Here is a 57,671-nt window from a genome sequence, read left to right on the forward strand (position 1 = left end):
GGGGATTGTATATTATATATATAATAATGGGGATAAAATAGGATGGATTTGTGTATAATTGCTGTCACAGTCTGCGAAGGCTGTGTGGGTTGAAATATTTCACTTTCGATCCTCTGTTCATGGCGAACTGAGTCACAGTCTGCGAAGGCTGTGTGGGTTGAAATTAGCATTCTCATACCTAGATATATCTGCAGTAAAGTCACAGTCTGCGAAGGCTGTGTGGGTTGAAATCTGTCAGTCCATTATCAATGTAAATATCGACAAGTGTCACAGTCTGCGAAGGCTGTGTGGGTTGAAATCTTTATCAGATACGCGGCAAGGTCTTTATATTGGTCACAGTCTGCGAAGGCTGTGTGGGTTGAAATATATCGGCTATACCAGAGTCCAAATCCGTATACCAGTCACAGTCTGCGAAGGCTGTGTGGGTTGAAATATCTGCGCTCATAACACAAGCGTTTCCACCAGACGTCACAGTCTGCGAAGGCTGTGTGGGTTGAAATGTTAAGTATGTTTTTGTCAGACACTTTAACAGCGTCACAGTCTGCGAAGGCTGTGTGGGTTGAAATTGTAATATGCGTATGACAGGCGTCATGAAGATATTATTCGACATACTACAATTTGAATTAATAGAATCACTTACAAATGATTGACAATGTAAACCAAATCTAGTATAATATACTATATAAGGAGAGTGATCATATGGCTACAGTACCAACTCAAATCAGAATAGATGAAGAACTAAAAAAACAGGCGGTAGATTTGTTTGCACAGCTTGGTTTAGATATGTCAAGTGCAATGAATATGTTTTTAAAACAGTGTGTTCTTCGTGGTGGTCTTCCTTTCAATGTTGAATTGCCGAATTACAAAGCTGATGTAATAGAGGCTATGGAGGAAGCAAAACGTATCAGTAAAGATCCAAATGCAAAAAAATATAATAGTTTTTCAGAAGCCTTAGAGGATATGGATCTATGAGCTATCAATTAATATTGACAAATAAATTTAAAAAAGGACTTAAATTAGCCAAGAGGCGAGGACTTGACATAACATTATTAGAAACATTGGTTGAAAAATTACTTCATGGAATTCCACTGGATGAAAAAAATAAGGATCATGAACTGAAAGGAAAATTTAAGGGATTTCGTGAATGTCACATTCAACCAGATTGGTTGCTGATTTATCTGGTAGAGGATGAAGTACTTACCTTAACCTTGATTGATACAGGTACACACGCAGACTTATTTAATATGTAGAACAAGGATAACGAGCAATTTATGTAAAAGTTGCGGAATTGGCCGGAGCTTTTCTCGATTTTAAATAAGTTTTGTCGTGGCCTTGACATAAGGGTGCCTAAGGTCGTGGAAGTAGAATTTCGACAAAACACGATAAAACGGCCCTTTATATGATAGACTAAAATGTCGAATTGATTAAAAATAAACAGAATAATGCGCAAGTCTTAGGACTATGGTATGATAAAAAGTACCATAGTCCTTAATATTTTAAGGAGGGCTATACAATGGCTTGGAAAAGCAAAAAGAACATTGTTGCAGAGATTGAACAAAAATCTAAGATGTATAAGGCGGCAGCCTATATGCGGCTTTCCGTGGTAAAAGAAAATATTCCATCAGATTATATTAAGAATCATTGAGGATTTTGTTTTACTGCAAGATGATATTCAACTACAGGATTATTATATCGACATAAATACAAGCGGCACGACTTTTAACCACCGTGAATTTCAGCGGATGTTTCAGGGTATCGTTGACGGAAAGATTAATTATGTAATTGTGAAAGACTTGTCTCGGTTTGGTAGGGATCATATCGATGTTGGATTCTATCTTGAAAAATACTTTCCAGTAAAGGGTGTCAGATTTATTTTCATCAATAAAAATTGGGATAGTATTGACGGAGTAACAAATAAGAACAATCTAAAAATGAATGGGAAACCTATTTCCCTGACTAATTTGATGAATTAGGCATTTGTAAAAGATATTCGTCAGAAAACACAAAGCAGCATAGAGTAATACATTTCAACTGCCATTTGAGTCTTGCATATAAGTTGGGACAGATTTATGGAAACTTAAACCAACCATCAGCAAATCGTAATTTGCAATTATTAAGCAGTAATGGAAAAGTAAAATTTGTTTTTGCGAAAGAGAGGATAGGCAGGGTTGAAAAGGATTTTTGTAAGGATTATTCTGGAAATGATATGATGGGCTCAGATATCGTATGTATTGTATCCATTAAAAAACCCAAAAATGAACATATATTGGATGAAGTGAAGGCTTTTTTGGATAACGAGAATCAAAAATACCACTCTATTTACCTGTTCCAGGATGACAGATACATTAACAGTACAGAGGAATTGGAGAGTTTAGCTGATTATATTTATAACAAAATGTTAAGCTCCCGCATTCATGGAAGGAATTGTCGGTTTCATTTATTCTTGGATACAATTACACCTTTGGCCTTTGTCCTTGGCGGGAGGAGACCCTTCCCTGGTGAAGTTCAACTTTATGAATATGTGGAGAATGATGCTACCTATAAGAAATCCTTAACCAGAGGGATTAATTAACCTTTCGGCCACAAGAGTTATTGAACCTGTTTTAAATGGACTGTTAAGCTTTGGCTTCTGCCATGGCTTTAAAAGAATTCTGATATATTTTTGTCGTAGCATAGACATAAGGGGGGCTCAGATCATGAAATCTCCGTCACAGTCTGCGAAGGCTGTGTGGTTTAAGATTCAAAGCCCGTCCCTGAGATATGACGGTCTATACCGCCAAAGCCTGTGCGCCCTCCCCGCCCCCAATCCCCATTAAAAATTAAAAGAGCTCCCCCAAGACCATTCCGTCTCAGGGGAGCCCTTTTATCCTTAAATCACCCGAACCCCCATTCAAATCATCCACCCCACCCCTAATTCTCCCGTTCCTCGTCCCCCATCCCCGGTATCGAGAACCAGATCACCGTAAACCGCCCGCAGCAGCTATTCAGATACAAACGGGCATCCTGTCCGTAAGACAGAACCAGCCTGGAATTGGTATTGGCCAGACCGATGTGCTGGTTGACCGTTTTGTTTGTTTCTTTTAAATCACTTCTGATTTCCGCCAGCTTATCCGGTGGGATTCCGTTTCCTGTATCGTAAATGCTGAAATAAATCCGTCCTTTCTTTCTGTGCACGGAAATCCGTATCAGGCCGTTTCCGTCCTTTTCTTTAATCCCGTGATAGATCGCATTTTCCACCAGAGGCTGTAAAAGCATCTTCTTTAACGGGTAGATCGAACAGTCTTGTTGTATCCGGAATTCCACGTCAAATTTATCTGCATACCGCAGTTTCATAATTTCCAAATACTTTTTCAAATAATTGATTTCATCCTGTATTTTCACGTCTTCCTGGGGATCGCTTAGGGAGTAGCGCATGATGGCGGAAAGGTAGGAGATCATCTGGCTGCATTTATTTTCTGATCCCGTCAGTTTTACAGATTCCCAGTAAATGTTGTTCAGCGTGTTATGCAGGAAATGTGGATTGATCTGGTGCTGCAGGGCCTGCATTTTGGATAACTGCAGCTTGGCGGCTTTTTCCGAATCCTGCATTTTCAGGTAATCCTGTTCGATAAAGAGCCTGATCACGTTCATCAGGATATATTCAAAGGGGCTGGAGCTCCTTTTTCTGGGCGGTTCCATCCTGGTTATGGCGGTGTCGGGCATGCTGAAAACATTGATGATTTTGCCCAGATACTTATAGTCGTGCTGTGTCTTGAAAAAGGAAATGATACAGGCAACCAGAATCGCCGCCAGAGTGATGATCACGTACATGCTGGTCAAGCTGATGGCTGTTTGATATATTTTATCCTTGGGCGTCAGCAGGATATACGAAAAACCATAGGATCTGGGAGAATGGAGATAGGTGGCTGTATAGGACTGGAAGTCCTGGTTTATTGTCTCTGCACCGGTTTGTCCGGACACGGCGTCCATCTGAGCCGCCAAATCCTGAAGGGTTTCAGCCGGAAGTTCCTCAGAAGAGGGCCATACCAGCCGGTTTGCGGAATCGATCATGAACAGCTTCTGGTCCTCATACTCCAGCAGATGGTTCAGTTCGCTTTTTAATTTGTCCGCGCTGAAACTGAAAATTACAAGGCCGTTTTGGATATCCGTGGTCCTTCTGTAGAGTTTCCGGTAAATTAAGAGGCTGGGAGTGCGGTACTCCGTGTACAGCAGCGGTTCGTCGGAAATGTCCATCCACACATCCTCCGAACCTGCGTGATGGTAGGAGGCCAGCACCTCTTCCTCGCTGTCGGCCGGAAATGAAATCAGCTTGGAGCTCAATGGCACGAAAATGCGGCTGTAATCATTTTTATAATAAACATAGATATTTCTCAGATAGTCGTCGGTATAGATCAGATTCTGGAAATTTAAGGAGATATTTTCCACGGATTTGATAGAATCCAGTGAGAGAGACGGCTCTTCGAATGCATTTTTCAATTGCAGGGTTACCCTGGGATTGGAGGCAAAGAAGAGATAGGCGTTGTCAACATGGGTATAGAATGTTTCCATGATATCGTCCGCCTGGTTCAGGATCAGGGAAGCCTTTTTTTCAGCTTCCCGCGTGCTCTCATTGGTGGTTCTGAAAATGCTGTATAAGCCGATCAGCAAAAGGGGAATGAGCATCAGCAGGCTGTTGACTAACAGGCTGCGGACGAAAAAACGGATGCTTGTGGAGTGATATTTTTTGCTGAAATCTTCGAATATTGTTTTATTTTTCATGGTTTCTGTATTCCGTAGGGGTAACGCCCCAGTACGCCTTAAAGGCTCTCGCGAAGTTGTTGGGATTGACATATCCGATCATGTTGCTGATATTGTAGATCTTGGTATCGGGATCTTTTAAAAACAGGGCGGCCTGTTTCATTCTCGCTTCATTGAGGAGGTCCGAAAATGTTTGGGACGTCTTCTGCTTGATTAACTGGCTTAGATAGGAAGGGTTTAAGTAGAGGGATTCCGCCAGGGCGGACAGAGATCCTTCCCGGTAATTCTGGGCGCAGTATGTGAGCACTTTCTGGATGATCTCATCCGAGGACTGATTCTGCTTTTCATCGGGATTTACGTGGTATTTTAAGTCCAATTCCTGTTTTATGGTTCCGAAAACTTCCTTTAATTCTGAAAAATTAGTCGGTTTTAACACATAGTACCGCACACCGTAGCGGATCGCGTTCTGGGCGTATTTAAAATTATCGTAAGCACTGAGAAAAACCACCATCGGCCTGGCTCCGGGCATCTCTGATACGGCTTTTGCCAGCCCGATTCCGTCCATGCCCGGCATGCTGATATCGGTCAGAATGACATGAACCGTGTTATTTTTTAAGAAATCCAGGGCCTCCTGGCCGCTGTCTTTTTGTCCGCAGACGTGAAAACCCTGTTCATTCCATGGAAAACAGGATGCCAGGATGTCACGGGAACTGGCTTCATCATCCACAATCAGAAGTTCATACATATCATTTCCTCCACCATACCAAACAAACTCATTGATACGGAAAATTATATCATGAGGAAGTTTCAGCGTCAAACGGATCGCCCGCAAAGCCCAAATTACTAAAATAAAGATAGCCGGATAATATAAAGATAGATTGAAATGATAGGCGCTCATAATGGCCGCGGGGGCGCATAAACGGCCCGCAGTGATAGAATACAAATGGTAACAGTTCAGACGGCGGGAAAATTGATAAAGAAAGCTGCGTCAAGCTCGCTTGTAAGCAGTTTTCTTTATCAATTTTCACATCGGATGGACCTCCGATGCTTCTTGACCGGCCTTTTCGGTCAAGAAGATAAGCCGTCTGAACTGTCACTACAGACAATGAGTTAAGAAACACACTCTAGGATTGGAATTGCTGCCGGTCACGGAAGTGGACAGCAGTCTGGAAATTGAGCGAAGGAGGAATTGATCTATGTCACTGTTCAAGGCGAAAACGGCAGGGGGGACTGTCGTGAGAAGGTATCCGAAAAACTGGAAATGGGGGGTGCTGTTCATCCTGCCGTGGCTGGCCGGATTTTTTGTTCTGCAGGCCTATCCCCTGCTGATGTCACTGTATTATTCATTTACGGATTTTTCTATTTTATCTGAGGGAAAATGGGTGGGAACGGATAATTATGTGAAATTGTTTACAAAGGATAAATATTTTGTGAAATCATTTCTGCTGACATTTAAATATGCGCTGATGTCGGTTCCCATGAAGCTGATTATGGCATTGATTGTGGCGATGATTTTGAACATGAAGCTGAAGGGGATCAATCTGTTCCGTACCGTCTATTATCTGCCGTCCATCATGGGAGGCAGCGTTGCGATTTCCATTCTCTGGAGATTTATGTTTATGAAAGACGGCATGCTGAACAAGATGCTGGGAGCGGTTCATATTCCGGCAGTTGACTGGCTGGGCGATCCCGATATCGCCCTTGTGACCATCAGTTTGTTAGTGATCTGGCAGTTTGGTTCTTCCATGGTACTGTTTTTAGCCGGCCTTAAAAATGTGCCCACGGAACTGTATGAGGCGGCCAGCGTGGACGGGGCCAACAAATGGGTTCAGTTCTGGAAGATTACATTCCCCATGCTGACACCGGTTGTATTCTTTAACCTGATTATGCAGATCATTCATGCGCTGCAGGAGTTTACATCTGCATTTATCATCACCAACGGGGGTCCAAACCACGGAACCTACCTGATGGGGGTTAAGATTTATGAAGACGCATTTAAAAACCTGAAAATGGGATACGCCTCCGCTTCTTCCTGGGTGATGTTTGTGGCGATCCTTCTGATTACGCTCCTTGTATTCCGCTCGTCAAGCGCATGGGTGTTTTATAATGATGGAGGAATGGACTGATGAAAATAAAGAAAAACAATATCGCGGCGTATGTTATTTTAGTATTTGTGGGCATTGTGATGATCTATCCCCTGCTCTGGCTGTTTTTTGCGACATTTAAGGAGAACAAAGAACTGTTTGGAAAGATGACGCTGCTTCCGGAACACATTTCTTTCAATGCATATAAAGAGGGGTGGAAGGGAAGCGGCCAGTTTTCCTACTGGACATTCTATATGAATACCTTTAAGCTGGTAGTGCCCACCGTATTGTTTACGGCAATTTCCACCGGGATTGTGGCCTATGGGTTTGCCAGGTTCCGTTTCCCCATGAAAAAGATCCTGTTTATGCTGATGATTTCCACCTTGATGCTGCCGGATGCGGTCATCATGATTCCAAGATATGTGGTCTTCAATAAATTCGGCTGGATCGACACCTACCTGCCTTTCTGGGTTCCGGCGGTGCTGGCCTGTTATCCGTTCCTGATTTTTATGCAGATACAGTTTTTGAGAGGGATTCCAAGAGAACTGGATGAATCGGCCTATATGGACGGATGCAATCCATTTATGGTGTATGTGAAAATCCTGGCTCCCCTGATGAAGCCGTCCATTTTTTCCGTTGTCATTTTCCAGACGCTGTGGAGATGGAACGATTACTTTAACAACCTGGTATACATAAGCAGTGTGAAAAATTATACCCTTTCACTGGCACTGAAGATGTCCATTGACAGCCAGGGCGCTTCCACACCGTGGAACCAGATACTTGCGATGTCATTTATCTCCTTAATTCCGCCGATCCTGCTCTATTTCTTCGCTCAGAAGTACTTTGTGGAAGGAATTACGGCCGGCGGCATCAAGGGTTAGACGGGAAAAGATAACATAATGATAGGCAGATAAAATGAAGATAGATTCTGAAGATAGGAACCTGTAATCTGAGAAGGGGCTTAAAAGCCCGGGGTTATGGTAAAATACAATTAATAAAAATAAAGCATTTTATAAGACTAAAGGATTGAAGGAGGAAGTATTTTATGAAAAAGCAGTTCAAAAAAGGAATTTCCCTGATTATGGCGGCATCCATGGCGGCAGTATCCCTGATGGGGTGCGGCTCACAGTCCGGAAATAAACCGGCGGATACGACGGCTGCGCAGAGCAGCGCGGGAACAACGGCGGCGGATACGGCGGCGGCAGGAACAACTGCTGCGGGGACGGAAGCTTCGGGAGAGCCAGTGACGCTTCGTTTCTCCTGGTGGGGAAGCGACAGCAGGCATCAGGCGCTGCTGGCTGTGATCGAAGCTTATGAAAAAAAGAATCCCAATGTGAAAGTGGAAGCGGAATACCAGGGCTACGATGGATATTATGAAAAGATTATGACCACACTTTCCAGCAATACGGCTCCCGACGTGATCCAGCTCAGCAAAGAATGGCTGCCTGATATACAGGGGGCAAAGCATTATTTGGCGGATCTTTCCACACTGCCTGTGGATTTAACCACATTAAAAGACCGTCTCCTGGAAATAGCAGGTACTTATAACGGTGAGCCCAATGTGTTCCCCTGTACGGTAGGCGGTTCGGTTACCTATGTCAATACGGATTTCGCCAAAGCATATGGCGTGGATTTAACGAAAAATTATACATGGGATGAGATCAAAGAGCTCGGAAAATCCATTCATGAGCAGGATGAAGAAGCCTATTTGATGACAGCCGATGCGGATATGCTGAACCGTTTATTTGTACAGCCTTATCTGGCGCAGAAAACCGGAAAACCTCTGGTGGATGAAGAAACCTATACCATGAACTTCACGGAAGCAGAAGCGGCGGAAGCATTTCAGAACGTGGTGGAACTCTATGAAACCAATACGCTGGAGCCTTTCGGTGAGGCCGCGACCTTTGCCGGACAGGCGGATCAGAACAACAAATGGATCAACGGTAAAATCGGCATGATCGTGGACTACACAGGAAGCGCGCCTAAATATATCGCATCCATTGACAGCCCCCTGGATGTCATTTCCATGCCGGTTACCAGCGACGCGAAATGCAGCGGCGTTGCGTACAGCGGGGACAGAGGATTTGCCATCAACGACAATTCTGAGCACAAAGAAGAGGCTGCCAAATTCCTGGATTTCCTGATGAACGATCCGGAATCAATCGCGATCTGTAAAACGGATGTGGGATACTGCCCCACAAAGCAGTCGGATGATATTCTGATCGCAGCAGGCGTTGTAAGCGAAATCCAGAAAAAGGGCGTTGAACTCTCCGAGCCGAATTCCTATACCAACAACATGATCAGCGGAAATACGGAGCTGGAAGTGATCCGGAAAGACCTGATCCAGGAAGTGGTTTACGGGGATATCACACCGGAGGAAGCGGCTCAGGAGCTGGTTGAACAATATCAGGAAATCCTGGATGAATTGAAGACAAAATAAGATAGAACCGGTAATGGGACATTACCCGGATTAGAAGGTGTTGTAAAATGCACAGAATCGCAGCCGCCGATGAAATGGCCGGGCAGTTCTGGGAAGGCCGTCAGGCCCGGCTGCATGATACGGCGCCTTCTTTTTTACGGATGGTTTCCGGTGGTGTTGTGGATGGTTTCCAGGATCGTTATGTATGGTTTCCTGGAATATGCCATAAAATTTATTACCAGCATCTTCCGAAAAGCAGTTTTAAAACTATTTCCGGCATATGGCTGACGGATGCCGGGATGAATTAAAAACGCAATTAAACGTAGAATAGTTAGAAATGGAGAAACGATGAAAAATAAAGCAGATTACCAGAAGATGCTTCTGGATATGATCGAACCACTAAAAGAACATTACAGCAAAGGCTGCGCCGGTCTGGAGCTGGGAACAACGGCAGCAGGATATGGAAATAAAACCGCCGCCATGGAAGGCTTTTCCCGGGTCTTATGGGGGCTGGTTTCTTACTGGGCAGGCGGCGGGCAGGACGAAAGCCTGTTGAAAACATACCAGAATGGGCTTTCCACAGGAACAGACCCTCAATCGGCGGAATATTGGGGAGACTTACATAACAAAGACCAGAGGATGGTGGAAATGGCCGCGATCAGCTACGGGCTTTTGATGACGCCGGAAAAGCTGTGGGAACCGCTCGGCGAAAAAGAGAAAACCAATCTGGCGGACTGGCTGTACCAGATCAACCTGTATACCCAGGCGGACAATAACTGGCAGTTTTTCAAGGTGATAACCAATCTGGCCCTGAAAAGCGTTGGGAAGAGATGGAGCCGGGAACAGGTGAAAGATGCGATGGACCGTTATGAATCCTTTTACCTGGGAAATGGATGGTATTCCGATGGGCTGAGGCCGCAGAAGGATTATTATACATCTTTCGGAATTCATTTTTACTGCCTTCTATATGCCAGGTTTATGGAAAAGGAAGATCCGGAAAGGGCGGAATTGTTTAAGGAACGGGCAAAGGTATTTGCAAAGACATTTATCTATTGGTTTGATGATGAAGGGAAGGCGCTGCCTTTCGGACGTTCCCTGACCTACCGGTTTGCCCAGGCGGCATTTTTCAGCGCCTGCGCGCTGGCGGGCGTGGAGTGCTTTCCGTGGGGCGTGATAAAGGGGATCATAGAACGGAATCTGGATTACTGGATGAAACAGCCGATATTTGACAATGGGGGAGTGCTCACCGTGGGATATACCTACCCCAATCTGCTGATGTCGGAGAGCTATAATGCTGTGGGTTCTCCTTACTGGGCGTTTAAGACATTTTTATTCCTGGCTCTTTTGGACGGCCATCCGTTCTGGCAGGCGGAAAGCGAAGGTCTGCCAGAACTCAAAGAAGTGTGCGCGGTGAAGGAATGCGATATGCTGATCTGCCACAGAAGACACCAGGTGACAGCCTTAACGGCCGGGCAGTATCCGGTCATGGAACATCCCCATGCGGCAGAGAAATACGCTAAATTCGCCTATTCTTCCGTATTCGGCTTTTGTGTGCCCCGTTCTTATCACCAATTGGAACAGGCGGGAACGGACTGTATGCTGGCCTTTTATGTACACGGCATGTATTATGTACGCAGAAAATGCCTGGAATATCACGTGTCGGAGCAGGAGGTCTATTCCAAATGGAGCCCGGTGGAGGGAATCGAGGTGGAAACCTGGCTCATGCCTGTCCGCGGCGGGCACAAAAGGAGGCATAGAATCACCAGCAGTGTCGCGTGCAGGGCATACGACTGCGGCTTTTCTTATCCAAATTGTATGGAAGAGACAAACCAGGAAATAAAGGGCAGAAGCGCGTTGGTATCTGACCGGAATGGAATGAGCCGGATGGAGGCTGATATGGGGGAAGGGGTTGTGATCACAGCTCTGCCCAATATGAATCTCATTTTCCCTAATGTCTGTATTCCGGCAGTCTGTTTTGATATTCAGCCGGGAGTGACGGAAGTGGAATCCCTGGCGGAAGCGGAGTTTACGGATGAGGAAATCGTGATCGGGGGAGGAAACTGTTATGCGTTACGGGATTGACGATGAAACCCTTACATGGGCGGAAGGCATATGGGGAAAGCTTGAAAAGAAGCTGGAGGCAGAATGCCGCCGCCTGGGCCCAATGATGCCTTATGTTCCGGTGAATGGAAAATACGAGGATATGGGGAAAAAGGAGCTGACTGCCTGGACCAATGGTTTTTACAGCGGAATCCTCTGGCAGATGTATCATGCCACAGGAAAGGAGTGTTATAAGGACGCCGCGGTTGGAATTGAGGAACGGCTGGACGGAGCATTTTCAGAGTATACGAAACTGGATCATGACCTGGGCTTTCTATGGCTTCACACGGCTGTGGCTGATTACCGGCTTACGGGGAATGAGAAATCCCGGGCCAGAGGACTTCATGCGGCCGGAATCCTGGCGGGGCGCTACAATCCGAACGGGAAGTTTATTAAAGCCTGGAACGGGCCGCGGGAGGGGATCGCAATCGTGGACTGCCTGATGAACCTGCCCCTTTTATACTGGGCCTCTGAGGAACTGGGGGACCGTGCCTGCCGCCAGATCGCGGTAAACCATACGGATATGGCCCTCCGTTATATCTGCCGGCCTGACGGTTCCTGCAATCATCTGGTGGAGTTTGATGCGCTGACAGGAGAGTACAAAGGCAATCCGGGAGGCCAGGGGTACGAAAGCGGATCTTCCTGGAGCCGTGGCCAGTCCTGGGCTGTGTACGGCATGTCTTTGGCTTACCGCTATACGGGAAATGAAGCCTTTCTGGATGCGGCAAAACGGACCGCCCATTATTTCTGCGCCAATCTGGCTCTGAACGGTTACATACCGCTCATAGATTTCAGGGCTCCGGCCCAGCCCGTCTATTATGATACCACGGCAGGGGTCTGCGGGGCCTGCGGCCTTTTAGAACTTTCCGAACACGTCAGCCCTCTGGAAAAGGACTTGTATGTAAAATCAGCGGTCCGGTGCTTAAAAGCGGCGGCAGATGGGTTCTGCAACTGGAACCCGGAGACGGATTCCATCCTGGGCCATGGTTCTGCCCGGTATGACCGGGAATACGACAGAGAGGTGCCGATCATTTATGGGGATTATTTTTTAACGGAAGGGATTCTGCGTCTCTTGGATAAGGATTTTTTGATCTGGTAGTTTCCGTTGTAACAGTTCAGACCTGTCTGAACTGTTACTTTCAGTTCACGGACTCGGCGTTTTTCTGATCCGGCAGCCTTGTAATCTTCCCCGCAATATGTTAGGCTAAAAGGGTGCATTTACGGAGAAAAGATAAAAAGAGGCGTATAGAAATGATAGACGATCAAAGAATAGTGTTATTTGAACAGATGCCAATTCCCAAGGCGGTTATGAAATTGGCGGTGCCCACGGTTTTAAGTTCCCTGGTTATGGTGCTTTACAATCTGGCGGATACATATTTTGTTGGAATGCTGAATAATTCGGTGCAGAATGCGGCCGTGACTTTGGCGGCTCCTGTGCTGTTAGCATTTAACGCGGTCAATAACCTGTTTGGCGTGGGCAGTTCCAGCATGATGAGCCGGGCCCTTGGGCGGAAGGAATATGAAACGGTTCGGAGAAGTTCGGCTTTCGGTTTCTACTGCGCGCTGATTTGCGGGCTTTTGCTCTCCTTTCTGTGTACGGTGTTTCAGCAGCCGCTGTTAGGAATTTTAGGGGCGGATGCCAATACGGCGGCGGCCACGGAGGGATATTTAAAGTGGACGGTCTGTTTTGGAGCTGCTCCGGCGATTTTGAATGTTGTGATGGCGTATATGGTCAGGTCGGAAGGGGCGTCGCTGCATGCCAGCATTGGAACCATGAGCGGATGTCTTTTGAATATTATTATCGATCCCATTTTTATACTCCCCTGGGGGCTTAATATGGGGGCCGCGGGCGCAGGACTGGCCACGTTTCTCTCCAACTGTGTGGCGTGTATTTATTTCTTCATTCTGCTTTATGTGAGACGGAAGAATACCAATGTCTGCATTTCACCGAAAAAATTCGGAATGAAGAAGATGATTGTTCTTGGAGTATGCGGGGTGGGAATACCTGCGGCCATACAGAATCTTTTAAATGTAACGGGAATGACGATTTTAAACAACTTTACATCTTCCTTTGGGCCTGACGCCGTGGCGGCCATGGGCATTTCCCAGAAGATCAACATGGTGCCCATGCAGGTTGCCATGGGATTTTCCCAGGGGGTGATGCCTCTTGTGAGCTATAGTTTTGCGTGCGGAAACCATAAGCGGATGAAAGAAGCCATCTTTTTCACCATGAAGACTCTGATCCCCTTGCTGGCGCTGGTATCGCTGGGATATTACGTCGGAGCGGGCGGGCTGATCAGCAGCTTTATGAACAATGAGGTGATTATCGGCTATGGATCAAGGTTCCTGAGGGGATTTTGTCTAAGCATCCCGTTTTTGTGCATGGACTTTACCGCAGTGGGCGTGTTCCAGGCGGTGGGCATGGGAAAAGCGGCCCTCACGTTTGCGATTTTGAGAAAGATTCTTCTGGAAATACCGGCTCTCTATGTGCTGAATTTCCTGTTCCCTCTGTATGGACTGGCGTATGCGCAGTTAACGGCGGAATTCGTACTTTCTGTTGCGGCGGTGTGGATGCTGGCCAGGATATTTGGAAGAATGAAGAAGAGTGAGACGGCGAATTTATAGAAATATAGGAATTTTAAATGCGGACAGCAGGCCTTTGGGGGCGGCTGTCCGCATTTGATTTTGGGGGAGTTCTGAACGGTTACAACAATTCTTTGATACAGATATTTAATCCTTTTAGTATGCCGGCCGGAACCGGATCTGTGAACCGGTATATGGTTGGCGCTTCATTTTCAGCCATCAAATAAACCAGAACTGTTTCTTTAGCAGGATCTGCAATCCAGTATTCTTTTACTCCGGCATCCCGGTATAACACAAGCTTTGTGTAATAGTCCATTCTTTTGCTGCCGGGAGAAACGACCTCAATGATCAGATCAGGGGCCCCATGGCAGCCGTGGTCATCCAGCTTATTCAAATCGAAGATAACGGAAATATCTGGTTCGACGTAGGACGTGTTTTCGTTTAAAAATACGGCAAATGGGGCTATATATGGTCTGCATGTCCCGTTATGAGCATTTATATAATTTAAGATTGTGCCATATAATCTTCCGGCTAAATCCTGATGAAGCCTTCCTGGCGGGGCCATTTTATATAATTGGCCTTTAACTAGTTCAGCTCTCTGCCCTTCTGGTAAGGCGTATATGTCTTCTATTGTAAAGTCCTCTTCTTTAGATAATGACATAATAAAGCCCTCCTTTCTGTGCTCAGGAGCATACTCTTTGATCTCGGGAGTGTGTTTGAAAATTCATTACTGTCATCTGAACGCCCCGCTTTGCGGGAGATTTGCCCCGAATTCGGTCAACGCAGCCCGCTGCGCCTCCTTCATCTGGAACAAATCTCCCACAAACTGTAACGCACAGATGCAGAAGGCAATTTTTAATCACACTCTAAGGCGGCAAGAGGGATTTTAAATCAAACCACTGCTGGGGAATAAACAGTATTTATTTAAAAATATTGTATCATTAAAAAATTCCATAAACAAGCCTGCCCCAATGCATTTTTAGGCCTTTATATACCGCATCTTTTCATTTCCCCGTTTATCGCTTATAATGAGGTGATATCCGGTGATTCTTGACCTGATTTCGCGGTCAGGAAATAAGCCGCCCTGAACAGCTTCAAAGTATGTAAGAACAGAGGAAACAGGGCATTTCATAAAGATGACTTACAGTAGGATTCAAGTTAGAAAGGGAGGAAACTATGAAAAAGAAGAAAACGTCCATGATTGTGGCGGGCATCCTCATTCTGCTGATTGCGGCAGCGGCGGTTCTGACTGTTGCGAAAACAGTGAAAGCGGACAGCCTGAGAAAGGCATTTGCAGAGCAGATGAGCCTGGGCGAGCGGTATCTTCTGGAGCAGAACTATGAAGAAGCGGTTATTGCATTTCAAATGGCAATTGAGATCGATCCGAAGAATGGGGACAGCTATCTGAAATTATCAGAGGCATACGCGGGAACCGGAGATTATGAGAATGCGGTCTCGGCGTTGGAAAATGGATACGGGCAGACACAGGATGAACGGCTGATGAAAGCAATAGAAAAATACCAGCGACTGCTGAAGCAGATTCCGGTGCTGGAACGTTTGGCAGAGGTGATGGCGCAGGCAGACCGGGATACGGTATGGGAGTTTCAAAAGGGGGATGAGTACCGGGATATGGCGGATTCGGCGGAGGAAGTGATCATTTATCCTGTGGATGATAAAATGTATCTGCTGATCTATCCATGCGGCCACTGTTACTATGGAACCATGGAAGACGGAAAACGTTCCGGGCATGGCATTTGGGCTGCTTATGATGTTTCAAGTGAGTTCAGCAGTTATTATGACGGGGAATGGGCGGAAGATTTTCCGGATGGAGCGGGTAAATACTGGACGGTATGCCATCCTGTGCCGGAGGATTTGTTCTATGATGAGGGCACATGGGCGGACGGATTGGAACATGGACAGATAATTTCCACCTATGTCTCAACTTATGACGGAGAGACGTATACTGATCAGACAGTCCATACCTCTAAAAACGGAATTCCCGATGAGGTGGCCGATCTGCATCCGGAAAGAAAACATACTGCAGAAGGCAAGGAGTTTTACTGCATGTATTCCGATGAGGAACGAAGTGAATATGCCATTAAAGGGAGGAAGTACGGGATTGTGCATGCGGGAAAGGGCGTGGATGACAATAAGAGCATGATCCGCAGAGAGGATGAAGAATAGGGGATAGATGGAGGAGTTATATGAAGAACAAAAAGATAATCTGGACAGCTGCGGTTATTTTGGCTGTGCTGGCAGCTGCGGCAATCTTGTTTGTGACCGCCGGAAAGGTTAAGGCGGAGAATTTAAAGAAGGCATTTGCAGAGCAGATGAGTTTGGGCGAACGGTATCTGCTGGAACAACGTTACGAAGAGGCGGTTATTGCATTTGAACTGGCAATTGAAATTGACCCGAAAAATGCGGATACCTATCTGAAATTGTCGGAGGCCTATGTTGGAACGGGAAACTATGAAAGCGCGGTTTCGACATTGGAAAAAGGATTTGAGAATACCCAGGACAGCCGTTTGGAGGAAGCCAGGAAAAAGTATGAGCGTCTGCTTGGATATTTGCCGGTATTTACACAGCTGTCAGAGATTATGGCGCAGTCGGACCGGGATGGGGTATGGGACTATATGAAAGGGGATGAGTATCAGGAACTGGCCGGATCGCTGGACGAAGTGATTGCTTATCCGGCAGGTGATGGGATGTACCTGTTGGTATATCCGTGCGGCCATAGCTATTATGGAACTGTAAAAGATGGAAAACGTTCCGGGCATGGAATCTGGGCGGCCTATGATTATGCGGAAGAGCTCAGCAGCTATTTTGACGGGGAATGGGAGGATGATTACCCTAATGGGACCGGGATCGACTGGTCCGTTGATCTTACGAAACCGGAGGAATTATATTGTCTCAAAGGCAGCTGGAAAAATGGCCTGGAGGACGGCAGGATAGATGCTGAGGATACTTACATCTATGGAGGAGAAGATAGTGTCGATAAGTATTTCTATACGGCAAAGGATGGGGTCCCGGATAAGGTTGAAGATCCGGATTATGAGGGCACTGAAAGAGGTTACTGTATATATTGGAGTGATGAATTTAGTGTATACTCAGGGGTAAGAACTGTATTCGGAATAACCCATGCTGGTAAAGGGCTTGATGATTTCAGCAGTGTGATGCAGGAACAATAAAATCGTAAAATTATTAAAAGATATTTAATTGTAGTACCTCTTTGGCAACATGTAAATTAATTTACAGACATTATTACATTTTTATACGGGTGTTTTTTACATGAAGGGTGAAGGCATTTTCAGAAATGCCTTCACCCTTCATGTAAAAAACTTCATGTAAAAAACAGATATATTGCTACTAAAATTCAACAGTAAACCCGTCATAAGCCGTAAGAAACCCATACTCAGCCGCATACTCTGCCATTTCATCGTAAATCAGCTCACCATTATGGGAAAAATGGGTGATTACGCGGATTGTGCGGTCATCGATACAGCCAAAGGAAGCCAGACGGCGAACCATTTCTCTGTCATCCTCTAATCCCATATGGTAATTTCCGTCCCGGTGTTTTCCCATGGTACAGTCCATGCTTACCAGGTCAACGTGCCGTCCTTTCAGATAATCCCAGGTGATTTCAGGAAAGAGGCCGGTATCGTTGGCATATAGCAGTGCCTTTCCCTGATGCTCGACCAGGTAGACGTAACAGCGTTCGTCTTTTTTATGGTTGGCCAGCAAGGCCGTTATGGTGTGGTCTGCTGTTTTAAATGAGATAAAAGGTTCAATTTGGTGGAATGACGTGGCTTTCAGGAGCCGTTCATCCTGTTTTGCCGCCCACTTATAAGCTGAAAAAACGGAATCGTTTCCATATATCTGCAAAGGCGCTGTTAAGCCATGGGAAAATGGTTCCGCCCTGTTGATCAGCTCCTGAGGATAGAAATGGTCGTCATGGGAATGAGTGACGATCATAGAAGTGATATCAGGAAGGGGGAGGCCCTGATAAAATTCATGGCAGGCTGTGTCTGGAGGCAGATCTACTAAAAGTGTGTCGTCGATGAGGGCCTGGGAGCGGGTTCTGATATTGCGGCCGCCGGCATTTCTGGCTTTTTGGCAGGCCGGGCATCTGCAGAAAGCAGAGGGCCAGCCTTCCGCGGCCGCTGTTCCGTAGTATTTGATTTTCATACTGGAACTCCTTTCGTGTTATTTTATAGTTTTACGGCGCCGCTTGTCATGCCGCCGATAATATTTTTCTGCATGAAGATGTAGAAAATGACAATGGGAAGGCTGGACAAGACAAAACAGGTAAATGTCAGGCCGTAATCAATGTTGAATTCCGACTGGAAATTATACTGAAATATGGTCAGTGTCCAACTGGATGGATTGCGGTTCAGCATAACAAGGGGCATCATGAAGTCATTCCACATCATCAGCCCTTCACGGATCAAAACGGTGGCCATCATGGGCTTTAACAGCGGAAAAACCACAGATTTATAGGACTGAAGGGTGGAAGCGCCGTCGATATAGGCGGCCTCTTCCAGTTCCGTGGGTATGGAAGCGAGGAAGCCGACATATAAAAATACGCTTTCACAGGTGGCATAAGCGATATATAAGACAACAACTCCGGCTGCATTTGTTAAATGGAAGGCGCTCATAAGCTTTACGAGCGGCATCATGCGTACCTGAAATGGTATAAAGATCCCCATCAGAAGAAAGTAATAAATACCCCGGTATAATCTGCTGACGCCCATGGACCGCGAAATGGCGTAACTCATCATCGGCATGATCAGCATATTTCCGCCCAGAGCGGCCAGGGTGATGCAGAAGGTATTTCTGAGAGCGTAATAAAACTTGGGATTTTTTAATATTTCCACATAGCTGTCCAGATAGAGGCCTTTTGGAAAAGTAAAAAAGCTTTTGGTGCTTTCCGAAGCTGTTTTAAACGTGGTCACTACCGTGATATAGAGCGGCGTCATAATGGTAAGCAGGCCGAAAACCAGAACCAGATATACGGCTATTTTGGCTGTTTTTTTCTGTATCATAATCAATCACACCTTCTTTTTATTTGATATTGTAATCTGTGCGACCGAGATGGCGCAGATAATCAGGCCGGTAACAATCGCTATGGCAATGCTGTAGCTGTAACGGTTCTCCACAAAACCCTGATTATAGATCAGCATGGCAATGCTTTCCGTTTTACCGGCCGGCCCGCCTTCGGTGAGGCTTTTTACATAGTCAAATACCATGATTCCGCTTTTCAGCACCATGACCAGCACCACGCTCAGGACAGGAATCAGAAATGGCACTGTAATTTTCTTAAAACGCTGCCAGCTGCTGGCTCCGTCCAGAGCGGCCGCTTCATATAGATCCACAGGAATCGTCTGAAGACCTGCCAAAAACAACACTGTGGGGATGGCCGACCCCTGCCAGATATTTACAAACAGGATTCCATAGATGGCCAGGTCAGGGTTTGCCAGAATGTTGGTGCTGAGAACTTCAATATGCAGAGACTTACCGATTACCGGAAGCATGCGGTAGAAGATTTGGTTGAAGATAAGGCCGACGGTCATGGCGCTTAATACTGCGGGCAGGAAGTAAAACGCACGAAACGTTGTGATACCCTTTATCTTGCTGTTGAGCAGCAGAGCCAGAATCAGGCTCAGGCTTACAATGCCGACGATCAGCAGAACACTGTATTGCAGGTTAAAAGTGAGGGATTTGAAAAAGCGTTTATCGGCAAACAGCTTTGCATAGTTTTTAAATCCGATAAAGTCAAATTTAGGACTGATGCCGTTCCAGTTGGTCATGCTGTAATAGATTCCCATGCCTATGGGAAGTATGAAAAATATGCTGTACAGAATCAGGCCCGGGATGGTAAAACATGCAAATGTCACGGCTTTTTCTGTGGGCCTTTTTCTTCTGTGCGGTCCGGAATGATATGCCATAATGTTCCTCCTGTAAGATTTTTAATGAGTACGGCGGTGGGCAATTGGAATGCGCACCGCCGGATTTACTTATGCTTACTCTTCACTATATTTTGCTGTAATAGCTTCGCCGCAGGCAGCTAAGAATGTATCGATATCTCCGTCCATCAGAAGCTGCTGGGCCGGTGTGCGCATATCTTCTCTCAAGCCGCTTGGCCAGATGGCGTTTGGAGATTCAAACATGTCGCCTGCATCCATTTTATCCGTAACTGCCTTAAATTCAGGGACATTGTAGTTAACGCCTTTTACCATGTTGGGAGATCCTTCGTTATCCGCATAAATCTGTCCCGCCTCCGTGGTGGAGAGGAAACGCAGGAAATCAAGGGCCTCATCAGGGTGCTTGCAGCCGGTGAATACAGCGAAGTTGGTATCTATGCTGATCGGGACTTTTTTATTGATTCCCGTAGGATCCGGATAGGGGATCATGGCAATGTTCATATCGGGGCTGCTGGATTTCATGCTGACTAAACCGGAAGTAACAAAAACATACATAGCTCCTTTTCCGTTGACAAAATCCGCAATAGCAGACTGGTGATCCACACCTAAAGAATCAGGAGCGCCGTATTTCTTCATGTCCAGTATGGCATTTGCGTAAGCGTTTAATGTGCTGGAATCCTTTGCTGTCATTTCGCCCGAAGCGATTTTTCTGAATTCTTCATCACTGTCATTATTAATGATTCCGACCATACGCTCCATACGCTGACCGATCATATAGGTTTCTTTATCTTCATTTATAAATGGGGTGATCCCGGCGGCCTGGAGTTTTTCGCATGCGTCCATCAGCTCTTCATAGGTGGTTGGAAGCTGGATATTATTCTGATCAAACATATCTTTGTTGCAGTAAATACCCCAGGAACTGAGGGCGATTGGGAGGCGGTACAGCTTTCCGTCATATTTTGCCATTTCAATGGCTGTGGGGTTTATATTATCCAGAAAATCCTGGCCGGTAATCTCTGTTAACAGCCCGTCTTCGAACAACTGGTCATAAGTTGCGCTGGTAGAAAAACTCACGATGTCAGGCATGTCGTTGGAAGCAATTCTGGTTAAAAGCACAGTTTTGGCATCCGGTACGGAAGTCTGGGTGATCTCCACATTAGGATGTTCTTTTTCATAAGCCTCAATAATCAGATCCATGGCCCGGATAGCTTCCGTTTCTGATTTGTGGGAATAGTATTCCAGTTTGATCTTTTCTCCGGAACCGGCGGCCTGGGTTTCTGATTTCCCGGCGGTATTTTCCTGTGTATTCTGGCTGGAATCCGGTTTGCTGCCAAAAGAGCAGGCAGTCATGGACGCTGCCAGGGCTGCGGCAGTCATCAGAGCGGTAATTCTTTTAAATTTCATAATCATTTCCCTCCTGTGTTTCTTATATGTATTTTGTTAACCTCTGTTAAGTACTATATCAAAACTGCGTTCCGCTGTGAATTGCCGCAGCTCAGATTTATTGTCATGATATAAGATCATTGGATTCATCTTGACGAATTTATTCATCCACATTATTCTTAAAATACAGGAGGGGGAGCATGGAAAAATTTTTGGTATTGAGAAAAGTGTCTATTAAAACCAGACTCAGATGTCTTTATATTGTCATAACGGCTCTTCTGTTCATTTGGTGCAGTTACATGATGATTAACTATGTGAAGGATTCGGAAGAACAGGCCCTGTCTTTAAATTCCCGTATCATCAATGAATATGCAGAAGATATTAACCGGGCATTCAGCGCGCTGGATTCCGTAACTAAGTTTCCGGTACTGAGAAGCCCGGAGCCTACCTATCTCTATAAATATCTTTCCACGGAGAATCACAGCAATACGGAAGTGTTGGCATATTACACGGAAACGGAAAGCAATTTCACAAAAATGATGATGCTTTATCCGAATCTGGATGTAATTGCGGTATATGAAAGAAATGGAGCCGGATTAAAGCGGAGTCAAAGCGTATCGTCAACCAGCGTGGTGAGAGGCGATATGGAACTGCCCTGGGTGACCGACACGTTTGCACGGATGGGCTCCATGACAATGAGGACTGCAGGGAATTTAGCCGGTCTTGGTTTGGAGCCGCGGGAAAACGGCCTCTGTGCGGCCAGGGCGATCATGCGTGTGGAACACAGAGCGCCGGTGGGCCTGATCGCTGCCAGTATCAGCCTGGAATCCAGCCGCCAGTATTTTTTAAACAACCGGTCCTATCAGGAGCAGAAGATGGGGCTGTTTAATCCGGATGGATATATGATACAGGGGGATGTGGAAGGTACGGTTTATGAATCCCTGGCCGGTAAAATAGATACCGATAAAAACAGGGAAGTCATAGAGAGGAATCATGTTTCCGTCAACAGACAGGGACAGAGATATTTTTATAATTATGCGCTTTTTCCTAATGGATATCTGGCGGTTTTGGAAACCCCTTATGCGCCTATCATCCGTGATGCGCTTTTATACCAGGCTCTGCCTTTAGGGATTCTGCTGGTGTTTTTCTTCGGTTTCATGCTTTTGATGAACCGGACGGTTCTCAGCATTACCGAACCGCTCAGCCGGATGGAAAAGGCCTGCCAGACAATTCAGACCGGAGATTTTTCCTGTATTGTGGAGGATGACAGCCATGATGAACTCAGTGATTTCGCCCATTCCTTTAATACTATGGCTAAAGAGATCGACTGTCTGATCCACGAAGTCTATGAAAAACAGACGATTCAGGCCCAAACGGAACTTCAGATGCTGCGGGCGCAGATCAACCCGCATTTTGTATACAATACCTTGGAAACCATACGGGCTTCCGCGAAACGCCATGATGAGGAGGATCTCAGTCAAATGGCATATCTGCTGTCAAAGATACTGCGGTATGGCGTGACGGCCGGAAGCGATTATGTGACCGTGGAACAGGAGATGAATCACCTGAATGACTATATCAGCCTTCAGAAACTTCATTACCGGAACCGGGTCAGCTTTCACGTCTTTATTGAGCCGAAGCTCTATTCCTGCCGCATGATCCGTCTGGTTCTCCAGCCTATCGTGGAAAATGCCCTGTACCATGGGATTCAGTCTATTGAGGGCAATGGAATGATTGAGGTGATCGGCAGCCGTTCTGATAAAAATATTGTATTCCGCATTACGGATAATGGAAAAGGGATCGAACCTGGGATTTTGGAACGCCTGAATGATTATCTGTATGGACGGAATGATGATTTTAAGAGCATAGGAATAAAAAATGTGAACAGGAGAATCGGGTTGTCTTATGGAGAGGGATATGGGATAAAGATCCAGTCCGTTCCCGGAAACGGAACTATGGTGACGGTTGAAATACCGCTGATTACTGAGGATGGTGAGGTATGATATGCTGCATATTCTTGTGGTGGACGATGAAGAAAGTATAAGATATGAAGTGATGAACTGTATCAGGGAGATCCTTGGGGAAGAGATCCGTCTGTCGGAGGCTGAAAATGGAATTGAGGCGGTAGGGACGGTCTGTTCGGAACCGGTGGATCTGGTGCTGGCAGATGTAAAAATGCCGCTCTGTACAGGAGTGGAAATGCTGGAAAAGCTGAAAGACCTTCAGTATAAGGGGCTGGTTGTGATGATCAGCGGCTTTGATGATTATGATCTGGTCCGTCAGGCCATGAGAATGGGGGCTGTGGATTATCTTCTGAAACCGTTGGTTTTAGAAGAGTTTGCCCAGGTTTTAAAATCCTGTGTCAAGAAGATCAATATGCAGAGCATTGTACATGGTTTTGAACCGTCCATATTGGAAAATATGGAAAAACAGTTTTTTATGCAGCAAAAAAGCATTACCCGGCTCCTTTCCGGCTCTGAACGGGAAACAGTCCTTTTCAGGGAATATTCTTTATGTGAAGAACAGCTTTTTTGGCTGGTTATCCTGGATGCATTACAGAACAATCTGAACAGGGAAGCGGATAAACAGCTTCTGTTCGTTCAGTTAAAAGAGGCCCTGTCCCATATGGATGGTATGGAAAACTGGGTGGCAATACAGGGAGAATACAAGGGATTTTGGGCTATGGTCTTCTTTTCAAAAAAACAGTGCGGTTTTCCGGGTGACCAGATCATAACGTATTTTAATATAAACCGGATAAAATACGGTATTTCCCCAAAACCGGCGCCGGCCGGGGACTTGCCAGCCCAATACGGCAGATGTATCCGGGCCCTGGATCAGTTCTTCTATGATATGCCCGGAACAGGGATGGGGATTTCTGATTTAGGGGAGAAATTTCCCTATGAAAAGACCATGGAACGTCTGGCGGATACCTTCTGCGAATATGATTTAAAAGGTTTTTCAGGCTTATTGAAAAGGCTGTTTCTTCAGGCTGGAAGCGACGCGGCGCCGGTTTCGGAATTTAAGCAGCAGCTTATGAATTTAATTTATTCCATTATGGGAAAAAGCAACTCCTTTATCCAGACCGTCAGCGACTACAAATTTACGGAATACGATATTATCCTGACGATCAGAAATGTTACATCGGCCAGCCAGCTTCATAAGGACATGATCAGGATTATGGATTTGTACCTGACTAAAATTGTGGAGAAATTGAGCGGTCATGACGACTATACCATACAAAAGGCTAAAAAATATATAGAAGAGAATTTTAACCAGGATCTTTCCCTGCAGTCAACCGCCGGTTATCTGGGCTTTCATCCCAACTATTTCAGCACCCTGTTTAAGTCTAAAACCGGTTCTACATTCAGCCAGTACCTTCAAAACCTTAGGATTGAAAAGGCATGTGAACTGATTCATTCCACAAATCTGAATTTATATGAGATTGGGGAAAGGGTTGGATACAGCGATAACGCAAACTTCTGCCGGGCCTTTAAAAAGGTGAAAGGGGTATCTCCATCTAAGTTTAAGAACAGTAGTAATTTGAATGATTAACAGGCGCCTCCCCTTGATTACCGGCTGATTAAGAATGGCTTGACGGGATTTACTGCATAAAATCGTAAAAATTGTTAAAAGATATTTAATTGTAGTCCCTCTTTGGCATCATGTATACTAAATTATAGACATTATTGTATTTTTATACGGATGTTTCAGATAAATATACGAGGGGGGATACAGATGAAGCGATGGGGTGTAGTAATCCTTATTGCCGCCTTATTATCAGGATGCGGCAGTGGGCAGGCAGAAGAGACAAAAGCGTCTGTACAGGAGACAGTTTCATCAGAGGGAAACCGTGTTAGCTCCGGTAATGAAGCCGGTAAAAAAGCGGGCAATGAGGCAGGTAAAGAATCACACAAGGATGACGGTCAGGAAAGGAGTGCCGGTCAGACGGAGACGGTGGTGATCATGAAGACAGCTCCGGCCAAAATGCCGGAAGACATGATTCTGTACTCCAGCCTTTCATTTCAATTCGGGGACGGGGACTGGAAGCTGGAACTGTGTGCTGCGGGTGAAATGGATGAAAATGGGGAATTGCTGATGGATGACAGCAGCCGTTTCCTGATAAAGGCAGTTTCCGGCGAAGGGGAATTCAGGCTGTTTGATGAGCAGGTCCAGTTAGGAGTTCCGTCAGCAGGTGTGATGACCGATAAGGAAGAGAAACTTCATATCATTTTAAAGGACGTCAGGACCGCGAAATATGAGATCACAGATTATACTTATGATGAAAAGACGCAGACATTTTCCGGAATCAAGAGTCCGGCTTACAGCGGGATCAATTTTATAGGAGAAATCGGGTATAATCCGGGCGTATCGGGATCCGTATCCGGGGCGGCTTCCAGGGGATTTTCCGCGGAAAGCTCCGCCACGGTTTCCACGGACCTTGAAAAGGAAATCTGTGGGTTTATCAGAAAGATTGATGGGGACAAGGTGGAAGTGGACAGCGCGGAGTACATCACTACAGAGGATGCTGACCGGATGAAAGAACTGAATCTCACGGAAAATGATCTGCCTGACGGCTATTTCATTTATGAAGGGGACAGCGAAACGAAGACCTTCACCCTGACAAAAGATACGGTCTATCATTTCATTGACTGGGGAAGGGATTTTGTGGATTCTGAGGACTTCGAAGATGCGAAGATAACCACAACCAGCAAAGCGTTATTTGTAAAATATATCAATACCTATGAGGATGCCCGGCCGGGAATGCCCTTTTTCTTCAGGGTGAATAACGGCGAGGTGGTAAGTGTTTTGGAAAAGCCCATGGCATAGGAGAGAACGGGAAATCTGCATTGGAGACAAGGAATAATAAACCGGGGAATAATAAAACAAGAAATAATCAGTAATCTAAGAACAGCGCCCACAGATTTGCAGGCGCTGTTCTTTATTGTTTGTGGGGAGGGTCAGGCTCCCTTAATCCGGCAGACCGCCCGTCCCTCCTTTGAATCCAGAATCAGGCTGGCGTTCTGGCCGCTGACATCATATACCTTTATGATCTCAGCCAGTTCGGGTTGGGCAGGGCACAGTTCCCCCAGGACTTCGGGATACTGCTTCAGAAGCTGGGGCTGGTACAGGCGGGTCTTGCTGTTATCGTTGATCGCGCCGTAATAGACGTCCGCTTCCACCATGTCCTGGAACATGTGGCTGCCGTAGGACAGATCCGGATGGTATCCGGCTTTGTCATAGGCCACCTCACAGAGTGAGTTGAACTGGCTGATTTCCGAATAGGTCACAGGTACTCCCAGTTCAGGGGAGGAGGTGCCGATTCTGCCCGGAACCAGCAGCATGAGTTTATAATCGGTGTCTTCGAAATGCTGGTTGATCCGGCCGATCAGCCGCGCCACATCCGGCTTTTTGCTGTATGGATATTCATAGTAGTGCTGGGGGTCTACCCACACGATATAATCGATCCGCTCTTCCTTGGAGCGGCGCATGGAAGTGCGGCGGATATCGAATAAAAATTCCCCGTCCACCCCTTCCGGTATATGTACCTGCCCCGACTGGACGGCCTGGAGGGGGCGGCATTGAAGCAGATTCAGCTTCCACACTCCTTCTGCCGGGCTGGTGACGGCGAATTCGATGTCCACCGGACGTTCATAGGCTGTTTCCAGCATTTTCATCAGATCACGCATCATATGTACAAAGTCCAGATTGTTAACAAGGCCCTGGCAGTCGGCGAAGAGGACATTCCGGTAAACGCGGCGTTCGGCCAGCAGTTCTTCCGCTTCGGTATCGTGGCTCAGGATCATTTTCTTCTGCCAGGCGGGCAGCAGGCTGATGATCTGTTCCAGCGGTTTGGTGCAGAGTTTTTTGCTTTCCAAGTCCAGCACGTCCACCTGGCGCTGGGAAAACTTGTGGCGCTCGGCCATGGTGGTGCGCAGGCTGGCCTGAGCCCGGTCCAGGCATATGAGGCGGGGGTAGTCGCCCGGGGTGCGTTCCACCGCCCGGGTGCCAAGGCCGGAAACCATGCGTAACATACCGGCTTCCGGGTTTAAATATTCCATCCATTTATAGGGATTGTAGGAACAGCCCATGCCTGAGGCCACCGGAAAGTAAAAATGGTCGTAAACCTGTCCTGCCACAGGCTGGATCAGCAGGGCCATCTGTTCATCCACATCCAGGAGGCGGCGCTTTCTGCGGTATTCAATGGCCTGCTCGTTCATGACGCTGGCGTAGACACGGCGTATGGCGTCCTCTAACTCCTCTAAACGTTCCTCCCGGCTCCCCTGGTTCATGCAGAAGATGGATTCGTATTTGCCGGAAAACGCATTGCCGTATCCGTCTTCCATAATGCTGCTGGAACGGACGATGATGGGCGAGGCGCTTAACCGGTCCAGCATTTCCCCCAGTTTCTCCCGGATATCATCGGGAAGGACGCCGTTTCTCAGCCGGTTTGTCAGTTCTTCGGTCTCCTGAAAATGCTCTTTTAAAAGCCGGTGCTTGGCCTTTAACTCGGAGCAGCGGTTCAGAACCAGATATCTGTAAAATACATCCGTGCCCACAAAGTAAGAGTTGTGGGGTTCCAGATATCCGGCATACTCCGGCAGGTTCAGTTCAATCAGTTTCCTAGCCATGAGGAGGCCGCAGGCCTTGCCGCCTATCACTCCTCCGCCTATCTTATACTTCCAGACTTTTCTGAAATCTTCATCGGTGAAATGCTTCAGTATGAGCTGTTCCATATGGATTTCTGTGGTCATGATCTGGTTGCAGATACATTTCCGCTCTTCCTTTGTCAGGTTCTCCTTTTTAAAAATATCCGGATATTCTGTCATTTTTCCCCTCCCGTTTGTCTGCCATGAAATCTTGGCGCAGCAGTAACAGTTCAGACAGGTCTGAACTGTTACGTGCAGCTGCCAATGTTTTCCTGAAATCTATGTCTGATTATACCTTTTTTTGTCATTCTGTGTCAATCGTGGACGGATAATCGCAGGCATCAGCCCGGACAGCGTTACAGTTCACGGCCCCCGCTGACGTGTCCGGCCAGTCCGCTGTGCCGTGAACTGTAAGTGCGCCAACAGCGGCATTTAGGTAATAAATACCAATTTTACCAATTGTTAGAAAACACTAAAAAGTTTCGTTATTTGTTGCGTAAAAAACCATTTGTTGCGTAAAATGATGCGCAACTCTTTGTTGCGTGCCCTAATATCTGTATGTTATGCTTTCGTTAGAAGCAGAAAAACCAGTTTGTGAGAGGTAAGCCGGATGCCAACCATAGATGATATTGCTGAGATTGCGAAAGTGAGCAAATCCACAGTTTCCAGGGCTTTAAAGGACAGCTATCAGATCAGTGAAGCCAGGAAAAAAGAGATTCAGGAGATTGCATTTAAGATCGGGTATTTTGATAAAAAGGCGGTGAACCAGCAAAAGAAGAGAAAAAATAAGACGGTGGGGCTGATTGCCCCCACTTTTGACCGGTGCAACTATTACAGGAACATCATCGGTTCGGTGGAGAGAAATTCCAAGAAGCTGGGATATGCCCTGATGGTTGCGCAGACCAATTACTGTTATGAGGATGAAATTTATTTTCTGAAGCTGTTTTCGGACAAACAGATCGATGGACTGCTCATGTGCCTGTACAACAAGGACCAGTACAAGGCCCATTATGAAATCATTAAAAAGATGATAACCAAGCCGGTCATATACATCGACACTTCTTTGGACCTGACGGATAAGAGCATGGTTTCCATCGATTACAGCCTGGGGGTGGACCTGGCTATTGGGTATCTGCACAGGCTCAAACATGAGAAGATCATTTATTTAGGGCAGCATATCGCGGATCAGTATAAGCTTGAAAATTTTAAAAACTCGATGAAAAACTATGGGATCAGCTATGATGACGGCTGCATTTATACCGGGGAGGAGAATCTGGAATACGGCGGTTATGTGCGCATGAAGGAGGTGCTGAAGGACCACAAGCCCCCGTTTGCCATGTTCGTTTCCCATGATACCATGGCAAACGGAGCGATGAAGGCCATAATGGAAGCCGGATATTCCATACCGGAGGACATATCCATGGTCAGCTATGGAAATAACCGGGAGAGCGAATACTTTCCGGTTCCATTGACTACAATCTCCCACCCGGTGGAGGAAATGGGACAGATCGCGGTGAATCTCCTGGTGGACGAGATTGAGAATCCCATGGAGAAAAGCAAGCAGCATATTCTGTTAAAACCGACGATCATTATCAGGGATTCCGCCATGGAATACAGGAATCCGTAAAGCAAATGAAACCTATGGGGATATGAAAGGATTTGTGAGGGGCGTTACAGATTCTTTGACGGCATAATAGTTATTAAACGCCCCAGAATGGAGGAATATATGAAAAAAACAAGAGAAGCGGCGAAAACGGTCAGACGGATGGTTTCAGTTCTGGTTTCCACAGCGTTATTCATTTCCCTGGCCGGCTGCCAGAAGGCACCGGCGGCTGGGACGGCAGAGAAAACGGCGGAAACGGCGACCGGGACGACTGGGAAAAATGGAACGGCCGGGGCAGCAGGAACGGCCGGAGCAACCGGAACGTCTGGGGCAGCAGGAACGGCCGGGGCAACCGGAACGTCTGGGACAACAGGGACGGAAGGCAGCGGCGGAGACAAGACTTATACCTTTGGCTACATCGCTTTCGACATGAAGGATTTGTGGAACAGCTACAGCGCCAAGGCTTTTGAATATGCGGGGGATAAGCTGGGAGTGGAGACCATTATCCAGGACCCGGGCGGGGATTTGGAAAAGTCCATTGCGGCCATGGAGGACCTGATTGCCAAGAAAGTGGACGGAATTTCCCTGTATCCCATCAGCATCGACCAGGCCAAAACCCTGATTACCATGGCAAATGACGCGGGAATACCGATTACCGTGGAAAATATGGCGCCGGATGAAAGCTGGGGAGACATCATTTCCGCCTGCGGAAACCTATATTACCAAAAAGGGTATGATTTCATTGAATGGATCGGGAAGAACAGGCCGGATGCGAAGGTTTATTACTGTGCCGGTTCCCAGGGAATGGGGATTACGGAGGAATACATAAAGGGAATTGAGGATGCGCAGGAGACTTACCATGTGAATATCGTGGCTCAGGAGTACGGGGATTTCAAGGCGGAACCGGCCATGAACGTGACCCAGAACCTGATTCAGAGGGGGCAGGAGTTTGATCTGGTCATCGCCCAGAACGGACAGATGGCAAAAGGGGTCCATAACGCTTTAGTGGAAGCCGGGATGGAAGTGCCGATTCTGTCCACAGGGGGCAGCCCTTCCGACATCGAGCTTCTGGAAGCCGGAGGCATTCACGCTTTGTTCAGCAATTCGGTTGCCATGCAGGGTCTGCAGACCTTTAAGAACCTGTATGACTACTGTGTGGAGGGACAGAGGGAATTTCCGGAATATACGCCGAACCAGACCATCATTGTGACCAAAGAAGAGATTGATAAACTGGTGCCGTGGGATGACCCGGGCAAGGCGGCTCAGGTCATGGGCTGGGATGAAGTGGCCGGGGTAAAATGACGAAGGCGGAATAATGAGAGCAGAATGACGAGGACGGGAGAGCGATGAAGGCAGAATAACGAAGGCGGAATAATGAAACCGGAGGGAGGAGAAAATGTTTGATTACGCAGATAAGCATCCGGTGATTGCGATGAAGGATATCCGGAAAACATTTTCAGGCGTGACGGCCCTGGACCGCATCAGTTTTGATCTGTATGAAGGGGAAATCCACTGTCTGGTAGGCGAAAACGGGGCGGGAAAATCCACGTTGATGAAGATTCTGTCCGGGGCTTATGTGCCTGACAGCGGGGAAATCGTGATTGGGGAGAAGCATTTCTCCTCTCTCACCCCCAGGCTGTCGGAGGAGAACCGGATCGTGATCATTCCCCAGGAGAATTTCCTGGTAAACTGCATGAGCGTTACGGAAAATATATTCGTAGGGCATGAAATTGTGGGTAAATACGGCCTGATTGACCGGGAGGAAATGAAAAAAAGGATCGGGGAACTGCTCAATACCTTTCATGTGTCTTTGGACCCGGAGCGGATCGTGGAGACCCTGTCCATTTCTGAAAAACAGTATGTGAAGATATTAAAGGCGCTGGCGGTCGGGCCCAAAATCCTGATTATGGACGAACCCACCTCCATGTTTAACAAAAAGGATTCGGGAAAAGTGCTGGAACTTGTCCGGGAGATCGCGGGAAAAGGGATCAGCGTGATCTACATTTCCCACTATCTGGATGAGGTGGTATCCATCGCGGACCGGATTACGGTCATCCGGGACGGGCTGGTGGTAAACAGCTATGACAACGGAAACCGGGATACAAAACTGGACGTGATCACCAAGGATATGGTGGGAAGGCCGGTGGAACAGTTTTTCACAAAAGAGCCTGCAAAAATCGGGGAAATGGTGCTGGAAGTCCGGGATTTGAAGCTGAAAGCCTCTTCGCCCAAGGTCAGCTTTTACCTTCGCAAAGGGGAGATACTGGGATTTGCCGGGATGGTGGGCTCAGGGAGAACCGAGGTGATCCGGGCGGTTGCCGGGGTGGACAGATACTACGGTGGAGACGTGATCCTGAACGGAGAGAAAACGGCGTTTAAAAATCCGGGCGAGAGCATTGATAAAGGAATCGCCCATATCACGGAAGACCGGCAGCACCAGGGGCTGATGCTGGATCACAGTGTGGTTGAAAATGCGGTCCTTGTAGGGTTCCGGAACAAGATCAGGACATTTTTTGTGAACCAGAACCGGTTCCCGTCCATGGTAAAGGACATTTTAGACGGCCTGAAAGTGAAGATGAGCGGGTACGGCCAGGAGGTAAAATACCTGTCCGGCGGAAACCAGCAGAAGGTGGTTCTGGCAAAGTGGATCTTCTCAGAGGCGTCTCTGTACATTTTCGATGAGCCCACAAGGGGAATCGACATCAACGCCAAATCACAGTTTTACAGGATCATAAATAATCTGGCAAAGCAGGGAAAGAGCGTAATCATGATTTCATCGGAAATGCCGGAGCTGATTTCCATGAGCGACCGGGTTCTGGTAATGAGGGACGGGCAGATCATACAGGAGTTTGTAAGGGAAGAGATCACCGAGGAAAAAATCGTGAAAGCTGCTTTAGGAGTGGGATAGATGAGTGAAAGAATGAAAAAAATAAACTGGACGAACCATAAATTGTTATTGGTATTTGCAATCCTTTTGCTCACGGTCTGTGTGACGGCCATTAATCCGGCGTTTATAGACGTCAGCAACCTGATTACGATCATCCAGCAGGTGACTGTGCTGGGAATCATCACCATGGGAGCTGTTTTTGTCATTCTGACCGGCTGTGTGGATTTGTCTCTGGGAAATATGATGGCATTTTGCGCGGCGGTTATGGCCAGGCTGATCCAGGGCGGGCACAGCCCTGCTGCCGCAGTCGCGGCCGGTGCGGCCGTGTCACTGACCTGCGGCCTTTTAAACGGTTTCATTGTCAGCAAGAGCAAATGCATCCCCATGATCATCACGCTGGGCCTGTCCCAGGTCTATTTCGGCATGGCGCTGATTCTCACGGAAGGGAGTTATATCGGGCTGAAGGGGACATTTACGGTCCTCAGCAGAACCAGGATTTTCGGGATCATTCCCATCATGGTTTTCGTGCTGTTAGCCATGATCATCCTGGCGTCGGTGCTTTTAAACAGGACCAGAATCGGCAGACAGGTGGTGGCGGTGGGCGGAAATGAATACAATGCCTTTTTATCGGGAATCAATGTGGACCGGGTTAAAATCTTTGCCTATACCTTCGCCAGTTTTGCGGTTTTTGTGAGCGCGGTGGTCTTTGCGGCCAGGCTGGACACGGTGTCGGCTACGGCGGGAAGCGACTATTCCCTGAATGCCATGACAGCGGCCATTTTGGGCGGGATCACCCTGGCCGGAGGGAAAGGAAGCGTGGGCGGAGCCATTTTGGGAGTGATTTTTCTTGGGATGATCAATAACGCCATGAATATTTTAAATGTATGGTCCTACGCCCAGACGGCGATTTCAGGCGTTATTATCGTATCTGCAATCATTTTGAGCGATTCGGAAAAAAGAAGGAAGAGCTGATGAACGACAAATTTGGTTTTTATACTTCCTGTTTTCCCGGCCTGTCTCTGACGGAAAAAATACGGCTGGCCGGTGAAGAGGGGTTCGGCTATATAGAAATCGGGGCATGGCCTGCGGGGGACGAAACGAGGAATTTTGCCGTTCACGATATCGATTTTGCCCATCTGGACCGGCAGGTCCCAAAGATCAGGACGGCTTTAAAAGAACATGGAGTGAAGATTTCAGCCATAGGATATTATGAAAATACGCTGGACCGGGATTTGGAGAGGAGAAAGCAGGTAATCGGCCATCTGATGCGCTGCGTGGACGCCGCTAGGATGCTGGACTGTCCGCTGGTTTCCACCTTCATTGGACGAAATATCGACCTGGATGTGAGGGGGAATTTTAAGGAGCTGGAAGAGGCATTTCCTCCGGTTTTGAAGTACGCAGGAGAAAATGGGATTAAGATCGCATTTGAAAACTGTGTGATGGAGGGGTGGCAGATTCAGGGGGTGCCGGGCACTTTGTGCTATCAGCCGGAGCTCTGGGAAGAGATATTCAGGATTCTTCCTCAGGATAATCTGGGGATCAATTTTGACCCCTCCCATCTGGCAAAGCAGATGATCGATTATGAAGCGGCGGTCAGGAAGTTCGGCAGCAGGATTTTTCATTTCCACATCAAGGATACGGTTATTTCCAGCCGGCTTTTAAACTGGTATGGAATTTATAACAGGCAGTTTTCAAATGCACATAAGGACGGATTCTGGAACAGCGCCATTGCCGGTAAAGGCGTGCTGGACTGGAAAAAAATCATGGCTGCCCTGGACGAGGCCGGATATGACGGCGTGATGAGCGTTGAAAATGAGGACCCTGATTACCAGGGCAGCGCAGAGCGGACCAGAATGGGAATTGTCAGGTCCAGGGAATATATCAGGGAGATCCAGAATTCGTTAAGCCGGGGAGAAAAGTCATGGGAAGAGAGGAACTGCGCGCAGGCATCATTGGCTGCGGGGACATTGCATTTCAAAAACATATGATTGGTCTGGAGAAGACTGGGAAAGTGAAGATCACCGGTTTCTGCGACAGGGACCTTTTCAGGGCGGAACGGGCCAGACAGCGGTTTGGGGCCGGAGGCGGCAGAATCTGCGAGGATTACCGCAGGATGCTGGAAGATCCATCCATCGATATCATACATATCTGTACGGCTCATAAAACCCATGCGGAGATCACCATGAACGCCCTTTTGGCGGGAAAACATGTGATCTGCGAGAAGCCCATCTCTTCTGATGTGGAATCCGCAAAACAGGTTATGGACGTCTGGGAAAAATCGGGGAGGAAGCTGACCTATGGGCTGCAGCACCGGTTTAAGAATGAATGCCTGAAATTAAAACAGCTCTGCCGGGAGGGATATCTGGGGGATATTTACATGGCGAAAGCCCATGGGATCAGGCGGAGGCGGGCGCCCACAACGGGAGTATTTTTACAGAAGGAAAAGAGCGGAGGGGGCTGCCTTCTGGACTACGGAAGCCACGTGCTGGACCAGACCCTGTGGCTGATGGATAATTTCAGGCCCCGCAGCGTGACGGGAAATGCATTTTATAAGCTGGGGAAACTGAAAAACAGCTATAACGGGGAGTTCGCGCCCTGGAACCCGGAGACATTTACGGTGGAAGACAGCGCTTTCGCCTATATTGTCATGGAAAATGGAGCCGTCATCTTTTTGGAAACCAGCTATGCGGTCAATATGCCCAGGGATAATTATGCAAAAACCACCCTCTGCGGGACTTTAGGCGGGGCGGATATGGAAGACGGGCTGTGGATCAACCGGGAGGATGAGGGACGGCTTTTGCGCCGCCAAATGGATGTGGGGGATATTTACGGGGATACGAAGGAGAACTATGAACTGGCCCGGTACAGGCAGATTGAGCAGTGGGTGGACTGCGTTCTTAATGACAGGGACCCGCTGGTGATGCCAAGGGAAGCATTTGCGTCTATGAAAATTATGGATGCGGTTTACCGGTCTTCGGAAACGGGGGAAACGGTGTATTTTTAAAAAGATGATGAAATATTGGGGGAATGAATCGGAGGGATACGGTTTTTATGAAACCGCGGCCCTCTTGTTTTGTTCCCTTTCAAACACACTCCAGAGGTGTCGATGGCATGCAGAAAACGTTCAAACAGCGGTAGATAAAGAGCCGTCCCAGCGGCATGGATGGCTGTCCGGGAGGGGCAGCGGGGATTCTGAGCAGTGCCGCCCATTTATTATCAGGCGGAAAATTGTATGGGATTTTGTTTGTTTTGGAGAGAAAATAATGTATACTGATAATAAATGAAACAAGTTTTCTGTCTGGATGGCGGAAATTGTCTTAAAAACGGCATGAGAGAATCTGGGAGGAGAGAAAATTTATGGATAATTGGAAGAGCCTGTTCCGTTCCCATATACTGGAACGGGGACTGGATTACTATGCGTCGGGAGCTGTGACGGAAATAGAGACGACCGATTCGGGATACCGGGCTGTGGTAGAGGGAACCGAAGATTATGAGGTGGAAATCGAGTTGAAAGGCGGCAGGATTGACGATATGTACTGCACCTGCCCCTATGCGGACGGCGGGAATTACTGCAAACATATGGCTGCTGTTTTGTACGGCCTGGAGGACAGGGAAAGGCAGGGGGATTTGGGCCTGGCACAGGAAGATGCGTCTCAGGACTATAAAAAGGAACTGAGCGGTGTGATTAACAAGATTCCTGAGGAAGAGGTCCGGAGTATTCTGCTAAAACTGGCTCTTGAGGATGAAAAGCTGGGAAATAATATTTTGACAAAATACTCTGTGAATATCAGTGAGCGTCAGATGATCAGGCTGAAAAAGGAGATCCAGGCTATCGCTTATAAGTACTCGGACCGGTACGGTTTTGTGGATTATAGAAATGCCTCCGGTTACATGATGGCGATGGAAACATTTCTGTCTGGTAAGGTACAGGACATCATCGATAAGGGATGTTACATGCAGGCATTTGAACTGACAGTTCAGGTATTTATGACAATTGGCAATCAGGATATAGATGATTCGGACGGCTGGACATCCAGAGGGGCGGATGTCTGTTATGAATATTGGAAGCAGATTTTGAATAAATGCGGCGAGCAGGATAAGAAAAAGATATATCAATGGTTCGAGGCGCATCAGGACGATGATACGGTCATTGATTATATGGAAGATTATATCAGCGACTTTTTGATGAATGAATTTCACGACCGGGAACAACTGCTCAACATGCAGCAGATGCTGGACCATGTGATTGAAGGCGTGACGGAGGGAACGGACTGCGGAAAATGGTACAGCGCACATTATGGATATGAAAATGACATTCTCAAACGGCTTTGGATCATGAAGCAGTTAGAGTGTACGGATGAAGAAATCCGCAAGTACAGGGAAGAACACCGGAGATTTGCAGCGGTGCGAAAACTGGAAATCGAAGAGGCCCTGCAGGAAGGGCGCACCATGGATGCGGTCAGGATTCTGAAGGAGAGCAAAGAACTGGACCAGAAATCTCCGGGCTGGGTAAAAGAGTACAGCCAGGAGCTGATCGAACTGTATGGCAGCCTGCATATGGAGGACGCATACAAGGAAGAACTGCTGTTTCAGGTCTTCTCCTGCCGGCAGGAGAAACTGGACTTTGTGATGAAATTAAAAGCCGTCTGTGAGCCCAAAGAGTGGGAAGAGATGAGGGAAAAACTGCTCCAAAGCCCCGGCAGTCAATTCATAAAATACAGCCTGCTGGAACAGGAAAAGATGTATGACAGGCTTTTGGAGGAAGCGCTTTCCATGGGCTCCATCGACATACTGGATCAGTATGAAAAGGTGTTAAAAAGGATATTCCCTGACCGGATGCGTACTGTTTATGCAGAGTATGTAAAAAATATGGCAGATACCGTGTCCTCCAGGAGTGGGTATCAGGATTTGATGCGTTATCTGAAAAAAGTTGCCTCGTATCCCGACGGACGGCAGGAGGCGGAACAGATCGCGGCAGAATGGAAGGTTTTGTACCGGAGGCGTCCGGCTATGATGGATGAAATTGAGAAAGCGGGATTTTGAGATGGGGAAGACAGCCGGTGCCGCCTGCTGTAGGCGGAGGATGTGCTGACCCTGCTGGTGCATTTGGGGTATCTGGGATATGAAGGTGAAACCATAGAACAGTCCAAAAATATTTCCCTGGAAAACCGTATACGATGTGCTAATCACGTTTTTTGATGCATATGATGTAAAAAACATCCTCAGGAGATTCAGTTTTGAAGGAGTATATCGAAGAACGTGCGGTAGCTATCGCCAACTACATCATAGACCACAATGCCACGGTAAGGCAGACGGCGAAGAAATTTGGGATAAGCAAATCAACGGTACATAAAGATGTTACCGACCGTCTGGAGCATATCAATCCATCTCTGGCGGCCAGGGCCCGGATCATTCTGGATATCAATAAATCCGAACGCCATATCAGAGGCGGTCTGGCTACCAAGGAGAAATACCAGCACAGACTGCAGATGTGCAGCAAAAAAGAAGATTAGCGAAGCGTTAAAAAAACCATTGAAAGCAGCCGGATAAAAAAGCTGTTTCCAATGGTTTTTTTATTTTGCGGCAAATAGTTGTAATAGGATCAGCCGTTCCCTCATAGAATGATAATAATCAATCTGTGGAGGGGGTTCTTTATGAAAAAGACGTTGAGCATGAAGGCGGTAATTTTAGTCAGTATGATATTGTGGGTATTGATGGCAAGGTTTTTAGGCGGATGCAGCGCCAGTAAAGATGATGGCGGGAAAGTAAGGGATCTGGAATTTACCGTGATGAGCGAAACAGAGATTCCTGAAGAGCTTCAGAAGATTATTACCGAGAAAATGGCCCAGAGCTTTAAACTTACCTACAGCGATGACCAGAATCTGTACATAGTGGTCGGCTACGGCCAGCAGCCAACAGGCGGCTACAGCATTGCAGTTAAGGAACTGTACCTGACTGATAATTCCATCGTCATCGATACGGAATTAACCGGACCGGGCAAGGGCGAGAATACTGGAAATGAACCGTCATATCCTTATATTGTGGTAAAAACGGAATTTTTAGAAAATCCGGTAATTTTCCAATAATTAAAAAAATCCCTCCAATGCAGGCCGCTCTTATAGAAAATGCAGTCTGATTGGGGGGATTATTCAATGGAATAACCATTTCGCCCATTTTGTTTCGTATGATAAAGCGCTTCGTCCGCATGCTGGTATAATTCTATAAAAGTTTCTCCATCCTCTTTATAACGGCTGATTCCCACGCTGATGGTAAACGGCACGGTCACGCCATTTTTGGAATCTGAATAACTAAGAGGCGTCAACAGGCGCTCTGCCTGTTTCTGAATCATCTCCATATTCCCGCAGTCTTTCCAAAGCACAATAAACTCATCCCCGCCCATGCGTCCTATGAGACCGGACGGGCCGAAACATTTCTGCAAATGTTCCGCCAGCTCACGCAGGATGCAGTCGCCGGTTATATGGCCATAGGTGTCATTGACGGCCTTAAAACAGTCCACATCGATAAGAAAGACCGCATGGGATTTGTCCTTTCCCTCCTGCTTTAAATATCTGATGATCTGGTTTTCCGCAGTACCCCTGTTTAGAATCCCCGTCATACCATCCATCATGGCGGCTTTCTGCAGTTGTTCCCGCACCTGTTTTTGTTCCCGGAGACGGGCAAACAGGATGATAGCCAGCAATACCGCCATTATGAAAATCAATTTGACCGCCAGCCAGATTCCATGGCGTTCCATCTGAACGGATTGTTCCCGGAGAATGCTTTCCTGCGCTATGACCACCACGTACCAACCATTGTACCGGACTGGAGCGTAAGAGCAGAGCCGCTCTGTGCCGGATACGTAATAGGAAGAATATCCCTCGACCCCATTCCGGAAATCATGCAGCATTCCATCCGCTGAATGGCTGGAAAATATAATGCCCCCATTGATCAGCGCATCTATGGCATTAAGCCCGAATTCATTCCTGTGGTCATCTGTGATGCGGCCTAAAATGGTTGTGCCATCCTGGTTCAGGATTCCTATTTCTGAAGTCCCGCCTAAAAAATCATTTTGAAAGAGATCATAAAAGTTAGAAAGCGGATGGGCAGAAATGAGCAGCCCGGCCTGATCTCCAATGGACATTGGAGAAATTACGCCAAAAAGCATTTGGCCCAGTTCTTCCGAATACCAGGGCTGTGTAAAGGTTGAGCCTCTGACTGCGGACAGGCCTTTAAAATTTTTTATCACGACCCCGGGCGGCAAGCCGGTCTTTTCGGCAGAATTTGTATAGATATCTCCGTCAAAGGTAATAAAAAGTGTCCGTTTTATATGGGCGCTTCGGGCATAATTGTCCAGCATATCCGCAATACCGGAATCGTCATCTAATGTCAGGCCAGACATGAAATTTGCGGTAGTTTCATTCAGATACTTTAAAGAATCCATCTCATTATTAATTTCCCGCACACAGTTTTTCTGGATTGCCTCAATCTGATCTTTCATATCTTTACGAGTGCTCTGGTTCACCTGTCTGCGAAAGACGAACAAGGTGCAGAAAATCAGAAAAACCGCGCCTGCAACAGACAGTATGATTATTTTTTCATGTTTAAAAAATAGTTTGAGCATCTGAAATGTACTCCTAAAACATCTAATGTTAACATTATACTACTCCTTCTGTTACAATGAAAGTAAATTGTAACAGTTCTGACGGCAAATCTTCTTGAACGAAAAGGCCGGTATTTTCCCCATGCCTGATCTGTTATAATAAAATAATATTGGATGCAACACCCGGCTGTTATTTTGACACTGTATATATGAAATGCATTTCAATTTTCATATGCTTTTGGCGGATGGGCAGAGCGCCCGCACCATTTCACAGGAGCGGACTGAAAAATACATTAGGGGGGCTGAGAGTGGACAAAGGAACCTTTGAAGAGCAATACAAGAAGATATATCAGGATATGTACCGTTTTGCCCTGTATACGCTGGGACACCGGCAGGATGCAGAGGACGCGGTCGGCGAAGCTGTGGCAGACGCATGGAAGGGAGCCGGAAAGCTGAGGAATGACCAGGCATTCCGTTCATGGATGTTTAAAATACTCACTGTCAAATGCAAGAGGAAACTGAAGGAATATATACATAAAACCGTCAATTTGAATGAGGATCTGCAGGAGACGTTTGGAAAAACGGCAGAGTGGAACGTGGAAGAGGCGCAGGATGTCAGGAATGCATTTTTCACACTGGACGGACAGGAGCGCCTGATTGTCTCCATGTCTGTTTTCGGCGGGTACAACAGCCGGGAGATTGGAAAATGCCTGTTTTTAAAAGACAGTACGGTGAGGTCCAAACTGTCCCGGGCTCTTGAAAAAATGCAGAAACGATTGGAAGAATAGGAGGAAATGCATATGAAACAAGAGGAAATGCTCGATAAAATCCGCAAATCCGCAGATTCTGTGCCCACTCCCGCAGGCTTGGAGCCGGAACAGATGATGATGAGGCTGGAGGAATATAAAGGCAGGAATGGCAGATTGGGAAAAAATAATCGGAAAAGGATCTGGGGATACGGAGGTCTGGCAGCCGCAGTTCTGGCTGTCTGTGTGCTGGCCCGGTTCCCCAGCCGGACAATGGCTCCCGCGGGGGAGGCGCCGGCAAATGAAGAGATGCTGCCGCCAAAGGAAACGCAAAAAGGACATCAGACTTCTGCCGCGGGTGATATAGCGGTGGAGCCGGAAGACGAGGAAGCCCTTTTCCTGGCATCCAGCTATGAAGAACTTTACGACCAGATTCAGGAATATAACAGAATATTGAATACTGATATCATCGTTGATGCCGGTGTGGACACCGTCTTTCCGGGAACGGGAGTGGCGGACGGGGGAATTATCAGAGAGGAAGAGATGTCCCACGATGTCCCCAAGCTGGAAAGCGTGACGTCGGAGACCGGTGCCAGTGCTGAAAGCGGTTTTTCCGGCACCAATATTCAGGTGCAGGGAGTGGATGAAGGGGATCTGGTAAAAACCGACGGCATTTTCATCTACGTGTCGGCAGGGGACCGGGGAAAGATCCAGATCATCAGGGCGAAGGGAGAAAAAATGGAATTGGCGGGTACAATTCCCGATACATCTACGGTTAGCGGAGCAAAGACCATTGAAGAATTTTATATTAACGGCGCTTATGTTTCCGTAATACGCATGGATTACAGCGCAGGAACCACTATATTGGAAACCTATGATTTAAATAATCCGAAAGAGCCAAAGCTTTTAGGAACCGTCAGCCAGGACGGATATTATAACACCTCCCGCAGAAACGGCGATTATATCTATTTATTTACTGATTATTATGCGGAAGTGGAGGCAAAAAAAGAGGAGATTGAACGCTATGTGCCAAAAGTAGGAGGCTCCGTGATTCCTCTTAACTGCATTTATCTTCCGGATCAGCCGGGCGGCTATTCTTATCTGGTTGCGTCTTCCGTGGATATGAAGAAACCGGATCAGGCGGTTCAGAGCAAGGCGGTCTATACAGAAGGGGATCATTTTTATGTGAGCCGGAACAATATTTATATTGGCAATACCTCTTACGATTACAAGGCGGATCAGAGTGATTATACCGAACTGATGAAATTTTCCTATGAGGACGGAACCATAAACTTCCGGGCCCACGGCAATGTGGACGGTTATCTCAACGACCAGTTTTCCATGGATGAATACGAAGGGAACCTGCGCCTGGTAACAACCTTATCCCATCAAAGCGGCAGCCAGACCAATTCCCTGATTGTTTTAGACAGCAAATTAAAGAAAATGGGAGAGATTGAAGATTTGGCGCCGGGAGAGCAGATTTATTCCGCGCGGTTTATGGGGGATACCGCTTATTTTGTAACGTTCAGGAATATGGATCCATTGTTTTCCGCCGATCTTTCAGACCCGGAAAATCCTAAGATTTTAGGTGAGCTGAAGATAACCGGTTTTTCCGAATATCTCCATCCGTATACCGACGGCCTTTTGCTCGGAATTGGCCGGGAGATCAATCCGGATACCGGTAACTTTAAAGGTCTGAAGCTTTCCATGTTTGATATCAATCAACCTTCCGATGTGACAGAAAAGGATAAAACGGTAGAAAGCGCCTTTGAATACACCCCGGCCTGGGATAACCATAAAGCGGTGGTCATTTCAGCGGAGAAGAATCTGATCGGATTTGCAGCGGAAGAATACGACCGGGACAGAAGAAAATGGTTCAACCGGTATGTGGTTTATTCTTACGAGGAAGGCCAAGGATTTACAAGACGGCTGACTTATGAGTTAGAAAAAGAAAGAGATCAGAGCCAGACCAGAGGGATATTTATCGGGGAATGGTTTTATGTGGTGGAGGAAGATAAGGTAACCGTGTTTGATATGGCGCATTTTAAAGAATTTGGTGATTTGAAGTTTTAACTGGGGAGGTCACTTTTTTTTAACATGAAGGGTGAAGGCATTTTCGAAAATGCCTTCACCCTTCATGTTAAATGATTCCTGTCAATTTTCCATCTCCACCCCATTCCGATACTGTGACGGCGCCACCCCCGTCACATTTTTAAACGCCCGGTTAAAATGCGCGGCGTCCTGATATCCGACCGCCAGCGCGATATCCAGCAGTTTCAAAGAAGGATTTTTCATCAGTTCTTTTGCTTTATTGATCCTGAGCTGCAGTATATAGTCCCTCACGGTTATATTCATATATTTTTTAAATAAAAAACTGAAATAATTGGGGTGAAGGCGGAACTGAGCGGCGATATCGGCCAGCAGAAGCTGTTCAGAATAATGCTTATCAATATACGCCTGGGCTTTTTTTATCAGATATTCATCGTTATTTTTTTTTAAAACGGCCAGCTGGTCTGTATAAAGGAGAAGGACCTGGGTGAATTTCTCCTTTAACTGGCTTAAACAGGGCAGGCTTTTTATATGGGCGGCCAGGTCATTGTCCGTCAGTTTATACTGGGCAACGATTTTTATCAGGCTGCTGTTGTGCTGCATGAGTGAATAGAGGAAATCGGACAAAAGCTGCCGGAAACGCTCTTTGCTCACCAGATCTTCCGAAATGTGATGGAAAATGTAATTGATCTTTCCGCACACCTCGTCTGTTTCCAGTTCGAAAATGAGTATCTGGAGTTTTTGCAGCTCCTCTTTAACCTGTTCCTGAGTGAGATAAATGTGATCGGAATTGGTCAGGTCAAAATAATCATTTGCCCTGTCTTGTTTGGGAACGGCAGCCAGGCTTGTTTTGGGAAGTGTCTGTCCGCCATCCGGCAGAGTTGGGATGATGGAGTGGAGCATTTCTATGAAATTCTGAATATTGACCGGTTTCAGCAGATAATCGTAAGCCCCCAGTTTCAACGCGTTTCTGATGTACATATAGTCATCGTAACCGCTGAGCATGATCGTCGTGCTGGTTATATTTTCGTTATGGAGAAGTTCCAATAACTGAATCCCATCTAATTGAGGCATTTTAATATCCGAAACGATGATGTGGAAATAGTTTTCCGTAAGCAGGGCCAGGGCCTGCTGCCCATCATAAGCTCTGGTGACTGAAAAAACGCCGGGAAAATGATTCCGGATGATTGTATCGATTCCATCCACTATATTGGGATCATCGTCGATCAGTAATAGATTGAACATCTGCTATTCCTCCTCCTGTAAGTTTGCTGGCTGCCAGGGCAGATGCAGGGATACTGTGGTGCCCAGGCCGTATTTACTGTTGATTTCCAATTTGTATTCAGAACCGTAATTGAGCTGAATGCGGCGGCTGACATTTCTCAGCCCGATGCCATTGTTGTCGGGATTTTCCATGCTGTTTCTCAAAATGTCCAATTGTTCTGACGTCATTCCGCAGCCGTCGTCCGAAATCTGGATCAGGATTGTATTTTCGCTGCGGTAACCCAGGATGTCGATGGATAGAACCTGCTCGTTGGATGTGATCCCGTGGATCACCGCATTTTCAATGACAGGCTGGAAGATCAGTTTGATGACGCGGCAGTCCATCAATTCCTCTTCAATGCATATATTGGTTTTGATTCTGTCCTTAAACTGATAGGACAGAATGGACAGGTAGATATTGAGCTGGCTGATCTCTTCCTTGAGAAGAACTTCTTTTGTGGTATTTCTAAGGCCGTACTGCAGGTTCTGTCCCAAAAGTTCGGCCATTGCCGAAACGTCATAATCCCCGTGGGAGTAGGCTTTCATATGCATGATTTCCAGCGTATTATACAGATAATGGGGGTTGATCTGGGTACGCAGAAGCTGAAGTTCGGTTTCCTGTTTTTCCTTTTGCTTCATAAAAACTTCATGAACCAGAAAACTGATCCGTTCCGACATCCGGTTAAATGAAGCGAAAAGCGTCTGCAGTTCCTGGGGCAGATTTTCACAGGATACGGTGGTGGTGTGTTCCAGTTCAAATCGGTTGCATGCTTCGATGAGACGGTTTAGCGCATTGAGGATATTTTTAACAACAGAAAATATCATGCCGACAATCAGCAGCAGAATAACGCTGATAAAAAATGTATAAAAAATCTGGATTCCATGAACCGTACCAATCACATCCGACATGGGGGTCTGCAGAATGATGGCATAACCGTTGCTGTGGAAAATTGTATTGTATACAAAGTACTCACCATGCTCGAATACCAGGTGGCGGTTTTGCACATTGGCGGAGCCGGAGGTGTCTTTGGGCAGAAATGCGCCGGCGTCAACATCATCACTGATCGTACTGAACAGCCGGACATTATTTTTATAGATGGAAAACTTTTGGTTAGGGGCGAGACGGATCAGGTTGAAGTTATTTTCCAGCAGATCCGTATTCAGTCCGGCCACACAATACCCCACAATGTGGGCGGTATTCATATCCAAAATGCCCCGGGCAACGCAGACAGAATGGTTATCTTTCTCAAACATGCCGGAACCGTAAAAATCATCGGAAGAGATCAGAAGAGGGGTTCCTATATTGTAACCCGTTATTTCCTCGTACCACTTCGGTGAATCATTGATAAAACAAAGCCGGTAGGTGGAGCCTTTTTCAGATGCCACACCATTTCCATACAGATCGTAGACTGCTATAAAATCAATGGCCCGGTTTGTGAATTTCGTTTGGGCGTGAGTGTCAAAATATGTGTAGAACTTAAAGTTTTTCAGAATTGTGCCTTCTCTCAATGTCCGGCAAATGTAAGAATCATTATTCTGGGCATAGAGCTGGAAAGGAAACAGGGTGACCTGTTCCAAGTTGGACAATAGATTTTCCGTGCTGGTCAGCATTTGTTCCCCAACCTGATAATAGCGGTTGGAAGTGTCGTTGTAATTTTGATATGTATTTAAAGAAACGGAATACAGTAAAAAAATGACAGATAGGACAACCTGCAGCCCTGCAATCAAAAATAATCCCCTTTTAATGGAAAAATGTACTTTCATCCCTTATATCCCCCTAATCCCTCTTGTTTAAATAATACAATAATCTTGGAAAATGGCAAGTAAAATTTGAAAATGGTATTTATATTTTTTCAACAAAAGGTATACTAAACATACCAAAACAAATTATTATGACATGGCCATGGTTATAATGAGACGAAATTTAAAGATGTTTGAAAGGGGAATTCAGTTTATGAAAAAAAGATTGTTTGCAATGCTTTTAACAGGATCATTAGCCGCTTCTTCACTTTTAGGATGTTCAGGAAATCCGGCGCCATCAACAACTGCGGCAGCAGACACAACCGCAGCCGGCAGCCAGGCAGGACAGGAGACTTCGCAGGAAAAAACGGATACAACCGCAGCTTCCGGTGAAAAAACAGTGATTGAACTTTTCCATCAGAAACCGGAAAATGTGGAACTTTATAATCAGCTTACAGCAAAATTTATGGATGAGAATCCGGATATCCAGGTAAATGTCACATTAGCGGAAACCACGACGACTACCATTATTTCCAGAATTGCAGCTGGAAACATCCCGGAACTGGTATCCGTATTTCCATGGAGTGCCTCTTATCAGGATATGATGCGGGAAGGGGTTTTCAAGGATTTGACGGATGAAGAATTTATGAAACGGGTGAATCCGTCGGTTTTAGAGCGGTGTAAAGTGGAGGGGAAATATTATTCCCTGCCTCTTACGATGAACGCGTACGGACTGTACTATAATGTGGACTTATTCAAGGAACTGGGACTGGAAGTGCCCAAAACAGAAGAGGAATTATGGACGGTTTGTGAAGCATTGAAAGAGAAAGGAATCCAGGCATTTTCATTTCCCGATAAAAAAGCAACCCGGATTAGCCAGATGTTTGACCGAATGCTGATCGGATGCATCGATCACGACTTTTACAGCAAATGCGACCAGTTAGCAGCAGGCACATATAAAATCACAGAAGATGAGAATATCAGAAAATATGCGGAAACCATTTTAAAGCTGCGTGAATACGGAAATGCAGATTCTCTGGGGTATGATGATGAGCCGGCATATGAAGAGTTTACCAGCGGTAAGGCGGCTATGTACATAGATGGATCATGGGCGGTTCCTACATTTGAAACCATGAACCCGGACCTCAATTTTGATTGTACTGCAATCCCTCCGATTACAACGGATGAATTCTACACTGCCGGTACGGTGGATACGGCGTTCTCCATTTCTTCCGATTGTACGGATGCAGAGTATGACGCGTGCATCAGATTTTTAAACTATCTGGTGAGAGAAGATATCGCCCAGGAATTCAGCGATATGGATAAGAACCCAACTCTTGTAAATGGCGTTGAATACAGCGTTCCACAGCTTGTTGAAATCAACAGTTATATTGAATCAGGGAAATTTGGTCCTTCATTAGCCAGTATTTGGACCCAGGATTTGAGAAATGGGCTGAATGTGTCTGTGCAGGCATTGATTTTGGATAAGGATGTGGATACGTTCTTGGAGGAATTCCAGGCGATTGTGGAAGAGTATTATGTTCCGCAGAAGTAGTTTTAACATGAAGCGCGAAGGCATTTTCTGAAATGCCTTCGGGGTTTAACATGAAGGGTGAAGGCATTTTTCGAAATGCCTTCGGGGTTTACTTTAAAGCGTGAGGCCATTTTCGAAAATGCCTTCGGGGTTTACTTTAAAGGGTGAAGCCATTTTCGAAAATGCCTTCACCCTTCATGTGGCACTTCATGTAAAAAAATAAATTAACGGGAGGCAGATCGGTGAAAGGAAAATCGAAAAAAAACAGGGAAAGGAATATCGTCCATTTTTTATACGTCCTTCCTAATTTAATCTTGTATTCTCTGCTATCCATCGTTCCCATCATTCTGGGGCTGTACTACAGCTTTACCAACTGGAACGGAATCTCAAAAAAATACAAGATGGTTGGCTTCAGCAATTACATAAAAATCCTGAAGGACAGCCGTTTCCGCAAGGCGGTAAGCTTCAACCTGCGCTATGCGGTCATGCTGATCATTTGTGTCATGCTGATTTCTGTCATTTTGGCCCTGCTTTTAAATGCGAAGACAAAAGGACAGAATTTCTTTCGGGCGGTATATTTCTTCCCGGCATGCGTCAGTATGCTGACAATCGGCCTGATTTTTAACTACATATTTTTCCAGGGAGTTCCCGGAATCGGAGAGGCCCTTGGAATTGAAAGCCTTCAGAAAAATATACTGTCAGGCCGTAATACGGCGATCTACGGTATTTTGATCACAAATGTGTGGAAAAGTGTGGCGATACCCACTGTCCTTGTGATATCGGCCCTTCAGACAATTCCGGCTGAGATTATGGAAGCGGCCACGGTAGATGGGGCGAATGGAAGACAGCGCTTTTTCTATATCACCCTCAGATACATACTTCCCATACTCAGCATTATATTCGTGCTGCTCTTAAAAGAAGGGCTTATGATATACGATTATATCATGGCATTGACTAGCGGAGGGCCTGCCGGCGCGACGGAGAGCATCACTTTGTCCATCTACCGGCTGGGATTTGAAGATATGAAGTTTGGATATGCGATTTCCCAGGCAATGATCGTTGCGTTTATTATCGCCGTGATCTCCATCATCCAGATCAAGTTTACCGATAAGAAAAAGATTTATGATTAAAGGGTGGGATCGATGATGAAGAAAAAAACAGTTATGAAGATATTTATTTATATCGCTCTTATATTTGGAACGCTTCTGGTATTTTTCCCGTTTTATCTCACCGTTGTTTCCTCACTGAAGGACATGAGCGATATATTCAGTAATTTCTTTGGTTTACCGAAAAGAATCGTGTGGGATAATTTTATTTATGTGCTGCAGCGGCCGGATTATTTTATCGCTTTAAAAAATTCGGCAGTTATCACAGGAATTTCAATTGTGGCAATGGTTGTATTCCTGCCCATGTGCGCATATGCCATATCCAGACGCCGTTTTAATTCCAAATTTTATAATTTCCTTTATTTTTTTATGGTTGCCGGGATTTTTATTCCATTTCAGGTAAAAATGCTTCCCATGGTCAAGCTCATGAGCCAGTTGGGACTGCTGAACAGGCAGGGGGCAATTCTGCTTTACATTGCAAATTCCACCTGCGAGGGCATATTCCTTTTGGTAGGCTATTTGTCCTCTCTGCCCACCGACCTGGAAGAAGCGGCCTATATCGATGGGGCCAATACAAATCAGGTTTTTTATAAAATCGTAAGGCCTATCATGAATCCGATTATATCCACAGTGGTAATTAAAAATTCCCTTTGGATCTGGAATGATTATTTTATGCCTTCTCTGGTGCTCAACCAGTCCAATTTAAACCGGACCCTGACTCTGTACCAGTATTCGTTCAGAACAGAAAATTCTACAAACTTTACCATTGTTTTTGCTGTAATGCTCCTTTCAATCCTGCCAATTTTTATCGTTTACTGTCTTTTCCAGAAAAAGATCGTAGCGGGCATGATGGAAGGCGCTGTGAAAGGATAGGTGTAAAATGGCGCTGATACATGTAAATTTTTATTCGGAGATTTTGAATATGGATACTGGAATCTCCGTGATTATGCCCCAGAAACTGCAGGGAATCGGCTTGGCGGGGAGCGGGGTACAGGAGACGTACCCGGTTTTATGGCTGCTCCACGGCCGCAGCGACGATCATACGATCTGGATGCGGCGGACCTCAATCGAACGGTACGCTGCCCCTCTCGGTCTGATCGTTGTGATGCCGGAGGTGAGTTACAGCCGGTATTTAAACATGGCCCACGGCCCCAGATATTATGATTATATGACAGAAGAACTGCCTCATTTCTGCAAAAAAATGTTCCCCAAAATGAGCATGGAGAGAGAGGATAACTACATAGCCGGCCTTTCCATGGGCGGCGGCGGCGCTATGTGGATCGGGATCAATAACCCGGACCGGTATGGAACAATCTGTATGCTGTCCACAGGCGGTATGGCCCCGTTAGAAGGGCTGTGGCGGGGGAAAGAAGGCGACGTCAATTCCACCTATCTGAAATGCAACCGGGATATATACGGAGTAGAAGATTCGGATTCCCTGGCCGGAACGGAGTATGACATTTTAAAACTGATCCAAGAGAAGGCCGGAAACGAAGAAATACTGCCAAAAGTCTATCATGCGATGGGCACAGAGGACGTCAGATATCCGGTTGCGATGAAGATAAAAGAAACATTTGAAGGGATACCGGGCAATCCCTACCGCTATGAATATCATGAGGGGCCGGGAAAACATGAATGGGAATTCTGGGATACATGGATCCAAAAGTTCCTGGAAACCCTGCCGTTGAAAGGGGGAAAATGATATGGCTCTGATGCAGATTCATTTTTTTTCAGAAGCATTAACGGAATGCAATTCCATGGATGTGATCCTGCCTGCGGAGCGCTGGAACAGGGAGACATATCCGGTTTTATGGCTGATTCCCCCGGCAGGTTTGGATCATACCGCCTGGATGAGAAAAACAGCAGTGGAAGAACTGGCGGATGAGCTGGGAATTCTGGTGGTGATGCCGGATATGAAACTGAGTTATGGAACAGATATGGTTCATGGCTTCAAGTATTTTACAATGCTGACCCAGGAACTGCCGGAGCTGGTAAATGAGTATTTTCCGGCGGACCTGACAAAACAGTACATTGCGGGAGCTGAAGAAGGGGCATACGCGGCGCTGCGGGCGGCGTTTAAATGTCCGGAAAATTACAAAATGGCAATCTGTTTTTCCTGCGGTTCTCTGACCGATGAAATTCTGTCTGGTTCCAAAAAAGAACAGGCGGCCAATGCATTCGGGACAGGAGAGATGGAGAATCTGAAAGATACGGATTATTCGCTGCACGGTCTGCTGGAAGAGAATAGGGATAGGATTCCGAAAGTATATTTTGCCTATGGAAGCCAGGATGTTTATGTAAGATCATCTGAGCTCCTGGCAGAAAAACTTGAAAGCGGTGGAAAAAATAAAATACAACGGCTGGAAGGATGCCTTACCTGGCAGAATTGGTTTTCCCTTCTTCAAAAAATCCTCTCAAAAGAAATAAAGTAGCTTTTTTATTTTATTTTCATATGCTATACTATTCAGGATAAGCATAATGAGAATAGAGTAAAGGGGAATGCTATGATATTTCGTGATATTTGGCTCGATGTAAAGGCAGTTCAGGAACGGGACCCTGCGGCCAGGAATGCCCTGGAAGTCCTTCTGCTGTATCAGGGTGTTCATGCCCTGATCTGGCATAGATTTGCACATTGGTTTTATAAACACAGGATGTTTTTCATTGCAAGGCTGATTTCCCAGCTTGCAAGATTCTTTACGCTGATAGAGATCCATCCCGGCGCCCAGATGGGGCATGGGATTTTGATCGACCACGGCTGCGGAGTGGTGATCGGAGAAACTACGGTCGTAGGCGATAACTGCACCATCTACCAGGGCGTAACCCTGGGCGGTGTGGGAACCCAGAAAGGCAAGCGCCACCCAACCCTTGGAAACAACGTGACCGTTGGGGCGGGAGCCAAGATTTTAGGCTCCTTTGAAGTGGGCGATAACTGCCGGATCGCTGCCAATGCGGTTTTATTAAAACCATTGGAGAACAACGTGACGGCCGTAGGAGTTCCCGCCAGGGCGGTGAAAATCGACGGAGTTCCCATTCCGAAAAAAGAGGAAAAGATGGTTTCCATGGAACACTACTGCAAGATGGAAGCCAGGGTGGAGCAGTTAGAGGCCGAACTGGAACAGCTGGAGACCCGGCTGAAAGAACTATTAGCGAAAGGAAATGAAACCGATGGAAGACCGTTGCCGTGATATCGAACGGAGCATCATCAAGCAGTATCGCAAAGATATCTGGCGGCCATTTGTAAAGGCACTGAATGAATACGACATGATACAGGAAGGCGACAATATTGCCGTCTGCATTTCCGGAGGAAAGGATTCCATGCTGCTGGCAAAGTGCATGCAGGAGATCCGCCGCCACGGAAAGATGGATTTCGGGCTGGAATTCATCGTGATGGACCCCGGCTACCATCCGGACAACCGGGCCCTGATCGAAGAAAATGCAAAGCTGATGGGCATTCCCATCCGGATCTTTGAATCCGACATCTTCAATGTGGTTGTGGATGTGGACGAATCGCCATGCTATCTCTGCGCCAGGATGAGAAGAGGTTATCTCTACGCCAACGCAAAAGAGCTGGGCTGCAACAAAATTGCCCTGGGACATCATTTTGATGATGTGATTGAGACCATTCTCATGAGCATGCTCTACGGAGCCCAGGTAAACACCATGATGCCCAAGCTGCACAGCACGAATTTTGAAGGGATGGAGCTGATCCGGCCTTTGTATCTGGTAAAAGAAGCCAACATACTGGCCTGGAAGAACTTCAACAATCTGAGATTTCTCCAGTGCGCCTGCCGGTTTACCGAGCGGATCGCAAAGGAACGGGCTTTAGAAGAAGAAGTCCACACATCCAAGCGGCAGGAGATGAAGGAACTGATCAGCCAGTTTCGCAAGATCAACCCCCATATAGAGATGAATATCTTTAAGAGCGTGGAAAATGTCAATCTGGACGCCTGTATCGGCTATGTGAAGAAGGGCGAACGCCATCATTTTCTGGAGAATTATAATCAACAGTCATAATAGAAAAAGCACTCACATAAACTTTCTTAGAGTAAATAAGAAGGTAAGGTGGGTGCTTTTTATGGTGGAGCTGATTAAGAAAAATATACATATGAACCGCTGGAAAGGAAATGCCGCGACTCAGATCACTCTGGATGATGATTTTATTGTGCCTGATACCATGGACGACATGGAGCAGGTGATTATGGACACAGGAGAAGTACAGATTGAAGCCGTGAAAAATATGGGAGAAAAGCTGTCCATCAAAGGAAAGGTGGTCTTCCAGGTTCTCTATGCCAAAGCGGAAGGCGGCATGCAGACCCTGGGAGGAACGATTCCATTTGATGAAATGGTAAATGTCCCGGGTTTGGAAGAGAAGGATTATGCCGGTGTCAGCTGGGAGCTGGAAGATTTAAATGCAGCGATGATCAACTCCAGAAAACTGAGCGTTAAAGCTATCGTCACTCTGGACGTGCGTGTGGAGACTTTGTATGACGCGCAGGCGGCTGCCGACCTGACTTCCGCGGCTGACCGCAATGGAGAAGAGGTTCAGGTTGAGGTGCAGAAACGGAAAACGGATGTGGCCTCCATCGCTCTGCGGCGGAAGGATACCTACCGTATTAAAGAAGATATTACTCTTTCAGGCAGCAAGCCCAGCATGGACGCGGTTCTTTGGAGCGAGCTGAAACTGAGGAGTGTCAATACAAAACCATTGGACGGAAAAGTACATATTGACGGAGAAGTCATGGTCTTTGTCATTTATACCAGTGAAGGGGAAAGCGCACCGGTGCAGTGGGTGGAAGAGAGCATTCCATTTTCAGGAGAACTGGACCTGCCGGAGGCGTCGGAAGAAATGATCCCCGCCATTTCGGTCCGGCTGATCCACAAGGACGTGGAAGCCAAGCCGGATGCGGACGGAGAGCTGCGGGAACTGGAAATTGACGCCGTTCTGGAACTGGATATGAAGCTGTATGAAGAAGAGGAAATCGAGCTTCTGAGCGATCTGTATTCCACCAACCGGGAACTGGCCCTCCAGACCGGCCAGGTGTGTTTTGAACAGATACTTGCCAAAAACACCGGAAAATGTAAAGTGACCGATAAAGTGAATGTGGATGCGGAGCCCAGAATCCTTCAAATCTGCCACAGCGAAGGAAGCGTTAAGATCGACGCAGTCCAGGTTGAAGAAGATACGTTAAAGATTGAAGGCGCGCTGGAAATCCAGATCCTGTATCTGACCACGGACGATAAAGAGCCGGTCAGATCCTATGTCACCATGCTGCCCTTCCATTATACGTCTGAAACTCCCGGAATTACGGAGGAGAGCATTTATCAGCTGGATACCGGATTGGAACAGCTCAGCGCAGTCATGCTCAGCACCGATGTAGTTGAAGTGAAGGCAGTCGTGGTGCTGGATCTTCTGGTACTGCAGCCGGTCTGCGAAAACGTGATAGAGAGCGTGAGCGTAGAGCCCATGGATGTGAAAAAGCTTCAGGAGATGCCGGGAATCGTCGGCTATATCGTACAGCCGGACGATACGTTGTGGACAATTGCGAAGAAATTCCACACCACAGTGGAAAATGTGATCGACACCAACGGCCTGACGGAGGAAAAAGTATCGCCGGGCGACAAGCTGATCCTGATAAAAGAAATTGCGAAAGGCTGAGAAAAATGGTATAGTGGAAATATTGATTAGAAAGGATTAGCTGTAGAAACGCATATTTATGATGCGTTTCTACTGTTGACCGGACAGGGTGTGCCCATGGCGGGAATGCATTTTCAAATACACCCTGTACTGCGGCAGTGGAATTGCTGCGGCATGGATAAAAGACAGATCTGAGGGCTGTGGAGTGAACAGAAGAAAGAGCATATATAGAATAGTGATTTGCCTGGCAGTATTTTTATGCCTGAATTTAATGGGGGCGCAGGCAGAGGATGCATGGGCGGCGGGAACGTCGGCGGCAGAGAATGGGGCGGCGGCGCCGGATCCGGGGCCGCTGGAAAATACGCCGCCGGAAGCGGTTCGTGTAGGATATATACAAATCCCCGGTTATTTCGAACGAAATGAAAGCGGAGATTATTTCGGATATGGGTATGATTTTTTAAAGGAGATTTCCCAATATACAGGGTGGGAATACGAGTTTATAGAGGCCACATGGGAAGAATGCCAGACCATGCTGGAAAATGGGGAGTTAGATATGTTAGGCCCAATGATCCGGGACCCGGAAAGAATGGATAGGTTTGACTTTTCAAACCAGGAGATTGGGACCACCTATCTGCAGATCCTGACAGGGGAAGAGACGGACAGCTACGCATTTGAAGATTATGAGAATTTTGACGGGAAAAAGGCCGGAGCTTTGTCTGGCTGCTACGGGAAAGAGAAGCTGGAGGAATATGAAGGGCTCCATGGTTTTGAACTGGACCTGGTTTATTACAAAACACAGGAAGAGTTAAACCAGGCGTTAAAAGCACATGAGATCGATCTGCTTTTCAGCATAGGTTTAAGAAAACCCAAAGACCAAAAGGTGGTGGCAGCTTTCGGCAGCAGCCATTATTATCTGGCGGTTACAAAGGGGAACAGCCAAATTCTAAACGGGCTTAATGAAGCGCTTGACCGCATCTATTATCTGAATCCTGAGTTTCAGACCGACATTTACCGAAAACATTATAATAGGAATAAAGAAGGATTTCCTGTGTTCAACAGAGAGGAACAGGAATATATTAAGGAACATCCGGTTCTAAAAGTGGCCTATGATCCGTTCTGGGACCCGCTGGAATATTATGATGCGGAGCAGGGGACGATGAAAGGAATCACCAGGGATCTTTTCGATATGATCGCTGAATTTTCCGGCATGCAGTTTGAGTTTGTAAAAGCTGAAGACTACAGCAATGCACTCTCCCTTTTAAGGGATGGGAATGTGGATATAATCACAGCTTTTGCCAATGATTATAACTGGGCGGAAAAGAAGCATGTGAAAATATCTTCCGTATATATGGAACTGCCCATGACTTTGGTCAGCAAAACAGGAATCAACAGTATGGATGAACAGGTAATTGCCGTTCCAGACCAGTATTATGCCAGTTATCAGATTCCATTGTGGAACAGAGAGACAGAGATTATTACATTTAAAACCGTAGAAGAGTGTCTGAAAGCGGTCCGGAACGGAGAGGCGGATGCAGCCTGTATCAATCTGTATTCAGCCAATCAGTGGCTCCAGAAAGATGCATACTATAATTTAAAAACAACCGGTCTCAATGATTTCAGCCTGCCTCTCAGCATAGCGGTTTCCCCAAATACAGACAGGCTTCTGCTGGACATTATTAATAAATGTATATTTTATGTGTCCCAGGATGAATGGAATGAGATTGTAGCAGTTAATACGATGAAACCGGAAACCATTACAGCCCGGGAGCTGCTGCGCCATAACCCGGAAGCCTTGCTGCTTGTCATCGGCGGGCCTCTTGTCTTAATCATTCTCTGCCTTGGAGTGATCACCATCCAAAAGTCCAGAGCCAATAAAAAGATCACCCGGCTTTTATACATTGATTCTGTAACCGGCCATGGAAATTACAATAAATTCATGCTGGACATGAAAAAACGCCTTCCTCTGGCGGAGTTTAAAAACGCTTTAATCTATGTAGATATCAACAATTTTAAATATATTAATGATGCATTCGGGTATGAAACCGGCAATGAGATGCTGAAAGTATTTTCCAATATTATTCAATCGGCCATTGGACAGGATGATTTATTTTCCCGCATTTTTGCAGATAATTTTATCCTGTTGGTTCGTTTTAAAGACAAGAACAGCCTGGAAAGACTGGTTAATAAAATCCGGAATGATGCGCAGCATTTTATGGATGAACTGGGGGTGGTTTACCGCCTGACGGTGAGCTGTGGTGTTTATATTGTGGATTCCGACCTGACTTCAGTGGACAAGCTGGTAAACCGTTCCCGTTATGCCAATGAAAAGGCAAAGCTTCAGGGCGGACAGGCCATCGTCTATTATTATGACGATCTCTTGAGCAGCATGATGCGGGAAAAAGAACTGGAGGCCATGATGGAAAAGGCGCTTCAAGAAAACCAGTTTATCCCTTATTATCAGGCCCAGTATTATGCGGCCGATGGAAGGCTGGCAGGAGCAGAGGCACTGGTTCGGTGGTTCCATCCGGATCGCGGAATGATCCAGCCGGGAGAATTTATCCCTTTATTTGAAAAAAATGGATTTATTGTTAAAGTGGATCTGGCAATGTTCAACAATGTCTGCAGACAGATGAGGGTCTGGATGGATCAGGGAATAGAAATCTGTCCCATTGCCTGTAATTTCTCCCGCCTCCATCTATATGATGAAGGATTTCCAAACCAATTGCGGAATATAGCGGACAGTTATGGAATTCCACCTTCCCTTCTCACCGTGGAAATTACGGAAAATGTTGCGATGCAGAATATGGATGTTTTCATAGCCTGTACGGCAAAATTGAAGGAATACGGATTCGGCATTTCTATCGATGATTTCGGAACCGGATATTCTTCACTGGGAGTTCTGCAGAGACTGGAAATTGATGAACTGAAGCTGGATCAGATTTTCCAGAGAGGCGGATCGGTAACTGATAAAGACAAAATACTGATTGAGCTGATCATAGAAGCTGCCCATAAACTTAATTTACGAGTAGTTTGTGAAGGCGTGGAAACCCAGGAACAGGTTCTCTATATGAAACGGATCGGCTGTGATATTATCCAGGGATATTTTTATTCAAAGCCGGAAAAGACTTTATATCCGGATGTATGATTTGGACGGTTCTGGGGATTATGATAGAGAACATACACACATTTAAGGGTTTACGTATATTATACATTATAGTCGGATTTCTTCGGGGCGCCAATCCGCATCCAGCTGGTGCTTTAGATAGATACAGGACTTTAATTAAAACCTGGGCGGCAGCTGTGCTATTGCAAGGCACAGTTGCCGCTTACATAGTCTTTTTTACATCAAGGGTGATACCAAGGCGATATCAAGGCGACATTCAGGGTGACATTAAGGGTGACATTAAGGGTGAAGGCATTTTCGAAAATGCCTTGAGGGTTTAAAGTAAAGGGTGAAGGCATTTTTCAAAATGCCTTCACCCTTTACTTTAAATAATTTTTTTTTACCGCCAATCCTATGCCACAAACCGATACATCATGATATAATGACAAAGGCTTCCCCCCATCACAAACAGGTGGAAAATTTCATGGGAACCGAAATTTTTATGATTCGTGTTAAAGATAGGAAGCTTTA

At 46.5% G+C, this 57,671-nt stretch carries 49 protein-coding genes, 2 pseudogenes and 1 CRISPR repeat array (1 of these 52 only partly in view); of the genes and pseudogenes, 37 read left to right on the forward strand and 14 right to left on the reverse strand.

The features are described 5' to 3' along the window. The first annotated feature begins 63 nt into the window (after positions 1-63). Positions 64-566: direct repeats of the CRISPR family, unit length 33 nt; unit sequence GTCACAGTCTGCGAAGGCTGTGTGGGTTGAAAT. A 133-nt stretch (positions 567-699) separates the two neighbouring features. From GPL15_RS16700 to GPL15_RS16715, 4 genes are all read left to right on the forward strand, one after another. Beyond that, the gene (locus tag GPL15_RS16700; protein WP_215699822.1) at positions 700-972 is read left to right on the forward strand and encodes a type II toxin-antitoxin system RelB/DinJ family antitoxin; all 273 of its coding nucleotides are present in this window, start codon (positions 700-702) and stop codon (positions 970-972) included. Further along, on the forward strand, positions 969-1,250 hold the full coding sequence (locus GPL15_RS16705; RefSeq protein WP_215699823.1) for a type II toxin-antitoxin system YafQ family toxin: 282 nt from the start codon (positions 969-971) through the stop codon (positions 1,248-1,250). The genes GPL15_RS16700 and GPL15_RS16705 overlap by 4 nt, the downstream gene beginning before the upstream one ends. Before the next feature lie 263 nt (positions 1,251-1,513). Beyond that, positions 1,514-1,645 carry a hypothetical protein gene (locus tag GPL15_RS27775; protein WP_275950505.1) on the forward strand — a complete coding sequence of 44 codons (132 nt, stop codon included), beginning with the start codon at positions 1,514-1,516 and terminating at the stop codon, positions 1,643-1,645. A 330-nt stretch (positions 1,646-1,975) separates the two neighbouring features. Then, positions 1,976-2,572 (forward strand): hypothetical protein, encoded by a 597-nt coding sequence (locus GPL15_RS16715; RefSeq protein ID WP_346344995.1) that lies wholly within the window; start codon positions 1,976-1,978, stop codon positions 2,570-2,572. 338 nt (positions 2,573-2,910) lie between these two features. On the opposite strand, the gene GPL15_RS16720 is transcribed toward GPL15_RS16715, so the two are convergent. The 3 genes from GPL15_RS16720 to GPL15_RS16730 are packed head-to-tail and all read right to left on the reverse strand — an operon-like array spanning position 2,911 to position 5,765. Further along, a complete protein-coding gene (locus tag GPL15_RS16720; protein ID WP_215699825.1) occupies positions 2,911-4,758 on the reverse strand; it encodes a histidine kinase in 1,848 nt (615 codons plus the stop codon). Beyond that, the gene (locus tag GPL15_RS16725; protein ID WP_215699826.1) at positions 4,748-5,482 is read right to left on the reverse strand and encodes a response regulator; all 735 of its coding nucleotides are present in this window, start codon (positions 5,480-5,482) and stop codon (positions 4,748-4,750) included. The genes GPL15_RS16720 and GPL15_RS16725 overlap by 11 nt, the downstream gene beginning before the upstream one ends. A gap of 49 nt (positions 5,483-5,531) precedes the next feature. Next, a complete protein-coding gene (locus tag GPL15_RS16730) occupies positions 5,532-5,765 on the reverse strand; it encodes a hypothetical protein (RefSeq protein WP_215699827.1) in 234 nt (77 codons plus the stop codon). A 168-nt stretch (positions 5,766-5,933) separates the two neighbouring features. Between GPL15_RS16730 and GPL15_RS16735 the strand changes: the two genes are divergently transcribed. The 7 genes from GPL15_RS16735 (at position 5,934) to GPL15_RS16765 (ending at position 13,965) form a co-directional block, all read left to right on the forward strand. Next, entirely contained in the window at positions 5,934-6,863 is a 930-nt protein-coding gene (locus GPL15_RS16735) for a sugar ABC transporter permease (protein ID WP_215699828.1), read from the forward strand. Further along, positions 6,863-7,702, forward strand: coding sequence for a carbohydrate ABC transporter permease (locus tag GPL15_RS16740; protein ID WP_215699829.1), 840 nt, complete (start codon positions 6,863-6,865; stop codon positions 7,700-7,702). Before GPL15_RS16735 ends, GPL15_RS16740 begins: the two co-directional genes overlap by 1 nt. 164 nt (positions 7,703-7,866) lie before the next feature. Beyond that, a complete protein-coding gene (locus tag GPL15_RS16745) occupies positions 7,867-9,261 on the forward strand; it encodes an ABC transporter substrate-binding protein (protein ID WP_215699830.1) in 1,395 nt (464 codons plus the stop codon). 47 nt (positions 9,262-9,308) lie between these two features. Then, positions 9,309-9,548, forward strand: a complete 240-nt coding sequence (locus tag GPL15_RS16750; RefSeq protein ID WP_215699831.1) for a hypothetical protein — start codon at positions 9,309-9,311, stop codon at positions 9,546-9,548. Positions 9,549-9,588: 40 nt separating this feature from the next. Next, positions 9,589-11,322: a DUF2264 domain-containing protein gene (locus GPL15_RS16755; protein ID WP_215699832.1), complete on the forward strand. Its 1,734-nt coding sequence runs from the start codon at positions 9,589-9,591 to the stop codon at positions 11,320-11,322. Further along, complete coding sequence (locus GPL15_RS16760) at positions 11,306-12,439, forward strand: glycoside hydrolase family 88 protein (RefSeq protein ID WP_215699833.1); 1,134 nt, start codon at positions 11,306-11,308, stop codon at positions 12,437-12,439. Before GPL15_RS16755 ends, GPL15_RS16760 begins: the two co-directional genes overlap by 17 nt. 152 nt (positions 12,440-12,591) lie before the next feature. Further along, positions 12,592-13,965: an MATE family efflux transporter gene (locus tag GPL15_RS16765; RefSeq protein WP_215699834.1), complete on the forward strand. Its 1,374-nt coding sequence runs from the start codon at positions 12,592-12,594 to the stop codon at positions 13,963-13,965. A gap of 79 nt (positions 13,966-14,044) precedes the next feature. Here GPL15_RS16765 and GPL15_RS16770 read toward each other — a convergent pair whose 3' ends face one another. Then, a complete protein-coding gene (locus tag GPL15_RS16770; RefSeq protein WP_215699835.1) occupies positions 14,045-14,584 on the reverse strand; it encodes a Uma2 family endonuclease in 540 nt (179 codons plus the stop codon). Here GPL15_RS16770 and GPL15_RS28070 point away from each other — a divergent pair. Continuing rightward, positions 14,544-14,723 (forward strand): annotated as a pseudogene (locus GPL15_RS28070) (DUF6783 domain-containing protein); the annotation flags it as partial. The gene GPL15_RS16770 and the pseudogene GPL15_RS28070 sit on opposite strands and share 41 nt — an antisense overlap. Here GPL15_RS28070 and GPL15_RS28075 read toward each other — a convergent pair. Further along, positions 14,682-14,786, reverse strand: a pseudogene (locus tag GPL15_RS28075) (DUF6783 domain-containing protein); the annotation flags it as partial. The pseudogenes GPL15_RS28070 and GPL15_RS28075 sit on opposite strands and share 42 nt — an antisense overlap. A 313-nt stretch (positions 14,787-15,099) precedes the next feature. Between GPL15_RS28075 and GPL15_RS16775 the strand changes: the two are divergent. Both GPL15_RS16775 and GPL15_RS16780 read left to right on the forward strand, forming a co-directional pair. Then, the gene (locus GPL15_RS16775) at positions 15,100-16,107 is read left to right on the forward strand and encodes a tetratricopeptide repeat protein (protein ID WP_215699836.1); all 1,008 of its coding nucleotides are present in this window, start codon (positions 15,100-15,102) and stop codon (positions 16,105-16,107) included. 20 nt (positions 16,108-16,127) lie between these two features. Beyond that, positions 16,128-17,111, forward strand: a complete 984-nt coding sequence (locus tag GPL15_RS16780; RefSeq protein WP_215699837.1) for a tetratricopeptide repeat protein — start codon at positions 16,128-16,130, stop codon at positions 17,109-17,111. Positions 17,112-17,289: 178 nt separating this feature from the next. On the opposite strand, the gene GPL15_RS16785 is transcribed toward GPL15_RS16780, so the two are convergent. The 4 genes from GPL15_RS16785 to GPL15_RS16800 all read right to left on the reverse strand — a co-directional run bounded on the left by GPL15_RS16785 (position 17,290) and on the right by GPL15_RS16800 (position 21,248). Beyond that, complete coding sequence (locus GPL15_RS16785) at positions 17,290-18,108, reverse strand: MBL fold metallo-hydrolase (RefSeq protein WP_215699838.1); 819 nt, start codon at positions 18,106-18,108, stop codon at positions 17,290-17,292. A gap of 23 nt (positions 18,109-18,131) precedes the next feature. Continuing rightward, positions 18,132-18,965 (reverse strand): carbohydrate ABC transporter permease, encoded by an 834-nt coding sequence (locus GPL15_RS16790; RefSeq protein WP_215699839.1) that lies wholly within the window; start codon positions 18,963-18,965, stop codon positions 18,132-18,134. Between the two features lie 6 nt (positions 18,966-18,971). Further along, positions 18,972-19,868, reverse strand: a complete 897-nt coding sequence (locus tag GPL15_RS16795) for a sugar ABC transporter permease (protein ID WP_215699840.1) — start codon at positions 19,866-19,868, stop codon at positions 18,972-18,974. Positions 19,869-19,943: 75 nt separating this feature from the next. Further along, complete coding sequence (locus GPL15_RS16800; RefSeq protein ID WP_215699841.1) at positions 19,944-21,248, reverse strand: extracellular solute-binding protein; 1,305 nt, start codon at positions 21,246-21,248, stop codon at positions 19,944-19,946. Positions 21,249-21,427: 179 nt separating this feature from the next. Between GPL15_RS16800 and GPL15_RS16805 the strand changes: the two genes are divergently transcribed. The 3 genes from GPL15_RS16805 to GPL15_RS16815 all read left to right on the forward strand — a co-directional run bounded on the left by GPL15_RS16805 (position 21,428) and on the right by GPL15_RS16815 (position 26,054). Then, complete coding sequence (locus GPL15_RS16805; protein ID WP_215699842.1) at positions 21,428-23,230, forward strand: sensor histidine kinase; 1,803 nt, start codon at positions 21,428-21,430, stop codon at positions 23,228-23,230. Position 23,231: 1 nt separating this feature from the next. Then, positions 23,232-24,779, forward strand: a complete 1,548-nt coding sequence (locus tag GPL15_RS16810) for a response regulator (RefSeq protein ID WP_215699843.1) — start codon at positions 23,232-23,234, stop codon at positions 24,777-24,779. Between the two features lie 183 nt (positions 24,780-24,962). Further along, a complete protein-coding gene (locus tag GPL15_RS16815) occupies positions 24,963-26,054 on the forward strand; it encodes a hypothetical protein (RefSeq protein WP_215699844.1) in 1,092 nt (363 codons plus the stop codon). 131 nt (positions 26,055-26,185) lie between these two features. On the opposite strand, the gene GPL15_RS16820 is transcribed toward GPL15_RS16815, so the two are convergent. Continuing rightward, the gene (locus tag GPL15_RS16820; protein ID WP_215699845.1) at positions 26,186-28,054 is read right to left on the reverse strand and encodes a PEP/pyruvate-binding domain-containing protein; all 1,869 of its coding nucleotides are present in this window, start codon (positions 28,052-28,054) and stop codon (positions 26,186-26,188) included. A 430-nt stretch (positions 28,055-28,484) separates the two neighbouring features. Here GPL15_RS16820 and GPL15_RS16825 point away from each other — a divergent pair, with 430 nt between their 5' ends. The 9 genes from GPL15_RS16825 (at position 28,485) to GPL15_RS16865 (ending at position 38,450) form a co-directional block, all read left to right on the forward strand. Continuing rightward, positions 28,485-29,501, forward strand: a complete 1,017-nt coding sequence (locus GPL15_RS16825) for a LacI family DNA-binding transcriptional regulator (protein WP_215699846.1) — start codon at positions 28,485-28,487, stop codon at positions 29,499-29,501. 99 nt (positions 29,502-29,600) lie between these two features. Continuing rightward, on the forward strand, positions 29,601-30,779 hold the full coding sequence (locus tag GPL15_RS16830) for a sugar ABC transporter substrate-binding protein (protein ID WP_215699847.1): 1,179 nt from the start codon (positions 29,601-29,603) through the stop codon (positions 30,777-30,779). A gap of 94 nt (positions 30,780-30,873) precedes the next feature. Continuing rightward, complete coding sequence (locus tag GPL15_RS16835; protein ID WP_215699848.1) at positions 30,874-32,385, forward strand: sugar ABC transporter ATP-binding protein; 1,512 nt, start codon at positions 30,874-30,876, stop codon at positions 32,383-32,385. Next, complete coding sequence (locus GPL15_RS16840) at positions 32,386-33,336, forward strand: ABC transporter permease (protein ID WP_215699849.1); 951 nt, start codon at positions 32,386-32,388, stop codon at positions 33,334-33,336. Then, on the forward strand, positions 33,336-34,352 hold the full coding sequence (locus GPL15_RS16845) for a sugar phosphate isomerase/epimerase (RefSeq protein WP_215699850.1): 1,017 nt from the start codon (positions 33,336-33,338) through the stop codon (positions 34,350-34,352). Before GPL15_RS16840 ends, GPL15_RS16845 begins: the two co-directional genes overlap by 1 nt. After that, positions 34,286-35,368: a Gfo/Idh/MocA family oxidoreductase gene (locus tag GPL15_RS16850; protein ID WP_215699851.1), complete on the forward strand. Its 1,083-nt coding sequence runs from the start codon at positions 34,286-34,288 to the stop codon at positions 35,366-35,368. The genes GPL15_RS16845 and GPL15_RS16850 overlap by 67 nt, the downstream gene beginning before the upstream one ends. Before the next feature lie 353 nt (positions 35,369-35,721). Next, positions 35,722-37,407 (forward strand): SWIM zinc finger family protein, encoded by a 1,686-nt coding sequence (locus tag GPL15_RS16855; protein ID WP_215699852.1) that lies wholly within the window; start codon positions 35,722-35,724, stop codon positions 37,405-37,407. A 194-nt stretch (positions 37,408-37,601) separates the two neighbouring features. Beyond that, positions 37,602-37,877, forward strand: a complete 276-nt coding sequence (gene spoIIID, locus GPL15_RS16860; protein ID WP_215699853.1) for a sporulation transcriptional regulator SpoIIID — start codon at positions 37,602-37,604, stop codon at positions 37,875-37,877. Positions 37,878-38,036: 159 nt separating this feature from the next. After that, on the forward strand, positions 38,037-38,450 hold the full coding sequence (locus GPL15_RS16865) for a protease complex subunit PrcB family protein (protein WP_252198480.1): 414 nt from the start codon (positions 38,037-38,039) through the stop codon (positions 38,448-38,450). Positions 38,451-38,509: 59 nt separating this feature from the next. Here GPL15_RS16865 and GPL15_RS16870 read toward each other — a convergent pair whose 3' ends face one another. Continuing rightward, positions 38,510-39,985 (reverse strand): sensor domain-containing diguanylate cyclase, encoded by a 1,476-nt coding sequence (locus GPL15_RS16870; protein WP_215699855.1) that lies wholly within the window; start codon positions 39,983-39,985, stop codon positions 38,510-38,512. 287 nt (positions 39,986-40,272) lie between these two features. On the opposite strand from GPL15_RS16870, the gene GPL15_RS16875 reads away from it, so the two are divergent. Further along, positions 40,273-40,752 carry an RNA polymerase sigma factor gene (locus GPL15_RS16875; RefSeq protein WP_346344991.1) on the forward strand — a complete coding sequence of 160 codons (480 nt, stop codon included), beginning with the start codon at positions 40,273-40,275 and terminating at the stop codon, positions 40,750-40,752. A gap of 12 nt (positions 40,753-40,764) precedes the next feature. After that, entirely contained in the window at positions 40,765-42,783 is a 2,019-nt protein-coding gene (locus tag GPL15_RS16880; RefSeq protein ID WP_215699857.1) for a beta-propeller domain-containing protein, read from the forward strand. 81 nt (positions 42,784-42,864) lie between these two features. Here GPL15_RS16880 and GPL15_RS16885 read toward each other — a convergent pair whose 3' ends face one another. Continuing rightward, positions 42,865-44,004: a response regulator gene (locus tag GPL15_RS16885; RefSeq protein WP_215699858.1), complete on the reverse strand. Its 1,140-nt coding sequence runs from the start codon at positions 44,002-44,004 to the stop codon at positions 42,865-42,867. A 3-nt stretch (positions 44,005-44,007) separates the two neighbouring features. Further along, a complete protein-coding gene (locus tag GPL15_RS16890; protein WP_215699859.1) occupies positions 44,008-45,786 on the reverse strand; it encodes a histidine kinase in 1,779 nt (592 codons plus the stop codon). A gap of 190 nt (positions 45,787-45,976) precedes the next feature. Between GPL15_RS16890 and GPL15_RS16895 the strand changes: the two genes are divergently transcribed. From GPL15_RS16895 to GPL15_RS16935, 9 genes are all read left to right on the forward strand, one after another. Further along, positions 45,977-47,317, forward strand: coding sequence for an extracellular solute-binding protein (locus GPL15_RS16895; RefSeq protein WP_215699860.1), 1,341 nt, complete (start codon positions 45,977-45,979; stop codon positions 47,315-47,317). Positions 47,318-47,538: 221 nt separating this feature from the next. Continuing rightward, entirely contained in the window at positions 47,539-48,426 is an 888-nt protein-coding gene (locus tag GPL15_RS16900; RefSeq protein WP_215699861.1) for a sugar ABC transporter permease, read from the forward strand. Between the two features lie 12 nt (positions 48,427-48,438). Beyond that, entirely contained in the window at positions 48,439-49,275 is an 837-nt protein-coding gene (locus GPL15_RS16905; RefSeq protein WP_215699862.1) for a carbohydrate ABC transporter permease, read from the forward strand. A gap of 7 nt (positions 49,276-49,282) precedes the next feature. After that, a complete protein-coding gene (locus tag GPL15_RS16910) occupies positions 49,283-50,104 on the forward strand; it encodes an alpha/beta hydrolase family protein (RefSeq protein ID WP_275950506.1) in 822 nt (273 codons plus the stop codon). Position 50,105: 1 nt separating this feature from the next. Further along, the gene (locus tag GPL15_RS16915) at positions 50,106-50,834 is read left to right on the forward strand and encodes an alpha/beta hydrolase-fold protein (RefSeq protein ID WP_215699864.1); all 729 of its coding nucleotides are present in this window, start codon (positions 50,106-50,108) and stop codon (positions 50,832-50,834) included. A 72-nt stretch (positions 50,835-50,906) separates the two neighbouring features. After that, the gene (cysE, locus tag GPL15_RS16920; protein ID WP_215699865.1) at positions 50,907-51,587 is read left to right on the forward strand and encodes a serine O-acetyltransferase; all 681 of its coding nucleotides are present in this window, start codon (positions 50,907-50,909) and stop codon (positions 51,585-51,587) included. Next, complete coding sequence (locus GPL15_RS16925) at positions 51,568-52,416, forward strand: ATP-binding protein (RefSeq protein ID WP_346344992.1); 849 nt, start codon at positions 51,568-51,570, stop codon at positions 52,414-52,416. The genes cysE and GPL15_RS16925 overlap by 20 nt, the downstream gene beginning before the upstream one ends. A gap of 61 nt (positions 52,417-52,477) precedes the next feature. Beyond that, a complete protein-coding gene (locus GPL15_RS16930; protein ID WP_215699867.1) occupies positions 52,478-54,058 on the forward strand; it encodes an SPOCS domain-containing protein in 1,581 nt (526 codons plus the stop codon). Between the two features lie 184 nt (positions 54,059-54,242). Continuing rightward, a complete protein-coding gene (locus GPL15_RS16935) occupies positions 54,243-57,182 on the forward strand; it encodes an EAL domain-containing protein (RefSeq protein WP_215699868.1) in 2,940 nt (979 codons plus the stop codon). Positions 57,183-57,552: 370 nt separating this feature from the next. Here GPL15_RS16935 and GPL15_RS16940 read toward each other — a convergent pair whose 3' ends face one another. Next, positions 57,553-57,671 carry the 3' portion of a hemolysin III family protein gene (locus GPL15_RS16940; RefSeq protein WP_215699869.1) on the reverse strand. 532 nt of this gene lie beyond the right edge of the window, so 119 of the gene's 651 nt are visible here — the last part of the coding sequence; the start codon falls outside the window, past its right edge; the stop codon is at positions 57,553-57,555.

Source organism: Clostridium sp. MCC353, assembly GCF_018785315.1.
Classification (GTDB): Bacteria; Bacillota; Clostridia; order Lachnospirales; family Lachnospiraceae; genus CHH4-2.

Excerpts from the sequence above, each read along its gene's own strand:
- GPL15_RS16745 (WP_215699830.1), top strand. The coding sequence starts at position 7,867 with ATGAAAAAGCAGTTCAAAAAAGGAATTTCCCTGATTATGGCGGCATCC.
- GPL15_RS16905 (WP_215699862.1), top strand. The coding sequence starts at position 48,439 with ATGATGAAGAAAAAAACAGTTATGAAGATATTTATTTATATCGCTCTT.
- GPL15_RS16735 (WP_215699828.1), top strand. The coding sequence starts at position 5,934 with ATGTCACTGTTCAAGGCGAAAACGGCAGGGGGGACTGTCGTGAGAAGG.
- GPL15_RS16830 (WP_215699847.1), top strand. The coding sequence starts at position 29,601 with ATGAAAAAAACAAGAGAAGCGGCGAAAACGGTCAGACGGATGGTTTCA.
- GPL15_RS16910 (WP_275950506.1), top strand. The coding sequence starts at position 49,283 with ATGGCGCTGATACATGTAAATTTTTATTCGGAGATTTTGAATATGGAT.
- GPL15_RS16705 (WP_215699823.1), top strand. The coding sequence starts at position 969 with ATGAGCTATCAATTAATATTGACAAATAAATTTAAAAAAGGACTTAAA.
- GPL15_RS16800 (WP_215699841.1), bottom strand. The coding sequence starts at position 21,248 with ATGAAATTTAAAAGAATTACCGCTCTGATGACTGCCGCAGCCCTGGCA.
- GPL15_RS16725 (WP_215699826.1), bottom strand. The coding sequence starts at position 5,482 with ATGTATGAACTTCTGATTGTGGATGATGAAGCCAGTTCCCGTGACATC.
- GPL15_RS16790 (WP_215699839.1), bottom strand. The coding sequence starts at position 18,965 with ATGATACAGAAAAAAACAGCCAAAATAGCCGTATATCTGGTTCTGGTT.
- GPL15_RS16785 (WP_215699838.1), bottom strand. The coding sequence starts at position 18,108 with ATGAAAATCAAATACTACGGAACAGCGGCCGCGGAAGGCTGGCCCTCT.
- GPL15_RS16925 (WP_346344992.1), top strand. The coding sequence starts at position 51,568 with ATGGAAGACCGTTGCCGTGATATCGAACGGAGCATCATCAAGCAGTAT.
- GPL15_RS16835 (WP_215699848.1), top strand. The coding sequence starts at position 30,874 with ATGTTTGATTACGCAGATAAGCATCCGGTGATTGCGATGAAGGATATC.
- GPL15_RS16805 (WP_215699842.1), top strand. The coding sequence starts at position 21,428 with ATGGAAAAATTTTTGGTATTGAGAAAAGTGTCTATTAAAACCAGACTC.
- cysE (WP_215699865.1), top strand. The coding sequence starts at position 50,907 with ATGATATTTCGTGATATTTGGCTCGATGTAAAGGCAGTTCAGGAACGG.
- GPL15_RS16740 (WP_215699829.1), top strand. The coding sequence starts at position 6,863 with ATGAAAATAAAGAAAAACAATATCGCGGCGTATGTTATTTTAGTATTT.
- GPL15_RS16915 (WP_215699864.1), top strand. The coding sequence starts at position 50,106 with ATGGCTCTGATGCAGATTCATTTTTTTTCAGAAGCATTAACGGAATGC.
- GPL15_RS16795 (WP_215699840.1), bottom strand. The coding sequence starts at position 19,868 with ATGGCATATCATTCCGGACCGCACAGAAGAAAAAGGCCCACAGAAAAA.
- GPL15_RS16760 (WP_215699833.1), top strand. The coding sequence starts at position 11,306 with ATGCGTTACGGGATTGACGATGAAACCCTTACATGGGCGGAAGGCATA.
- GPL15_RS16865 (WP_252198480.1), top strand. The coding sequence starts at position 38,037 with ATGAAGGCGGTAATTTTAGTCAGTATGATATTGTGGGTATTGATGGCA.
- GPL15_RS16720 (WP_215699825.1), bottom strand. The coding sequence starts at position 4,758 with ATGAAAAATAAAACAATATTCGAAGATTTCAGCAAAAAATATCACTCC.
- GPL15_RS16850 (WP_215699851.1), top strand. The coding sequence starts at position 34,286 with ATGGGAAGAGAGGAACTGCGCGCAGGCATCATTGGCTGCGGGGACATT.
- GPL15_RS16750 (WP_215699831.1), top strand. The coding sequence starts at position 9,309 with ATGCACAGAATCGCAGCCGCCGATGAAATGGCCGGGCAGTTCTGGGAA.
- GPL15_RS16700 (WP_215699822.1), top strand. The coding sequence starts at position 700 with ATGGCTACAGTACCAACTCAAATCAGAATAGATGAAGAACTAAAAAAA.
- GPL15_RS16775 (WP_215699836.1), top strand. The coding sequence starts at position 15,100 with ATGAAAAAGAAGAAAACGTCCATGATTGTGGCGGGCATCCTCATTCTG.
- GPL15_RS16810 (WP_215699843.1), top strand. The coding sequence starts at position 23,232 with ATGCTGCATATTCTTGTGGTGGACGATGAAGAAAGTATAAGATATGAA.
- GPL15_RS16845 (WP_215699850.1), top strand. The coding sequence starts at position 33,336 with ATGAACGACAAATTTGGTTTTTATACTTCCTGTTTTCCCGGCCTGTCT.
- GPL15_RS16840 (WP_215699849.1), top strand. The coding sequence starts at position 32,386 with ATGAGTGAAAGAATGAAAAAAATAAACTGGACGAACCATAAATTGTTA.
- GPL15_RS16825 (WP_215699846.1), top strand. The coding sequence starts at position 28,485 with ATGCCAACCATAGATGATATTGCTGAGATTGCGAAAGTGAGCAAATCC.
- GPL15_RS16885 (WP_215699858.1), bottom strand. The coding sequence starts at position 44,004 with ATGTTCAATCTATTACTGATCGACGATGATCCCAATATAGTGGATGGA.
- GPL15_RS16815 (WP_215699844.1), top strand. The coding sequence starts at position 24,963 with ATGAAGCGATGGGGTGTAGTAATCCTTATTGCCGCCTTATTATCAGGA.
- GPL15_RS27775 (WP_275950505.1), top strand. The coding sequence starts at position 1,514 with ATGGCTTGGAAAAGCAAAAAGAACATTGTTGCAGAGATTGAACAAAAA.
- GPL15_RS16895 (WP_215699860.1), top strand. The coding sequence starts at position 45,977 with ATGAAAAAAAGATTGTTTGCAATGCTTTTAACAGGATCATTAGCCGCT.
- GPL15_RS16855 (WP_215699852.1), top strand. The coding sequence starts at position 35,722 with ATGGATAATTGGAAGAGCCTGTTCCGTTCCCATATACTGGAACGGGGA.
- GPL15_RS16820 (WP_215699845.1), bottom strand. The coding sequence starts at position 28,054 with ATGACAGAATATCCGGATATTTTTAAAAAGGAGAACCTGACAAAGGAA.
- GPL15_RS16870 (WP_215699855.1), bottom strand. The coding sequence starts at position 39,985 with ATGCTCAAACTATTTTTTAAACATGAAAAAATAATCATACTGTCTGTT.
- GPL15_RS16780 (WP_215699837.1), top strand. The coding sequence starts at position 16,128 with ATGAAGAACAAAAAGATAATCTGGACAGCTGCGGTTATTTTGGCTGTG.
- GPL15_RS16770 (WP_215699835.1), bottom strand. The coding sequence starts at position 14,584 with ATGTCATTATCTAAAGAAGAGGACTTTACAATAGAAGACATATACGCC.
- GPL15_RS16755 (WP_215699832.1), top strand. The coding sequence starts at position 9,589 with ATGAAAAATAAAGCAGATTACCAGAAGATGCTTCTGGATATGATCGAA.
- GPL15_RS16880 (WP_215699857.1), top strand. The coding sequence starts at position 40,765 with ATGAAACAAGAGGAAATGCTCGATAAAATCCGCAAATCCGCAGATTCT.
- GPL15_RS16890 (WP_215699859.1), bottom strand. The coding sequence starts at position 45,786 with ATGAAAGTACATTTTTCCATTAAAAGGGGATTATTTTTGATTGCAGGG.
- GPL15_RS16930 (WP_215699867.1), top strand. The coding sequence starts at position 52,478 with ATGGTGGAGCTGATTAAGAAAAATATACATATGAACCGCTGGAAAGGA.
- GPL15_RS16765 (WP_215699834.1), top strand. The coding sequence starts at position 12,592 with ATGATAGACGATCAAAGAATAGTGTTATTTGAACAGATGCCAATTCCC.